Below are 57,671 nucleotides of genomic sequence, written 5' to 3' on the forward strand. Positions count from 1 at the left end.
GGAGAGTAGGACGCCGCCGAACAATCTTTAGTCAGTGAGGGCTCTGGCCCCTGGAGACAGTAATGTCTCGGGGCCAGGGCCCTTTCTGCATTTCCCCGGAGTTTCGCGGAGCCGGAGCCGGGGTGGTTCTCCTCCCGGCCCCCCGGCTGCGGCCCGGAGGTCGGCGTGTGTGTGAGGGGCTGCGGGGTCCGGGGTCGCCGCGACGATCTTCATCCGGCCGGTGGGTCGAACCACCCCCCAACTCGGGGTATGATTTACCTCGTTGCCGCAGGGCAGCAAGGCCCCAATAGCTCAGTCGGTAGAGCGTCTCCATGGTAAGGAGAAGGTCTACGGTTCGATTCCGTATTGGGGCTCGTACAGAAGAAGGCCCCCGCCGAACGGCGGGGGCCTTCTTCGTGTTCGGGGAGTGTTCCCGGGGGAGTTACTTCCGCTCGGGCTCGGGGAGCTGGTCCGGCTCGGGGATACGGAGGGCCAGGATCGCCATGTCGTCGGAGGCGGGCTCGGCGGCGAAGCGCTCGACCGCGCGCATCACCCGGCCGGCCACCGCGCCCGCCGTGAGGCCCGTACACGAGGTGAGGACGTCGGCCAGGCCGTCGTCGCCGAGCATCCGGGTGCCCTCACGGCGTTCGGTGATGCCGTCCGTGACGCAGAGCAGGACGTCGCCGGGGGCGAGGGTCACGGCCTCCTCGTGCAGCTCCAGGTCGTCCATGACGCCCAGCAGCGGCTGAGGCTCCGCGGGGGAGTCGACCGTGCCGTCCGGGCGGAGCCGCAGCGGCAGCGGGTGGCCCGCACAGACGACCTTGAGCTTGGCGCTGCCGTCCTCCTGGAGCTTCAGCTCGCCGTAGAGCAGGGTCAGGAAGCGGCTGCGGGAGCCCTCGTCGAGGATGGCCGCGTTGAGCCGCTCCAGGACCGCGGGGCCGCCGAAGCCCTCACGGGCCAGCAGCCGGAGCGCGTGCCGGGCGAGACCGGTGACCGCGGCGGCCTCCGGGCCCGTACCGCAGACGTCGCCGATGGCGAAGCCGTAGGCGCCGTCCTTGATCGGGAAGACGTCGTAGAAGTCGCCGCCGACCTCGTTGCCCTCGCCCGCCGCGCGGTAGATCACCTCGACGTCGACGCCCGGGATCTGCGGGGACTCCGGTGGCAGCAGACTGCGCTGCAGGGACTGGCTGATGGCGACGCGCTCGGAGTACAGCCGGGCGTTGTCGAGGGCGAGGGCTGCGCGGCGCGACAGGTCCTCGGCGAGTTCGAGGATCTCCTGGCGGAAGTGCTCGTCCGTGGGCTTGCCGAGGGTCAGCATGCCGATCACCCGGTTCCGGGCGACCAGCGGCAGGACCACCGTCTCGCCGCCGACGGCCGCCGCGATCGCCAGCGTAGTGCCGATACCCGAGGAGACGGGTGACGAGGAGCCGAGGCCCAGCTCGCGCTTGGAAGTCTCCAGGGCGGCCTGCTGGGCGGCCCGGGCCGGGGCGGTCCAGACCCGGGCCCCGGGCGTCCGGACCGGTTCCGGCGGCGCCACCCGGGACAGCAGCTCCTTCAGACCGTCGATGCGCTCCTCGTCCTCGTGCAGTACATAGCTGAGGTACGGCTCGGACGCGGGGTCGGCGATCGTGTAGACGGCGCACCAGGTGGCCAGGGTCGGGACCGTCATCTGCGCCATCAGGGCCAGCGTCTGGTCCCGGTCGAGGGTTCCGGCCAGCAGGTCGGACGCCTCGACGAGGAAGGAGAGGGAGCCGCGCCGCAGGCGTTCCAGTTCGCCCAGACGGGCGGACTCGACGGCCAGGGCGATCCGGTCCGCCGCGAACTGGAGCCGTAGGGCCTCCTCGTTCGTATAGCGGCCCGCGGATTCGGCGGCGACACCGAGGGAGCCGGTGAGGCGGCCCTCGACCTTGAGGGGGACGGTGACGACGGAGCGCATGCCGGTGGTGTTGAGCAGGGGGACCGCGCCGGGGACGGAGGTGAGGTCGTCGTGGACCGCGGGCATCCGGGCGGAGCCGTACCGTCCCGTGCCGGCCTCCACCGGGACCCGGGCGAACCGCTGGCGGGCCGACGGCAGACCGGTGGTGGCCCGGACCTCCAGCTCGGTCTCGTCGTCGGTGGCGAGCAGCAGGAACGCGGCGTCGCCGTCGAGCATGTCGCGGGCGCGCTCCACCGTGCGCTGCAGAAGACCGTCGAGGTCGTCGGGCGCGGGGGAGCCGATGAAGACCTCGAAGGGGTCGGCGGCGTGCGGTTCGATACCGCTCTCGGCGGCGGCGGTGACCCGGTGCGGCGTCTGGAGAACGGCGCGCTCGTCGTCGCGTACCAGCAGACAGACCGTGGACGGCTCGCCCTGGGTGTCGCGGACCCGCAGGTGGGAAGCGTAGACCGGGATGACCCGGCCCTCGGCGTCGCGGATGCCGTAGCTGCCCTCCCAGCGGGAGAGCTGGAGGGCCTCGGCGATGCCCGTACTGGTGCCGGGGGTGTGGGGCCAGGCGGCGAGATCCGCGAGGGGTTTGCCGACGACCTGGTCGGCGGGGTAGCCGAAGAGGTGTTCCGCGTCCTCGTTCCAGACGGAGATGGCGCCGACGCGGTCGATCTGGGCGACGGCGACCCGGACGCGTTCGTCGGCGACCGGAAGCATGGGGGTCGGCAGTACGGGCCCCGCCGAGCGGGTGCCGACCGGGCGCTGGGGCAGATCGAGCTGGAACCAGACCTGTTTGAACACGGCCGTGTACTCGACGCCCCAGCGGGAGGCGAGGGCGGAGCAGAGCTGGAGGCCGCGGCCGTTCTCGCTGTCCAGCGGGGCGAGGACATGGCTGCCCTGGAGCGGAATCTCACGTTCGGGGTAGCGGTCGGCGACTTCGATCCGGACACTGTCGTCGGTGCGGAGACAGAGTACGTCGGCGGCGGTTCCGGCGTGGACGATGGCGTTGGTGACGAGTTCGCTGGTCAGAACGACGGCGTCATCGACGATATCGGCATGGCCCCAGCCCTGGAGGGTGTCCCGGACGAAGGCGCGGGCGGTCGCCACGGACCGTCCGACCGGGTCGAAGGAGGCGGCTGCCCGAGCGGTGATCACTGAACTCCTCGTACGCGTCTCGACGCCCGGCTCTGCCATGATCGGCCCGTCCCTCCCGGTGCCCGGTCCCTGTGCCACGCCCCTGTCGCCCCGGCCGGGCGGACCGGGGCGGTTGGACAGCCGGAGGCCAGGTTACTTACCTTCGCAGTCCGAGCGGATGCCGGTCGCCGTTGTTTCCGCCCTCCGTGGGCGGGGACGTGCTGCGAAGCCGCCGAACTGTTATGGCCTGGTTCGGTCCGGGTGAAACACTGGGCACTTACCCGATATGAGCTCGTGAGAACGGTCAACCCCTGCGGGAGGGACACGGTGGAGTCTGGCGTGGCGGCGCGTGGCGGGAACACGCGCGCGAAAGGCGGCCGGTCCCGGGGCGGTGGGACGACTGCGGTCGACACGGTCGCCCTGAACCGACTGCTGGCGGCGTTGACGTCGATGCGGGACGGGAACTTCCGCAAGCGGCTGACCGTGTCCGGCGACGATGTGATGGCCGAGATCGCCGCCGTCTACAACGAGGTCGCGGACCGTAATCTCCATCTCACCGGGGAGCTGGCGCGGGTGCGCCGGGTCGTGGGGCGGGAGGGGAAGCTGACGGAGCGGCTGGACACAGGGGCCTGTGAAGGGTCCTGGGCCGCCGCGATCGACGCGTCGAACGCGCTGGTCGACGAGTTGGCGCGGCCGGTTTCCGAGGTGGGCCGGGTGCTGTCGGCGGTGGCCGACGGCGATCTCCAGCAGCGGATGGATCTGCGGTCGCAGGGCACGGACGGGGTGGTCCGGCCGCTGCGCGGGGAGTTCCTCAAGGTGGCGCGGACCGTCAACGGTCTGGTGGACCAGCTGTCCGCGTTCACGGACGAGGTGACGCGGGTCGCGCTGGAGGTCGGTACCGAGGGCAAGCTGGGCGGCCAGGCGCAGGCCCGGGGGATGTCGGGCTCCTGGAAGGACCTGACGGACTCCGTCAATACGATGGCGCAGCGGCTGACGGCGCAGGTGCGGGACATCGCGCTGGTCACCACGGCGGTCGCCAAGGGCGATCTGTCGCAGAAGGTCACGGTGCACGTCGCCGGGGAGATGCTGGAGCTGAAGAACACCGTCAACACGATGGTGGACCAGCTTCAGTCCCTGGGGTCCGAGGTGACCCGGGTCTCCCGCGAGGTGGGGACCGAGGGCATGCTGGGCGGCCAGGCCGAGGTGCCCGGGGTGGCCGGGGTGTGGAAGGACCTGACCGATTCGGTCAACACCATGGCGGGGAATCTGACCTCGCAGGTCAGGGCGATCGCCGAGGTGACGACGGCGGTCGCGAACGGTGATCTGTCGCAGAAGGTCACCGTCAACGCGCGGGGCGAGGTCGCCCAGCTGGCGGAGACGGTCAACCAGATGACGGAGACGCTGCGGACCTTCGCGGACGAGGTGACGCGGGTCGCGTCCGAGGTCGGCGGGGAGGGGCTGCTCGGCGGGCAGGCCCAGGTGCCGGGCGCCGCAGGGACGTGGAAGGACCTGACGGACTCGGTCAATACGGTCTTCCGTAATCTGACCACCCAGGTGCGGGACATCGCGCAGGTGACGACGGCGGTCGCCAACGGTGATCTGTCGCAGAAGGTCACGGTGGACGTGGCCGGGGAGATGCTGGAGCTGAAGAACACCGTCAACACGATGGTGGATCAGTTGCAGTCGTTCGGTTCCGAGGTGACCCGGGTGGCCCGGGAGGTCGGTATCGAGGGCCGGCTCGGCGGGCAGGCGCGGGTGCCGGGTGCGGCGGGGACGTGGAAGGACCTGACGGACTCGGTCAATACCGCGTTCCACAACCTGACCGGTCAGGTGCGGGACATCGCGCAGGTGACGACGGCGGTGGCGCGCGGTGATCTGTCGCAGAAGGTCACGGTGGACGTGGCCGGGGAGATGCTGGAGCTGAAGAACACCGTCAACACGATGGTGGCGCAGCTGTCGTCCTTCGCGGACCAGGTGACCCGGATGGCGCGGGACGTGGGTACGGAGGGCCGGCTCGGGGGTCAGGCCCGGGTCGACGGCGTCAGCGGTACCTGGAAGGAGCTGACGGACTCGGTCAACTTCATGGCCGGGAACCTGACCTGGCAGGTCCGGCAGATCGCGCAGGTGACGACGGCGGTGGCGCGCGGTGATCTGTCGCAGAAGATCGACGTGGACGCCCGGGGCGAGATTCTGGAGCTGAAGAACACCATCAATACGATGGTCGACCAGCTCTCGGCCTTCGCCGACCAGGTGACCCGGGTGGCCCGCGAGGTGGGTACGGAGGGCCGGCTCGGCGGTCAGGCCCAGGTGCCCGGCGTGGCGGGGGTCTGGCGCGATCTGACGGACTCCGTGAACGGTATGGCGGGCAATCTGACCAACCAGGTCCGCAATATCGCCCAGGTCGCGACGGCGGTGGCGCGCGGTGATCTGTCGCAGAAGATCGAGGTCGACGCCCGGGGCGAGATTCTGGAGCTGAAGAACACCATCAATACGATGGTCGACCAGCTCTCCGACTTCGCCGAGCAGGTCACGATGGTGGCCCGCGAGGTGGGTACCGAGGGCATGCTGGGCGGTCAGGCCGAGGTGCAGGGCGTCTCCGGGACGTGGAAGGACCTCACCCAGTCCGTCAACTCGATGGCCAACAATCTGACGTCCCAGGTGCGGAGCATCGCGGAGGTCACCACGGCGGTCGCCAAGGGCGATCTGTCGAAGAAGATCACCGTCGACGCCAAGGGCGAGATCCTCGAACTGGTGACGACGGTCAACACCATGGTCGACCAGCTGTCCGACTTCGCGGACGAGGTGACCCGGGTGGCCCGTGAGGTGGGTACCGAGGGTGTGCTGGGCGGTCAGGCCCGGGTGCGCGGTGTCACCGGCATCTGGAAGGACCTCAGCGACAACGTCAATCTGATGGCGAACAACCTCACCAATCAGGTGCGGAACATCGCCCGGGTGTCGGCGGCGGTCGCCAACGGCGATCTGACGAAGAAGGTGACCGTCGAGGCGCGCGGTGAGTTCGCGGAGCTGGCGGAGACCGTGAACACGATGGTGACGACGCTGTCGTCGTTCGCGGACGAGGTGACCCGGGTGGCCCGTGAGGTGGGTACCGAGGGCGAGCTGGGCGGTCAGGCGCAGGTTCCGGGGGTCTCCGGGACGTGGAAGGACCTGACCGAGTCGGTGAACTCGATGGCGTCCAATCTGACCTGGCAGGTCCGCCAGATCGCCACGGTGACCACGGCCATCGCCAAGGGCGATCTGACCCGGAAGATCGATATCGACGCCCGGGGCGAGATCCTCGAACTGAAGACGACCATCAACACCATGGTCGACCAGCTTTCGGCGTTCGCGGGTGAGGTGACCCGGGTGGCCCGTGAGGTGGGTACGGACGGTCAGCTCGGCGGTCAGGCCCGGGTCCGGGACGTGGACGGCACCTGGCGGGATCTGACGGAGTCGGTGAACGAGATGGCCGGGAACCTGACCCGGCAGGTGCGGGCGATCGCGGCGGTGGCGACCGCGGTGACCCGGGGCGATCTCAATCTGAAGGTCGACGTGGACGCGGCCGGGGAGATCCAGGTCCTCCAGGACAACATCAATACGATGATCGCCAATCTGCGGGACACCACTCTCGCCAATGAGGAACAGGACTGGCTGAAGGGGAATCTGGCCCGGATCTCGGGGCTGATGCAGGGCCGCCGGGACCTGGACGACGTGGCGTCGCTGATCATGAGCGAGCTGACGCCGGTGGTGTCGGCGCAGCACGGCGCGTTCTTCCTGGCCATGCCGACGGGCGGCAGTTCGGATGTGTCGGGCGAGGAGGAGACCTCGTACGAGCTCCAGATGCGGGCGAGTTACGGCTACTCGGCCGGGCTGATGCCCACCTCGTTCCGGCCGGGGGAGACGCTGATCGGGACGGCCGCCGAGGAGAAGCGGACGATCCAGGTCAATGTGCCGCCGGGGTATCTGAAGATCTCCTCGGGGCTCGGGGAGGCGTCCCCGGCGTATGTGATCGTGCTGCCGGTGCTCTTCGAGGGGAAGGTCCTCGGAGTGATCGAGCTGGCGTCGTTCCAGCCGTTCACCCAGATCCAGCGGGACTTCCTGAACCAGATCGCCGAGATGATCGCGACCAGTGTCAACACGATCAGTGTGAACACCAAGACCGAGGTGTTGCTGAAGCAGTCGCAGGAGCTGACGGAGCAGCTGCGGGAGCGTTCGGCGGAGCTGGAGAACCGGCAGAAGGCGTTGCAGGCGTCCAATGCCGAGCTGGAGGACAAGGCGGAGCTGCTGGCCCAGCAGAACCGGGACATCGAGGTGAAGAACACCGAGATCGAGGAGGCCCGGCAGGTGCTGGAGGAGCGGGCGGAGCAGCTCGCGGTCTCCATGCGCTACAAGTCGGAGTTCCTGGCGAATATGTCGCACGAGCTGCGGACGCCGCTGAACTCGCTGCTGATCCTGGCGAAGCTGCTGGCGGACAACGCGGAGGGCAATCTCTCGCCGAAGCAGGTGGAGTTCGCCGAGACGATCCACGGGGCGGGTTCCGATCTGCTCCAGCTGATCAACGACATTCTCGATCTGTCGAAGGTCGAGGCGGGGAAGATGGACGTCAGTCCGACCCGGATCGCCCTGGTGCAGCTGGTGGACTATGTGGAGGCGACGTTCCGTCCGCTGACGGCGGAGAAGGGGCTGGACTTCTCGGTCAGGGTCTCGCCCGAGCTGCCCGCGACGCTCCACACCGACGAGCAGCGGCTGTTGCAGGTGCTGCGGAATCTGCTGTCGAACGCGGTGAAGTTCACCGATTCGGGGGCGGTGGAGCTGGTGATCCGCCCGGCCGGGGCGGACGTCCCGGCGTCGATCCAGGAGCAGTTGCTGGAGGGCGGCTCGCTGGCCAGCGCCGACTCGGAGCTGATCGCGTTCTCGGTGACCGATACCGGGATCGGGATCGCGGCCGGGAAGATGCGGGTGATCTTCGAGGCGTTCAAGCAGGCGGACGGGACGACGAGCCGGAAGTACGGCGGTACGGGGCTCGGTCTCTCGATCAGCCGGGAGATCGCCCGGCTGCTGGGCGGGGAGATCCACGCGGCGAGCGAGCCGGGTCGCGGTTCGACGTTCACGCTCTATCTGCCGCTGCATCCGGTGGCGCAGCCGTCGGCGGCGGCCGGTGGGGCGGGGGACGGTACGGACGGCGCGGGCGCGCCGCCGGAGCGGCCCGAGCGGCTCCTCCAGGGCGGCGACCCGGGTCCCGCGGCCCTGTTCCGCCGCCGTCGCAAGGCGCTGGGGGGCGCTCCGGAGGCCCCGGCGCTGCCCGCGGCGTCCGGTGCCGGCACGGCGGGGGGTCCGCCGGCGCTGGTCGGGGGGGTGCCGTCGGCCGCGGAGGGCCCGCTGGGCGCGGCCGGTGAGGAGGCGGGCGCGGAGCCGCGCCGTACCTTCGTCTTCGACAACGAGAAGGTACTGATCGTCGACGACGACATCCGCAATGTCTTCGCGCTCACCAGCGTGCTGGAGCAGCACGGCCTTTCGGTGCTGTACGCGGAGAACGGCCGGGAGGGCATCGAGGTGCTGGAGCAGCACGACGATGTGACGGTCGTCCTGATGGACATCATGATGCCGGAGATGGACGGCTACGCCACGACGACGGCGATCCGCCGGATGCCGCAGTTCGCCGGGCTGCCGATCATCGCGCTCACCGCGAAGGCGATGAAGGGCGACCGGGAGAAGGCGATCGAGTCGGGTGCCTCGGACTATGTGACCAAGCCGGTCGACCCGGATCATCTGCTCTCGGTGATGGAGGATTGGATGCGACGCCGCCGCTGATACGAAACGTGACCGGAAGTTGATCGCCGAACTCGGCACCAGTGATCAATTGGTTGTCAGATCTGATGGAAACCCACCTAGTTGGTGACTGAGTTTGCCTGGAGGTGTGTGGGAGAGTGGATTCCGGGGAACCTTCTGGTCTCGCGGCACGTTTCCGCTCTGTGCACAGTGACATCCCGGTGACAGGGTGTGGCGGTGGGCGGGGTGCGGCTACCATGACCGGCACAAGGGCGGGCGGCGCAAAGGAGCCGTCCCCTGGGGCGGCGCCCGGTGTGTTCCCCGCGCTCACGAGGCCGGGGAGACTCCCATCCGGGGCGAGGAGGACGGGGCATGGTGCAGAAGGCCAAGATCCTCCTGGTCGATGACCGGCCGGAGAATCTGCTGGCGCTGGAGGCCATTCTCTCCGCGCTCGATCAGACACTGGTCCGGGCATCGTCCGGGGAGGAAGCGCTCAAAGCGCTGCTGACGGACGATTTCGCGGTCATTCTGCTCGATGTGCAGATGCCCGGCATGGACGGTTTCGAGACCGCCGCGCACATCAAGCGGCGGGAGCGGACCCGGGACATCCCGATCATCTTCCTCACCGCGATCAACCACGGCCCGCACCACACCTTCCGGGGCTACGCGGCGGGCGCGGTCGACTACATCTCCAAGCCGTTCGACCCCTGGGTGCTGCGGGCCAAGGTCTCGGTCTTCGTCGATCTGTATATGAAGAACTGCCAGCTGAGGGAGCAGGCCGCACTGCTCAGGCTCCAGTTGGACGGCGACGGCCGGACGAACTCCGCCGCGAACGGCAAGGAGCCCGCAGGGCTGCTCGCCGAGCTGTCCGCCCGGCTGGCCGCCGTCGAGGAGCAGGCCGAGGCGCTCTCCAAACAGCTCTACGACGAGGCCGCGGACGCCGCCGCCGTGGCGACCGCCGCTCATCTGGAGCGGAAACTCACCGGGCTGCGCCGGGCGCTGGACGCGCTGGAGCCGGGTGCGGGCGGCGCGCCCGCCCTGCCGTCGCAGAGCTGACGGTACGGAGCCCGGGAGCCCGCGCCGTCCGGGGACGCCCCGGGGGCGCGGAGCGCCGTGACATCGGGTGCGGTGTGAGAACCGGCGGAGAGCGCCGCCCGGCGGAGTCCGGGTCCGGGCGGCGGGGCCCGTAGCGCGCCCGTTGGGTGATCACGGGGCGTAGGGCCGGGCCCGTGGCGTGAGGACCCGGACCCGCCCGGCGGCCGGGGCGTGAAGCGGCGCGTACCGCCGTGAAGTCCGGCGCGGAGCCGGTTCGGACCGTAGTGCCGTGGTCCCGGCGAGGCCGGTGAGCGGCCCGGCGCGTAACGCCGCTGAGCAGCCGTCACCTTCGCGCCCCGGAAGGGTGACACGTTGGGGTGAAGCCGTGGGCACACGTGTCCACCGCCGTCGACACCGGTAACCTCACCCCCATGGCCTCACGTACGTCCGGCAACGGTTCCCAGGAGACGGCGGGCGCCGCCAAGCCGCGTTCCGGCCGTACGAGCGGTGCTCCGGCCGCCAAGAAGGCGGCTCCCGCGAAGAAGGCCGGCGCCGGGAAGGCTCCGGCGAGGAAGGCCTCGCCCGCGAAGCAGTCCCCGGCCAAGAAGAAGGCCGCCGCCGCGCCCAAACCCGCGCCCAAGAAGGTCCCGTCGCCGACCGGGGGCGTCTACCGGCTCGCCCGGGCCCTCTGGCTCGGAACCGCCCATGCCGTCGGGGCGATGTTCCGCGGCATAGGGCGCGGCGCCAAGGGCCTCGACCCCGCCCACCGCAAGGACGGGCTGGCCCTGCTGCTGCTCGGGGTCGCCCTGATCGTCGCCGCCGGGACCTGGTCCCACCTCAGCGGCCCCGTCGGCGATCTGGTCGAGATGCTGGTCACCGGCACCTTCGGCCGGCTCGATCTGCTGGTGCCGATACTGCTCGGGGTGATCGCCGTCCGGCTGATCCTCTATCCGCAGAAGCCGGAGGCCAACGGGCGGGTCGTGATCGGGCTCTCCGCCCTCGTCGTCGGTGTGCTCGGCCAGGTCCACATCGCCTGCGGCTCGCCCGGACGCGACGCGGGCACCGGCGCCATGCAGGACGCGGGCGGACTGATCGGCTGGGCCGCCTCCAAACCGCTGATCTTCATGATGGGCGAGGTGCTGGCCGTACCGATGCTGGTCCTGCTGACCGTCTTCGGGCTGCTGGTCGTCACCGCCACCCCCGTCAACGCCATTCCGCAGCGGCTGCGGCTGCTCGGGGTGAAGCTCGGCCTGGTCAGGCCCGCCGAGTCCGACGGCCACCCGGGGTACCCGGAGGGTATGGACGGCGGCCGGACCGAGGACGACCGGCGGTACGAGGACCAGTGGCGGGACGCCGTACCCGGTGCCGCCGGGAAGCCGCGCCGCACCCGGCGGGGCGGAGCGGCGTACGACGCGGACGACGCCGAGTCGGCCGAGCTGTCCCAGCGCCGTGCCCCGCGCCGGGGCTCCGTACAGCCCTCCGCGCACCGGCCGATGGACGCCGTCGACGTGGCGGCCGCCGCGGCCGCCGCGCTGGACGGCGCGGTCTACAACGGGCTGCCGCCCTCCCCGCTGGTCGCCGATCTGACCAAGGACGTCACCGCCGATCTGCGGCGCGCGGGCACCCCGGTGCCGCCCGCGCGCGACCCCGACCTGCCCGAAGAGACCGGTGGGGCCGCAGGGAGGCGGGGCGCCGCCGCGAGGAAGGGCGCCACCGGCTCCGTACCGGATCTGACCAAGCCCGTGCCCGAACGGGCCGAGCCGCTGCCGCCCCGGGCCGAGCAGCTCCAGCTCGCCGGGGACATCACCTACTCCCTGCCCTCCCTCGACCTGCTGGAACGGGGCGGGCCCGGCAAGACGCGCAGCGCCGCCAATGACGCGATCGTGGCGTCCCTGACCAATGTCTTCACGGAGTTCAAGGTCGACGCGGCCGTCACCGGCTTCACCCGCGGCCCGACGGTCACCCGCTACGAGGTCGAACTGGGCCCCGCCGTGAAGGTCGAGCGGATCACGGCCCTCACCAAGAACATCGCCTACGCCGTCGCCAGCCCGGACGTACGGATCATCTCGCCCATCCCCGGCAAGTCCGCGGTCGGTATCGAGATCCCCAACACCGACCGGGAGATGGTCAACCTCGGCGACGTACTGCGGCTCGCCGACGCCGCCGAGGACGACCACCCCATGCTGGTGGCGCTCGGCAAGGACGTCGAGGGCGGCTATGTGATGGCCAACCTCGCCAAAATGCCGCACATCCTGGTGGCGGGCGCGACCGGATCCGGCAAGTCCTCCTGCATCAACTGCCTGATCACCTCGGTGATGATACGGGCGACCCCGGAGGACGTCCGGATGGTGCTGGTCGACCCCAAGCGGGTCGAGCTGACCGCGTACGAGGGCATTCCGCATCTGATCACCCCGATCATCACCAACCCCAAGCGGGCCGCCGAGGCCCTCCAGTGGGTCGTCCGCGAGATGGATCTGCGCTACGACGACCTCGCGGCCTTCGGCTTCCGGCATGTCGACGACTTCAACGCGGCGATCCGGGCCGGGAAGGTCAAACTCCCGGAGGGCAGTGAGCGGGAGCTCCAGCCCTATCCGTATCTGCTGGTCATCGTGGACGAGCTGGCCGATCTGATGATGGTGGCGCCCCGGGACGTCGAGGACGCCATCGTCCGGATCACCCAGCTCGCCCGGGCAGCCGGGATCCACCTGGTGCTCGCCACTCAGCGGCCGTCCGTCGATGTCGTCACCGGGCTGATCAAGGCGAACGTACCGTCGCGGCTGGCCTTCGCCACCTCGTCGCTCGCCGACAGCCGGGTCATCCTCGACCAGCCGGGCGCGGAGAAGCTGATCGGCAAGGGCGACGGACTCTTCCTCCCGATGGGCGCCAACAAGCCCGTCCGGATGCAGGGTGCCTTCGTCACGGAAGACGAGGTCGGCGCGGTGGTCCAGCACTGCAAGGACCAGATGGCGCCGGTCTTCCGGGACGACGTCACCGTCGGCGGCAAGCAGAAGAAGGAGATCGACGAGGACATCGGCGACGATCTCGATCTGCTCTGCCAGGCCGCCGAGCTGGTGGTCTCCACCCAGTTCGGATCGACCTCGATGCTCCAGCGGAAGCTGCGGGTCGGCTTCGCGAAGGCGGGGCGGCTGATGGATCTGATGGAGTCGCGGAACATCGTCGGCCCGAGCGAGGGCTCCAAGGCCCGCGACGTCCTGGTCAAACCCGACGAGCTGGACGAGGTGCTGGCGGTGATCCGGGGGGAGCCGGCGCCGTGACCGCGGACCCGGCGGGGCCCGGGGACCCCGCCGTACGGCGGCGCTCCCGGGACCGCGGCGGGCGCCTGTGCCGACCGGCGGGGGCAGCCGGAGGGGCGGTCGGCCCAAGTGGTCGCGACGGCGACCGGGGCCGTGCCGGGGCGATACCGCTTTCCGGGCCCGGAAGCCCGTCGGCGCGCCGGGCGCGACACGCCGAGCGGTTGCGCGCGCCGGGGCGCGCCGCGCCCCGCGTGCGACGCGGCCGGGGTGTTTCCGCCCCTGCGGGACGGGAGAGCAACCGTTTCCCTTGCCCATACGTCAAGTTGGAGTGAGGGGTAGTGGATAACTCCCCTCCGCGCCGTCGGCGTACCGGCCATTCCGATGGCGTACAAACTCCTTCCGCCCGGTTGCCCCACCCTTTCGTACCACCCGTAGACTGAACCTCCAGCAGGTGGTTACACGCTCGAAAGGCACCCCCGTGTCCATCGGCAACTCCCCCGAAGACGACCGGCCTTCCCCTCCCGAGGAGCGGCCCTCCATCGGGCGCGTCCTCCAGCAGGCGCGGCTCGCGGCCGGACTGACCGTCGACGACATCAGCGCCACCACCCGCGTACGCGTCCCGATCGTGACCGCGATCGAACACGACGACTTCACCCGCAGCGGCGGCGACGTCTACGCCCGCGGCCATATCCGGATGATCGCCGGGGCCGTCGGGCTCGACCCCGAACCGCTGGTCGGACAGTACGACTCCGAGCGCGGCGGACGCCCCGCGCCGACCCCCGCCGCGCCCCTCTTCGAAGCCGAGCGCATCCGGCCCGAGCCGCGCCGCCCCAACTGGACCGCGGCCATGGTCGCGGCGATCGTCGCGGTCGTCGGCTTCGTCGGCTTCACCCTCTTCGACGGCGGGGACGACGGTGCCGGGCAGGGCCAGGTCGCCAAGGGGTCGCAGGCCGAGCGGTCGGCCGGGACCGGCGGCAAGCCGTCCGGCGGGCCCGCCGAGAAGCCCGGACCGGTGCCGTCCGACTCCGCGATCGCCGCCGCCCCGGCCGACAAGGTCACGGTCAAGCTGACCGTGCTCAAGAACAAGAGCTGGATCTCCGCCGAGTCCGCCAACGGCCGGAAGATCTTCGACGGCACGCTCTCGAAGGGCGATACCCGGACTTTCCAGGACGACCGCCGGATCGATCTGATCCTCGGCAACGCCGGGGCGATCGAGCTGTACGTCAACGGGAAGAAGATCGAGGACGAGTTCAAGCAGGGGCAGGTCGAACGGCTCTCGTACACGAAGGGCGACCCCGAGGCGGGCTGACGCCCCCGGGCGCCCGGCGTCCCCGCCGCCGGGCGGCGGGCGCCGGACCGGTCGGGGAACACCTCGGGAGGACCGGCCGACGGCGGGGCAAAAGCGGCGCGGACGGTGGATACGGCCGGGTACCGGGGCGGGTCGGACGGGGCTCGGGCCGCGTACCCCCGTCGGTGAGGCTCGGGGCGAAGGCGCGGGCCCGGACGAAGTAGTCTTGAGCCCATGCCCGAACGCCGTACCGTCGCCCTTGTCACTCTTGGCTGCGCCCGTAACGAGGTGGACTCGGAGGAGCTAGCAGGCCGTCTGGCAGCGGACGGCTGGGACCTGGTCGACGAAGCCTCCGACGCCGATGTCGCCGTGGTCAACACCTGCGGCTTCGTCGAGGCCGCCAAGAAGGACTCCGTCGACGCCCTGCTGGAGGCGAACGATCTCAAGGACCACGGCCGCACCCAGGCCGTCGTCGCCGTCGGCTGCATGGCCGAGCGGTACGGCAAGGAGCTGGCCGACGCGCTCCCCGAGGCCGACGGCGTCCTCGGCTTCGACGACTACGCGAACATCTCCGACCGGCTGCGGACCATCCTCGGCGGCGGGATCCACGCCTCCCACACGCCCCGCGACCGGCGCAAGCTGCTGCCGCTGAGCCCTGCCGAGCGGCAGTCCGCCACCGATGTGGCGCTCCCCGGACACGGCGCGCCCGCCGAGGCGCCCGCCGATCTGCCCGAAGGGCTCGCCGACCTTCCCGAGGGGCTCGCGCCCGAGTCCGGGCCGCGCGCCCCCCTGCGCCGGCGGCTCGGCAGCAGCCCGGTGGCCTCGGTGAAGCTGGCTTCCGGCTGCGACCGGCGCTGCACCTTCTGCGCCATCCCCTCCTTCCGCGGCTCCTTCATCTCGCGCCGCCCCTCCGATGTGCTGGGCGAGACCCGCTGGCTGGCCGAGCAGGGCGTGAAGGAGATCATGCTGGTCTCCGAGAACAACACGTCCTACGGCAAGGACCTCGGCGACATCAGGCTGCTGGAGACCCTGCTGCCGGAGCTGGCGGCGGTCGACGGCATTGAGCGTGTACGAGTCAGCTATCTCCAGCCCGCCGAGATGCGGCCCGGACTGATCGACGTCCTGACCGGTACGCCCAAGGTCGCGCCCTACTTCGACCTCTCCTTCCAGCACTCCGCCCCCGGGGTGCTGCGAGCGATGCGGCGCTTCGGCGACACCGACCGCTTCCTCGAACTGCTGGAGACCATCCGCGCCAGAGCGCCGCGGGCCGGGGTGCGCTCCAACTTCATCGTCGGCTTCCCCGGCGAGACCGAGGCGGACTACGCCGAACTCGAGCGCTTCCTCACCCATGCCCGGCTCGACGCCATCGGTGTGTTCGGCTACTCCGACGAGGACGGTACGGAAGCCGCCACGTACGAGAACAAGCTGGACGAGGACGTCGTCGCCGCCCGGCTCGCCCGGCTCTCCCGGCTCGCCGAGGAGCTGACCGCGCAGCGCGCCGACGAGCGGGTCGGCGAGGAGCTGGAGGTGCTGGTCGAATCGGTCGCCGGGGAAGGCGCGGGCGACCAGGACGAGGCCGCCGTGGGACGGGCCGCGCACCAGGCGCCGGAGACCGACGGCCAGATCGTCTTCACCTCCGCCGAGGGTCTCGAGCCCGGCCGGATGGTGCGGGCGAAGGTCGTGGCCACCGAGGGCGTCGACCTGGTCGCCGAGTTCCTGGGCCTGCCCGGCGAGCAGGTGGTGACCGCGGCCGCGCCGTCGGCCACCGGGTCCGCCGCGCTGGAGGCCCTGGTCGCCGGGGCGGCGCCGCTGGGCGCCCGGCGGCGGACCGGGGACGGTGGTCGGCCCGCGGGCGGCGAGGAGGCGGCCAGATGACCGGAGTGCCGGCATCCGCCGGGGGCGGTCGGCCCGGCCGGCCGGCACCCGGCGGCAAGCTGGGCGCTGCGGCCGTCAACCAGGCCAGCCTGTGGAACATCGCCAACCTCCTGACCATGCTGCGGCTGCTGCTGGTCCCCGCCTTCGTGGTGCTGCTCCTCCAGGACGGCGGCTACGACCCCGCCTGGCGCGCCTGGGCCTGGGCCGCCTTCGCCGTCGCGATGATCACGGATGTCTTTGACGGGCATCTGGCCCGGACGTACAACCTGGTCACCGACTTCGGGAAGATCGCCGACCCGATCGCCGACAAGGCGATCATGGCGGCGGGGCTGATCTGTCTCTCCGCCCTCGGCGATCTCCCCTGGTGGGTGACGGGAGTGATCCTCTTCCGCGAGCTGGGCATCACCCTGATGCGGTTCTGGGTGATCCGGCACGGGGTCATCCCGGCCAGCCGGGGCGGCAAGATGAAGACCCTGGCCCAGGGCACGGCCGTCGGGATGTACGTCCTGGCGCTCACCGGAGGGCTGGCCACCCTCCGCTTCTGGGTGATGGGGCTGGCCGTCGTGCTGACCGTCGTCACCGGTCTGGATTACGTGCGTCAGGCCGTCTCGATGCGCCGCCGGGGGCTCGCCAAGGAGCGCGGCGGCGGACCGGACGCCCGATGACCGCGGTCCCGGTGGCGGAGCGGGTACTGACCCTGCTCGCGGAGCGTGACCAGACACTGGCCGTGGCCGAGTCCCTCACCGGCGGTCTGGTGGCCGCCGAGGTCACCGGCGTACCCGGCTCGTCACGGTCCTTCCTCGGCTCCGTGACGGCGTACGCCACCGGGCTCAAGGAGCGGCTGCTGGGCGTCGACGCGACCCTTCTGGCGGAGCGGGGGCCGGTGGATTCCGAGGTCGCGGCGCAGATGGCGGCGGGTGCGCGCGGGCTGCTGGGCGCCGACTGGGGAATCGCCACCACCGGGGTCGCCGGTCCCGGCCCGCAGGACGGGCACCCGGCCGGAACGGTCTTCGTGGCCGTTTCCGGACCGGACGGAATCGAGAAAGTCGCCGCACTGAGATTGAACGGCACCCGGGCGGAAATCCGTAAAGAGAGTGTACGGAGCGTACTGGAGCTGCTCTCCGGCGAACTGCACGGAAATGCGCGGGCACAGGATACGGAACAGAACGGGGGGAATTGATGTTTACAGCCCTGAGTGAACACGTCATCGCTCCCCGCACGGCCGCAGCGCGAGGCGGTACGGTGGGGCGTGAAGGATGCGGCTACGCGGTCCGAGGAGGGAGCCACCGATGATTCTGCTCCGTCGCCTGCTGGGTGACGTGCTGCGTCGGCAGCGCCAGCGCCAGGGCCGTACTCTGCGCGAAGTCTCCTCGTCCGCCCGAGTCTCGCTCGGCTATCTCTCCGAGGTGGAGCGGGGGCAGAAGGAGGCGTCCTCCGAACTGCTCTCCGCCATTTGCGACGCGCTGGACGTACGGATGTCCGAGCTCATGAGGGAAGTGAGTGACGAGCTGTCGCTGGCCGAACTGGCCGCGTCGGCAGCCGCGAGCGAGCCGGTGCCCGCACCGGTACGCCCGATGCTCAACTCCGTCTCCGTGACGTCGGTGGCGAGTGTGCCGACGGAGCGGGTGACGATCAAGGCGCCGGCGGAGGCCGTCGACGTCGTCGCCGCCTGATCCGTCCGGCGGCGGTATCGGCCGGTCGGGCGGACCGGCCGTCGACCAGCGGGAGAGAACCCCGGTGTCGCCCCTTCCCTTTGTGGGGAAGGCGACACCGGGGTTTTCGTCGTCCCGGCCCGGGCAGGCGCCCTTCATCGAAATGTTCCCTCCTGGGTGCTATGTCATGGTGGGAGGGATCGGTGACCGAGTGGAGGACGCATGTCTGTTGTGAAGAGCCCGCTGTCCGAGGCCGACCTCAAGAGCGTCGGTACGGCGCTCCAGGGCGCGCTCGTCGATCTGGTGGACCTCGGCCTGGTGGCCAAACAGGTGCACTGGAACGTCATGGGGCCGCGGTTCAGGTCGGTCCATCTCCAGCTGGACGAGGTCGTGGACACGGCCCGGCTGCACTCCGACACGGTGGCCGAACGGTGCTCCGCGATCGGCGTGCCGCCGGACGGCCGGGCCGCGACCGTGGCCGCGCAGAGCGCGATCAACGGGGTGCCCGAGGGCTGGATCAAGGACGTCGACGCGGTCCGGATCATGGTGGACGCGCTGGGCGCGGTGATCGGACGGATGCGGGAGCGCATCGGCGTGACCGGTGACCCCGACCCGGTGAGCCAGGACATCATCATCGGACTGACGGCCGATCTCGAAAAGCATGCCTGGATGTTCCAGGCCGAGAGCGTCTGAGGGACCGCGCGGGCCGTCGTGGTACGTCGCCGGTACGCCGCCCGGCCGCTGCTGGTCGCCGGACTCGGGCTGGCCGGGCTGCTGGGCGGCGCCCTGTGGTGGTGGGCCGTCCTCCGGCTGACACTCGTACCGGAACGGACCGGGCTGGTCGAGGGCGCGATCGCGGCGGGCGGCTGGGGCCTGGGGCTGCTGCCGGTCCACGCCACTCCCTTCCGGGGGCGGAAGGCCGCGCCGGGGCCGTCGAACGCCGGAGCGTCGTGATCATCCCGTGGTGATAGCCGGGGCGACGGCCGCCGTCCGCCGGGCGGGGTCGTCATCGAGAAGCGCCGGGTCCGGGGCCCCGCTGGCAGCCGGGACACCAGTAGGTGATCCGCTCGTCGCCGGAGAGCGCCGGACCCGGATCGCGGTACGGCGTGACCCGGACCGGCCCGCCGCAGCGCGGACAGGGCCGTCCGGCACGGCCGTAGACATGGAGCAGCGGACCGCGGCGCCCGGCACCGGCGACCGTACGGCGCTCGAAGGTGGTCCGGTTCGCCATCAGCAGCCGACGGGCCGTGGCGACCAGCCGGGGAAGCGACTCGTCCGGCAGCTCGCCGACCGGCAGCCAGGGGGTCACCCCGGCGAGGAAGACCAGTTCACAGCGGTAGACATTGCCGATCCCGGCGAGATTGCGCTGATCGAGCAGGGCGTCGCCGAGGGAGCGGGCCGGATCGGCGCGCAGCCGGGCGACGGCGGTCGCGGCGTCCCAGTCCGGGCCGAGGAGATCCGGCCCCAGATGGCCCACCACCCGGTCCTCCTCGCCGGTCCGCAGCAGCTCCAGCACCGGCAGGCGGTAGCCCACGGCGGTCGCCGTCTCCGTGCCCAGCACCGCCCGGATCTGATGGGCCGGGCCGCCGCTCCACCGGGAGCCCGCCGGGAAGACCCGCCAGGCGCCGTCCATCCGCAGATGCGAGTGGAGGGTGAGACCGCCCTCGAACCTGGTGAGCAGATGCTTGCCGCGCGGGGTGACGTCCCGTACGGCCCGCCCGGTGAGATCGGCCGTCGCGAAGCGGGGTACGCGCAGATCGAACCGGGTCAGCACACCTCCGGCGAGGGCTTCGTGCAGCCGGTGCGCGGTCAGCCAGACGGTGTCTCCTTCGGGCATGGCTCCATCATGCGGCAGCGGGCGGGGGCGGGCCGTTACGGCGGGCGGGCCCGTCAGGGTCTGAGCCGCAGCCCCCTCGGGGTGGCGTGGAAACCGGCGGTCTCCAGGGCCCGGCCGAAGGGCGAGGTGAGCGCCGGGACTCCATTGGCGCGCTCCACCGTGACCGAGCCCAGAGCGCCCCGCCGGGCCGCGTCGGCCAGCGCGCCGGCCGCCGCCGCGAACCCGGGGGAGTCGGCGTCGGCCCAGGCCAGCAGGGTTTTGCCGCCGCGTTCCAGATAGAGGGTCAGCTCGCCGTCGACCAGCACGACCAGGGAGCCCGCCTTGCGTCCCGGTTTGTGCGCCGCGCCGTCCGGCGGCTCGGGCCAGGGCAGAGCGGCGCCGTAGGCGTTGGCCGGGTCGGCCGCCGCCAGCAGCACCGCCCGGGGCTCCGTACGCCCCTCGGAGCGCTCCCGGGCGCCGGAGGAGGCCCGCAGCCGGTCGACCGCGCCGTCCATCGCGAACTGGGCCGCGCCCAGGCCCTCGACGACATAGCCGCGGCGGGCCTGGCCGCGGTCCTCGAACGCGGACAGCACCCGGTACGCGGCGGAGAAACCGCCCTCGACGCCCTCGGCCGCCACCGCGCCCCGGGTCACCACCCCGTGCCGGTCGAGCAGCGAGCGGGCCAGGGCATGCGCCCGGTGGGTGGGGTCCGGCTCGGCGGGCGGCAGCAGCGACCAGCGCCCGCTCACCGTCGGCGGGCCGCCGCGGGACGCGGGTCTCGCCGCGGTCGTCAGACCGCCGTACCGCCCCCGGGGTACGGTCCGCCGGGCGCGGTGGGCCGTCGAACCGGCGGTACGGCCCGAGCCCAGCAGGGACCGCAGCGGGGCGAGGGTGTCATTGGTCAGCCGCCCCGACCAGGCCAGATCCCAGACGGCGTCGGCGAGCTGGGGATCTGCGACCTCCGGGTGACCGGCCCTGACCCGGTCGGCGATCTGCCGGAAGAACAGGCCGTATCCGGGGGCGAGGGCGGCCAGCACCGCCGTATGCAGCGGTGTCTCCTCCAGCGGGTGGGGTGCCGGGAGCAGCAGGGGGGCCGAGTCCGCCGGATAGAGGGCGATCCAGCCGTCCTTGCCGGGCAGCGCGCCCGCACCCGCCCAGACGATCTCGCCCGTGGTGGTCAGCTCGTCGAGCAGGGCCGGGCTGTAGTCGTGCACCCGGGACGGCAGTACCAGCTTCTCCAGCGCGGAGGCGGGCACCGCCACGCCCTGGAGCTGTTCGACCGCGCGGGCGAGCCCGTCGGTGCCCCGCAGGTCACGGCCGCCGATGTGCTGCCAGCGGGGGAGGAAGTCGCCGAGCGCGGCGGGCGGCACGGGCTCCAGCTCCTGCCGGAGCGCGGCCAGGGACCGGCGCCGCAGCCGGCGCAGCACGGTGGCGTCGCACCATTCCTGTCCTGCGCCGTCCGGGCCGAGGGCCGCCGGGGCGGGGTGGAACTCGCCGACGACGATCCGGCCCGTCGCCGCCAGCCGGTGCAGAGCGCCGTCGGTGACGGCGGGCCCCAGCCCGAAGCGGGCCGCGGCCCGAGCCGTGGTGAACGGGCCGTGGGTGCGGGCGTACCGGGCGAGGAGATCGCCGAGGGGATCCTTGACGGGCTCCGTGAACGCCTCGGGGACTCCGACGGGGAGCGCCGTACCGAGGGCGTCCCGCAGCCGTCCGGCGTCCTCGATCGCCGCCCAGGTCTCCGCACCGGCGATCCGGACCCGGATGGCCCGCCGGGCGGCGGCCAGGCCGCGCACCCAGCCGGGGTCGGCGCCCCGCTCGGCCAGCTCCGGATCGGTCAGCGGGCCCAGGATCCGCAGCAGATCGGCTACGCCTTCCTCGTCCTTCACCCGCCGGTCGTCGGTGAGCCACCGCAGCTCCCGCTCCAGCTCGGCCAGGACCTCCGGGTCCAGCAGCTCCCGCAGCTCGGCCTGTCCCAGCAGCTCGGAGAGGAGCCGGGAGTCGAGGGAGAGGGCGGCCGCCCGCCGTTCGGCGAGCGGCGAGTCCCCCTCGTACAGGAACTGGGCGACATAGCCGAAGAGGAGGGAGCGCGCGAACGGCGACGGCTCGGGCGTGGTGACCTCCACCAGCCGGACCCGCCGGGCCTCGATATCGCCCATCAGCTCGGTCAGACCCGGTACGTCGAAGACGTCCTGGAGGCACTCCCGGACGGCTTCGAGGACGATCGGGAAGGAGCCGAACTCGCTCGCCACCTGCAACAGCTGGGCGGCGCGCTGCCGCTGCTGCCACAGCGGGGTGCGCTTGCCGGGGCTGCGCCGGGGCAGCAGCAGGGCCCGCGCGGCGCATTCGCGGAACCGGGCGGCGAACAGCGCCGAGCCGCCGACCTGGTCGGTGACGATCCCGCCGATCTCGTCCTTGTCGAAGACGGTGTCGGCGGCGCCCACGGGTGCCTGGCCGTCGTCGAAGACGGTGTCCTGCCGGGCGGGGTCCGCGTCGAGCAGGTCGAGACCCAGCAGATCGGCGTCGGGCAGCCGCAGCACGATGCCGTCGTCGGCATGCATGACCTGCGCGTCCATGCCGTACCGCTCGGCGAGCCGGGCGCCGATGGCCAGTGCCCACGGCGCGTGCACCTGGGCGCCGAACGGGGAGTGGATCACCACCCGCCAGTCGCCCAGCTCGTCCCGGAACCGCTCCACCAGGATCGTCCGGTCATCGGGGACATGACCGCAGGCCCGGCGCTGCTCGTCCAGATACGCCAGCACGTTCTCCGCCGCCCAGGCGTCCAGACCGGCGGCGAGCAGCCGCAGCCGGCCGTCCTCTGCGGACATCGCCCCCACCTCGCGCAGGAATCCGCCGACCGCGCGCCCCAGCTCCAGGGGGCGGCCCAGCTGGTCGCCCTTCCAGAACGGCAGCCGCCCCGGCACCCCCGGGGCCGGGGTCACCAGGACCCGGTCGCGGGTGATGTCCTCGATCCGCCAGGAGGTGGTGCCCAGGGTGAAGACATCGCCCACCCGGGACTCGTACACCATCTCCTCGTCCAGCTCGCCGACCCGGCGGCCCCCGCCGCCCTTCTCGGCGGAGCCACCGGCCAGGAAGACCCCGAACAGTCCCCGGTCGGGGATCGTGCCGCCGGAGGTGACCGCGAGGCGCTGGGCGCCGGGCCGTCCGGTGACGGTGCCCGCGACCCGGTCCCACACCACCCGGGGCCGCAGCTCCGCGAAGGCGTCGGACGGATAGCGACCGGCCAGCATGTCCAGCACGGCCTCGAACGCCGACTCCGGCAGGGCCGCGAACGGCGCGGCCCGCCGGACCAGCGCCAGCAGGTCGTCCACCTGCCAGGTGTCGAGGGCGACCGTCGCCACCAGCTGTTGCGCCAGCACGTCCAGCGGATTGGACGGGACCCGCAGCGCCTCGATGGCGCCTTCCCGCATCCGCTCCGTGACCACCGCCGACTGGACCAGGTCCCCCCGGTACTTCGGGAAGACCACGCCCCGGGATACCGCCCCCACCTGGTGTCCGGCCCGGCCCACCCGCTGGAGGCCCGAGGCCACCGACGGCGGGGACTCGACTTGGACGACCAGATCGACCGCGCCCATGTCGATCCCCAGCTCCAGACTGGAGGTGGCCACCACGGCGGGCAGCCGTCCCGCCTTCAGATCCTCCTCGACCAGAGCCCGCTGCTCCTTGGACACCGAGCCGTGGTGCGCCCGAGCGAGCAGCGGGGGCGCGCCACGGGCGGCCCCGGACTGGGCCATGATCTCGGCGGGCGGGGCGCCCTCCGGCAGGGGTTCGCCCGCGGCCCGTTCGTAGGCGATCTCGTTGAGCCGGTTGCAGAGCCGCTCCGCGAGGCGGCGCGAGTTGGCGAAGACGATGGTCGAACGGTGTGCCTGGACGAGATCGGCGATCCGCTCCTCCACATGGGGCCAGATCGACGGCCGGTCGCCGCCGGACGCCGGGGAGCCCGGCGCGTCCGCCGCGGGGGCGGCCAGCTCGCCCAGGTCCTCGACCGGGACCACCACCGACAGATCGAACTCCTTGTCCGACGGCGGCTGGACGATCTCCACCCGGCGGCGCGGCGACAGATAGCGGGCCACCTCGTCGACCGGCCGGACCGTGGCCGACAGACCGATCCGGCGGGCCGGGCGCGGCAGCACCTCGTCCAGCCGCTCCAGCGACAGCGCCAGATGCGCGCCCCGTTTGGTGCCCGCCACGGCGTGCACCTCGTCGAGGATCACGGTCTCCACCCCTGCGAGGGCGTCCCGGGCGGCCGAGGTCAGCATCAGGAACAGGGACTCGGGGGTGGTGATGAGGATGTCCGGCGGCCGGGTAGCCAGGGACCGGCGCTCGGCGGCCGGGGTGTCGCCCGAGCGGATCCCCACCCGGACCTCCGGCTCCGGCAGCCCGAGCCGCACCGCCTCCTGCCGGATCCCGGTCAGTGGGCTGCGCAGATTGCGCTCCACATCGACCGCGAGGGCCTTCAGCGGCGATACGTACAGCACCCGGCAGCGCGCCTTGGGGTCGGCGGGCGGGGGCGTGGACGTCAGGGTGTCGAGGGCGGCGAGGAAGGCGGCGAGTGTCTTGCCCGAGCCCGTCGGGGCGACCACGAGGACGTCCGAACCCTCGCCGATCGCCCGCCAGGCGCCTTCCTGCGCCGCCGTGGGCGCGCTGAAGGCCCCCGCGAACCAGCTCCGGGTCGCGGGGGAGAACGAGTCGAGCACATTCCCGGCCATGTCCCCATCGTGCACCGTGCCACTGACAATCGGCCCGGAACAGCCCTGACCAGCACAGACACCGGCCCGAAGGGTACGGCTAGTGCTGTGACCGGGAAGGTTCACCGGGTCAGTACGCTGAGCGAGGCTGTGTTGGGTGAGGAGGTGGGGCATGACGTGGAGACTGCCGATGGACGAGGCAGTGGGGTTGCTTGAGGGTGAGCTGGGGTCAGGGTCAGAGCAGCGAGCGCTTGACGATCTGGTCACGGAAGACTTCTGGTTTGCCTTCCTCCGGTTTGGCCGACGGCTGTTTAACGTCCCGGACATACCCGACGGTGATGGTCTTCTGTTTCAGTACGGGACCCACGCGTTCGACGGCCCCCGGGCGTTCACGCTGGGCCTCACCCGGCAGTTCGAGATCTCCGACAGTGACGGTGATCACGAACACTACGTGCAGGTTCACTGCGAGCTCAGATACGGCCTCGCGCCCGCGCTGGAGGCCCTCGGAAGCTTCGACTCGTGGTTCTTCCACGACGCCGGAGACGATCTCGAAGAGTGGGCGCAAGGGCTGACCGGGCGAGCGGCCTGGGCAATGATCCGCAGACTCAGGCCGACTGAGGTCAGGGTGTATCAAGAGCAGGTGTAGTAGTTCAGGCCGCCATCGTGGTGCGACGCCCTCCCCAGCGAACACCCTTCTCACTGCGGATGCGGACTCTTTCGCGTCGTTGAGCCGCGAGGACGTCGGGGTGGCGGGCGTTCTGATTGCGCCAGCGCAGGTAGGCGTGCAGGGCCCGGGTCTGGACCGTGTGGTTGGGATGGTGCGAGTTGGCCAGGGTGAACTGCCGCAAGGGTCCGAAGTGGGCTTCGATGGGGTTGGCCCAGGACGCGTAGGTCGGGGTGAAGCACAGCTCGACCTTGTTCCGGGGCGCCCACCTGCGGATTCTCCAGTTCAGGTGGGCGGAGAGGTTGTCGAGAATCACGTAGATGGGGGCGCCGTCCGGGCGGGCGGCCCGAATTGATCTCAGGGCAGCCCAGGTGTGGTTGATGCCCTTGCGGTGCCGGTTGACTCCCCACATCTGGTCGTCGCCGACGGAGTAGCAGCCGTGGAAGTAGGTGATTCCGTGGGTGCGGCGGTAGGTGGCCGGCAGACGGTCCGGCCTGCCTTGTTCTGCCCAGCAGGAGCCGGCGGTGGGGCGGATGCCCAGCGGGCCGAACTCGTCGAAGGCGAACGTGCGGTCCGGGCGCTCGTTGACCGCGTACTCGATCCTCTCCAGCTTGGCGTCGAAGTTCGCATCCGGGGACTCCTTCCAGGTCTTCGTGCGCTGGAAAGAGATCCCGCGGCGGGCCAGTAAGCACCGCAAGGCCTCCCTGCCGATCCGGACGGGCCGGGCGATGTTCCTGCTTAGGTGATCGGCCAGCTTGCGGATGGACCAGCGGGTGAAGGGCTTGCCCAGCACGGTCGGGCGGGTGGTGGCCGTCTGGACGACGAAGTCCTCGTCGTCACGATCGAGAAGGCGGGGACGGCCTCCCGCCCAGCGAGGGTCCAGGCATGCGAGCCCGATCTCGTTGAACTTGTGGATCACATTGCGCACGGTGTCCTCGTCCGCCTGGACCAGCCGGGCTATAACCGGGACCGTGCTGCCGCCGGCCGAGGCCAGCAGCATCATCGCTCGCCGGAACCGCACCGAGCTTGTACTGCCCCGCCGGACGATGTGCTGGAGCTTCTGCCCCTCCTGCTCGGTCAACCCGCGAACCCGGACCGGTTGCGCCATCCCGCCTCCCCACTGCTCCGGGAGAGCATTACCAACCAGCACACAAGCAACCCGGTGAACCTTCCCGGTCACAGCACTAGCGGGGCCGGGACGGAGTGGCGTACCCGGCGCCGCGCGCACAATGGCCCCATGGACAGGGCTACGGCGCCGGAGGGCGCGGCCGGACGGGAATGGGCCCGGCACTGGCGGCACGAGGAGCTGCCCGACCTCGATCTGCTGCGGGCCCGCTACGTCAGCCACACCTTCCCCCGTCACAGCCACGAGGGGTATCTGCTGGCCACCGTCGTGCGCGGGGTCGAGGACATGGGGCTCACCGGCGGCCGGGTCCTCATCCGGCCCGGCGACATCGCCGTCCTCAACCCCGAGGTCCCCCACGAGGCCAGGACCGGTGACCCCGACGGCTGGGCCTATATCGCCCTCTACCCGTCGCTCGACCTGATCTCCGGCGTCGCCGGCGAACTCCGCGCCCCGCGCGGCACCCCGTCCTTCCGGGACCCCGTCACGGCCGACCCGGCCGCGTCCGCCCAGCTCCGCCGGGTCTACGAGACGGCGGACGCGGGCGACGCGCTGGCCGCCGACACCCTGCTGCGGACCGTGATCGGGCGGCTGCTCCGGACCAACGGGGGCGCGCCGCCCGGCCGGGCCCCGCTCGGGGCGGGTCCGTCGGCCGCGGCCCGGGCCCGGGAGCTGCTGGTGGAGCGGATGGCCGAGCCGCCGTCGCTGGAGCGGCTGGCGCGGGAGGTGGGGGCGGCCCCGTTCGCGCTGCTGCGGGCGTTCAAGGCGGCGTACGGGATGCCGCCGCACACCTGGCTCACCGACGCCCGGGTGCGGCGGGCGCAGCGGCTGCTGGCCCTGGGGGAGCGCCCGGCGGACGTGGCGGTCGCGGTCGGCTTCACCGACCAGCCCCATCTGAACCGTCACTTCACCCGGATCGTGGGCGTACCGCCGGGGGCGTACCGCAAGGAACGCGCCGGGCGGTGAACCGACGCGCCCGGTGGCGGCCGGGCGCGTCGGCGGGGCTCGCGGGGCGGCGGTGCTCGTGCCCCGGCGGGGCTCGCGCGGTGCCGGGGGAGTGGCCGCCGTGTCCCGTACCGGGGCGCGAGGGCGCAAGAACGTACAAGACCGGCGCGGGCGAGGCCGCGTACCGTCCCCCACATGGCAGAACAGACCGTCCCCGCGAATCCGCCCGGGAGCCCTCCGTCACCATCCGTCCCCGTCCCCGGCTCCCCGGCCGCCGACTCCCCTCCGGCGAAGCCGGACGCGGCCGTCGTCCGCGACGCCCTCGGAGTGGGTGTCGCCGTGGGGCTCTCCGGCTTCGCCTTCGGAGTCACCGCGGCCGGTTCCGGTCTTACCCTGCTCCAGACCTGTGCCCTGAGCCTGCTGGTCTTCACCGGGGCGTCGCAGTTCGCCCTGGTCGGGGCGCTGGCGGCGGGCGGCAATCCGTTCACGGCGGCGGCCGGGGCCTTCTTCCTCGGCATCCGGAACGCCTTCTACGGCCTGCGGCTCTCCCAGCTGCTCGCCCTGCCCCGCGCGGTACGGCCGTTCGCCGCGCACTGGGTGATCGACGAGACCACCGCCGTCGCGCTGGCCCAGCCGGGACGGCGGGCCGCGCGCCTCGGCTTCACCGTGACCGGACTGACGCTCTACGTCCTCTGGAACGCGACCACCCTGCTCGGGGCGCTCGGCGCCGAGGCCATCGGGGACACCGACGCCTGGGGGCTGGACGCGGCGGGGCCCGCCGTCTTCCTGGCGCTGCTCGCGCCCATGCTCCGCACCACCACCGAACGCGCCGTCGCCGGACTCGCGGTCCTTCTCGTGGTCATGGCTCTGCCGGTGCTGCCCGCCGGGGTGCCGGTCCTGGTCGCGGCCTTCGCGGCACCTGTTGTGCTGTGGTTCACGGGCCGGACGGCCGGAGACCGGCATGACGCGCCCCGCCGGGACCGGGACACCGAGGACGGGCCGAAGCCCGGGAACGGGAACGGGCATGTGAACGGGAACGAGGCACGATGAGCGTCTGGATCGCGATAGCCGCGACCGCGGTCGGCTGCTATCTGGTGAAGCTGGCCGGTCTGCTGGTCCCCGGTGACGTCCTGGAACGTCCGCTGGTACGGCGGCTCGCCGCCCTGGTCCCCGTCGCCCTGCTGGCCGCCCTCACGGCCGAGCAGACCTTCAGTACGGAGGGTGCCCTCGCCGTCGATGCCAGGGCCGCCGGGCTGGCCGCGGCGGCCCTGGCCCTGGTGCTCAGGGCCCCCTTCCTGATCGTGGTCGCGGCGGCCGTCCTGGTCACGGCGGGTGTGCGGGCGCTGGGCGGCTGACCTGCGGTTCCCGGGCCCGCCGGGCGTACGGGCCCCCGGGCGGCCGCGGGGCCGGAGGGCACGGCTCCGCGACACCGCCCGGCCGGCACGGGTCAGCCGATGGCCCGGCCGTACGCCCGCAGCGTCAGCAGCGCCTCGACGGTCACCATCGGCCGGGCCTCCAGCGCCGTCCCCGGGGCCCACTGCCGCCAGGTCAGCGGCCAGCCCCCGTCGTCCCGCTGCTCGCCGGCGAGCCGGTCGAGCGCCCGGTCCATCTCGCCGTCCGTGAACCAGCGCCGGGCCACCGACCCGGGTGTACGGGCGTAGTCGTACGGGTAATGGTGCTCGCCCGGCGCGTAGCCGGGGGAGACGGGCTGTTCGTCCGCCCGCTCCGGATCCAGCACCACCAGCCGTCGCTCCCGTACCAGCCGCCCCAGCCGGTCGGCGGCCGTACGGGCCCGCGCCCGGTCCGGGACGCCGTCGAGGAAGGCGATCGCCGCCTCGACCTCGTACGGATGGGAGTCCTCCAGCGACTCCACCGCCGCCCAGCAGAAGTCTGTGGCCCGGAAGAGCCAGGCGTGCCAGACCTCGTTGCGGTGGAGCAGGCCCACGACCGGTCCCGTGGTCAGCAGTGAGCCGGGCGGGTCGGCGACGATCGGGACGAAGGGCGCCGCCGGATAGCCCCGCTGCGACGGATGAACGGCGGGCAGCGCGCCCTCGGGGGTCGACACCCCGGTCAGATAGCGGCACAGCCGTTCCGCGCGGGGACCGCCGCAACGGCCGATCGCGTCGAGGACCCGCAGCGCGTGCGCGGTGTGCAGCGGCTGGCTCACCGGACCGCGCAGATCCGGTTCCAGCGCGTGGCCGTAGCCGCCGTCCTCGTTGAGATAAGGGGCCAGGGCCGCGTCCACGGCCTCGGCGCTCCCGCCCAGGAAGTGATGGGCGAAGCGCCGCTGCTCCAGAACGCGGGCGGTGAGCCAGACGAAGTACTCGGCGCGGGCGAGCGGTGACGCGGAGGACGGGGGCACGGCCGTACCGGATCCGGCGATTTCATCGGGTTCATCCAGGTCCATGTACCCGACCGTAAGGTGCCGCGGGCGCCGGGGCGGCTAGAGGGCCGGGGCGCACTCCCTGCGCGGGATACTGGCGTCATGCGGTTGACGATTTTCTGGGAGCGGATGGCGGACCACTTCGGATCCGGCTACGCCGACTCCTTCGCCCGGGACCATGTGATGACCGAACTGGGCGGCCGGACCGTCCACCAGGCGCTGGACGAGGGCTGGGAGGCCAAGGACGTCTGGCGTGCGGTCTGCGCGGCCGTCGACGTACCCGCCGACAAGCGCTGACCCGGACCGTTCTCCGTTCCCCCGCTCTCCGCCGCCCGCTTCCGGGGCCGGTCCGGCACCGCGAGGTACCGGCCGCGCCGGACACGGACCCGGGCCGCTGCCGCCTTCCGCGTACGGCCCGGCCGCGTCCGACCGGCCCGGCGGTACGGGCCGGAGGCCACCGGGACGGGCGCCCGGACCGGATCGACACCCGTCCTTCGTCCACAGGACATCGGGGCGGGTCCCCGAACACGGCCTCGGTAGGCGACACTGGGCCGGTGGCCCCGACGAGCGACCAGTACGACGACAACGAACACGACGGATCCGCCGACCGTGCCGGTGAGCACCGGCGCGGTCGCGGCGGCCCCGGCTCCCGTTCCCGCGACGGCGACGAGCCGGGCGACGGGAGCGGCCGGGCGGCCGAAGGACCCGACCGGAGAACCGTGCCCGCGCAGGGCACGGCCCCCGGCCCGCCCGCGCAGAGCGCGGGTGTCGCGACCGCCGCACCCTCGCCCGGGAAGGGCCCGGACGGCACCGCCGAGGACGTGACGCCGCCCGCGGGCCCGCCGCCCCGGGCGACGGGCGGCGCGCTCGGCCCGGCCCGGATGCCGCGCTGGCTGCCGCGCGCGATCGTCCTCGCGCTCGCCCTGTACGCCTGTTTCCAGCTCGGGGCCTGGGCCTTCCATCAGCTGATCGGGCTCCTGCTGAACGTCCTGATCGCGTTCTTCCTCGCCCTCGCCATAGAGCCCGCGGTGGGCCGGATGGCGGCCCGGGGGGTACGGCGAGGACTCGCCACGTTCCTGGTGTTCTTCGGGATCCTCGTCTTCTCCGTCGGCTTCGTGGTGCTGCTGGGATCGATGCTGGCCGACCAGATCGTCACCATGGTCGAGGAGTTCCCCAAATACCTCGACTCGGTGATCAACTGGATCAACGCCACCTTCAAGACGGAACTGTCCCGGGTCGAGGTCCAGGACAGCGTGCTGAAGTCGGACTGGCTGCAGCAGTACGTCCAGAACAGCGCGAGCGGTGTGCTGGACGTCTCCGCCACCGTCCTCAGCGGGCTCTTCCGGCTGCTGACGATCTCCCTCTTCGCGTTCTACTTCGCCGCCGACGGGCCACGGCTGCGCCGGGCGCTCTGCTCCGTACTGCCCCCGGCCAAGCAGACCGAGGTCCTGCGCGCCTGGGAGATCGCCGTCGCCAAGACCGGCGGCTATCTCTACTCGCGCGGACTGATGGCGCTGATCTCGGGTGCCGCTCACTTCGTGCTGCTGGAGATCCTCGGGGTGCCGTACGCCCCGGCGCTGGCCGTCTGGGTCGGTCTGGTGTCCCAGTTCATCCCGACGATCGGCACCTATCTGGCCGGGGCCCTGCCGATGCTGATCGCCTTCACCGTCGACCCCTGGTACGCGGTCTGGGTGCTCGGGTTCGTCGTGGTCTACCAGCAGTTCGAGAACTATGTCCTGCAGCCCAAGCTGACCTCCAAGACCGTCGACATCCACCCCGCCGTGGCCTTCGGCTCCGTGATCGCGGGTACGGCCCTGATGGGTGCCGTGGGCGCGCTGATCGCGATCCCGGCGGTCGCCACCCTCCAGGCGTTCCTCGGCGCCTATGTGAAGCGGTACGCCGTGACGGACGACCCCCGGGTCCAGGGACATCGCGACCGGCGGCCCGGACAGCTGCTGCGGATCTTCCGCCCGTCCGGGGCCGGGCGGACGACCGTCCCCGACCCGGCCGGACCGACCACCGGCGACTGAACCGCCCGGAGCGGGAACCCGGCCCGCGCGAGGCCCGGCGGCATGCCCGTACGGGTACGGCGCCCCGGGGCGGGGCCGCCGTACGACACCCGTGCCGGGTCGGCCGACCGGCCGGGGTGTCTTACGGCGCCCCCGGCCGGGCTCTCCGGGTCACATCTGGGCGAGCATCTCCCGGGCGTCTTCCAGCAGCTCGGCCGACTCCTCGCCGTCCCCCTGCTCCAGCTCCGCGACGAGCGCCTTCATCCGGTCCTTCGCGGCGTCCCCGTCCCGCTGGTGCTCCGTCCAGGCCGCGCGCGCCAGCGCGTCGAACCGGTCGTAGACCGCGGCGAGGCCGAACTCGGCGAAGAGTTCGGCCGCCCGGTCCAGCAGCCCTATCGCCCGGCCCAGGACCTCCGCGCGGCCTTGCCCGTCGCCGCCGGAGCCGTCCCCGGAACCGCTCCCGGCCGAAGCTCCGGCCCCGATGGTCTCCCCGGCGCCCTCCTCGTCCCCGGCGGCTGTTCCGGCCGCCTCCTCGGCTGCCGTTTCGGGGGTCTGGGCGGTGAGCAGCCGGGCGAGCTGGAAGCAGGTCTGCGCCCACTCGTACCGCAGCTCGGGCGATTCGGCCTCCTGGACCAGGGTGAGCGCCTCCGCCATGAAGGCGTGGGCCTTCCCGTACTCCGCCAGGGACGTATCGGCCCGCAGCCGCAGCCACGCCAGCGACCGGAGCACCCGCACCTCGGCGACCACGGAATCCCCGACCCGCCGCCACAGCTCCAGCGCCCGCAGATAGGCCGCCTCCGCACCGTCGACCACTCCGGCCTCGGCGAGCGCCTCCGCCGCCGTGTTCGCCAGACTCGCCTGCGGCGCCGGATCCTCCCAGCCGGTGACGGCGTCGGCGGCGAGCAGATACTGCTCCGCCGCCCCGCGCGGGTCGCCCACGCGCTGGAGCAGCCGTCCCAGCATCCGCCGGGCCCCAACGATCTCCTCGTCATCGCCCTCGGCCACCAGATCGGGGAGGATCGAATGCAGTACCTCGACCGCCTCGGCGGCCCGGTCCGTACGGGCGTACGCCTCCGCGAGCAGCAGCCGGGCCCGGCTGCCGGGCCCCTCCGTCCGCCCCGCCTGGTCGAACCAGTGCGCCGCGTCCAGGGCGAGGTCCGCGGCCTCCGCCGCGCCGTCCTCGGACCTGATCAGGACGCTCGCCAGGGTCAGCCGTACGGAGCCCTGCGCATGCGGTTCGGTCAGCTCGGCCGCGTGGCCGAGCGCCGCCCGGGCGGCGGCCTCCGCGGCCTCGGCGTCACCGAGCGCCGCCACGACACCCGCCCGGACCGACAGCGGCTCGCACGCCTCCCAGGGCCGTCCGGCGGCGATGAACCGCTCCGCCGCCGACGTCAGCAGCGCCGCGGCGCGCTCCGGCTCACCGGCGGGCAGCAGCAGATGCGCGAGGGTCAGCTCCGCCTGGGCGAGGACGTCCACCGTGCCGTAAGGATCGGCCCCGGCACCGGCCGGGCTCACGGCGGCGGACCTGGCCGCGACAAAGGCGTCGAGCCCGGCGAGCAGCACCGGGTCGACCTCCTCCGGGCCGTGCTCGTGCCCCACCTCCGCCGGGTCCTCCGGGTCCGTCGTCGTCTCCGCGGCCCGGTGGCGCAGCACCGGGCCCAGCCGCAGCTCCGCCAGCTCGGCCAGGGCGACCCGCCGCTCCCGCGTGGGGTCCGACACGTCCAGCTCCCCGGCCGACCGCACGGCCGCCGCCAGCAGTTCGGCGATCTCCTGGCCCGGGGCGCCGGAGCGCGCCGCGGCCCCGGCCGCCGCCAGCTCCGTATACGCGGCCCGGCTCGGCCGCCCCGCCGCCCGGTGGGCCCGGGCTGCTTCGAGGAACCGCCCGGTCGCTTCCGGGGCGCCGTCCTCGGCCGCGTCCCCGGCCCCGGCCTCCAGCAGATCGGCGGCGAGCGCCGGGTCGTCGGCGGCACCCGGCTCCGAACCGGCCCGGCGCGCGACCTCGGCCCACCGGGCGCGGGCCGTCGGATGCCCCTGGCGGCGGGCCGCCCTGGCCCGTTCGACCAGCTCCGCGAAGGACGGCGGCGCCGATGACGCAGCCACCGCAGCCACCCCGGACACCGCCGATACCGCCGCCGACGCCCCCGACGGTTCGCCGCCGTCGGCCGCCGCGTCCCCGGCGGGCCGGGGGGACGGCACCGCCGCCGGGGAGAGCCGGGGGCTGCGGACCCCGAGCGGCAGCGCGTCGACCAGGGGCCGCCGGGCGATCCGCTCGGCCAGCAGCTCCGACACATGTGTGGTGCCGTTGCGCAGATCGAAACGGGCGGCGATACCGGTGGCGTCCGCGTACATCAGGTCGTACAGCTCCGTGACCGTACGCACCGCCCCCTGGTGGGAGACGGTGGGCCGGTCGCCGTGTCCGGTCTCCCGCAGTCGGCGCAGCAGGACCAGCACCCCGCCATTGAGGTCCATCTGGGCCTCGACGTCGGTCAGGGAACCGAGATGCCCGGCGTGCTCCGAGAGGATTTCGAGCCCCCGGGCCTCATTGCCGGTCAGGGCGCAGAACTCGATATGCGCGCCGATCGAGCGGAGCAGGCTCTCATTGCCCCGGGCCAGGCGGTAGCCGCGGAGATGGTGTGAGCGGGCCTCGTCGGCCCGGCCCAGCCGCAGCAGCGGAAGCAGGGAGAGGGCGAGCACCCGGTGCGGTTCCTCCATGCACGTCAGGGTGTTGTCGAGGACCGGGGTCCAGATCCGTACGGCCTCGGCGTCCTCGCCCCGGCGGGCCCGGTAACGCCCCTGGTCGTTCAGCTCGCAGGCATGGCAGTCGCTCATCGAGTCCCGGTCGGCGGCCAGCCAGGCGGCGAAGGCCCGCTCGGTCCGCTCCTCGTCGCCGGTCGCCTCGGCGAGGACGTGCTCGGCCTGGCGGACGGCCCGCGCGCTGTGGCCCGCGAGCCGGTACCGCCGCTCCATGTCGACGAGCCAGCGCTCCACCGCGTCCAGCGGGACGTCCGGCGAGTCGACGATGCCGCCGGTGACCCACTTGAAGCGCCAGAACAGGCTGTGGACCTCGTACGAGCCGAAGGCCGCCGGGTCGCGGTCGTACTCCTGGAGGAGCCGGGCGAACGGCACCACCATCTTGGTGCGCTCGGCGCTGTACTCGTAGGCGTCGATCAAACCCATCAGGGACTGCCGGAACAGTCCGGGGTCACCGGCCGACTCGGCCGCGGCGCCCAGGGACTCCGCGCGGGCCGTCCGGGCGGGGCCGTGGGAATCCCGGGCGTTCTCCAGCAGGCCCCGGCGGATTTCCTCGACGGTCATCGTGGTCACTTCTGGTCCTCCTGCGACGCGGCGCTCGGGGCGGGGTGGGTCGCCCATTCCAGAAGCCCGAGGAAGGCCCGGTTGAGCAGGGTCGTGTCGGCGGGCCGCAGCGGCCGCTGGGCCATCAGCAGGGCCTGCCCGTACAGCGATTCGACCGCGGTACCGGTCAGCTCGGGGTCGGGGAGCGCGGCGATCCGGCGGATCAGCGGATTGTTGTGGTTCAGCACCAGCCGGGCGCGGGGCGCCGAGCCGCGCAGGGACCCGAGGATGTCGCTCCACAGCGAGTCCGCGTTCTCCCGGGCGGTCGACCGGTCGCGCTCGTGGCGGGCCTGCCGGTCGTCGAGGTAGAGCGCCGGGACCGTCACGGGCTGGAAGGCCCGCAGCGCCACGTCGCAGCCGTACGGATCGAGCCGGGTACGGGCGGCGGCCAGGAAGGGGGTCAGCGCCAGCTCGGTTTCGGTGGGAACCGGGTCGAGCCGCTCGGTGACGGCGCCCGCGTCCAGCTCGGTCACCGTCACCCCGGGGCGGACCGAGGGCAGCAGAGCGAGCAGATCCGCGTCATAGGTGTAACCGGCGTTGACCACACCGAGGCCGTGGGCGGCGGCGATCGGGGCGATCTGGCGGAACTCCTCGACGGTCCGGGTGAAGTGGATCCGCCCGTGCGCCGCGGCGAATTCCTCCAGGGCGACCTGGCCGTCGCTGGTCTCGAAGGGCAGCCACGGCAGCATCAGCCCGAACAGCTCCGGGTCGTGCCGGGCCAGCGACTTCACCCCCAGATGGTGGACGTCGAGGAAGGCCGCGAGCCGCCCGGGGTCACCGGCGGCCAGCTCCGTCAGCCAGCCGCGGACCGCGTTCCCCAGCGCGTCCCGGACGGCGGCCAGGGTCTCGTCGTCGTAGAGGTTCTCCCGGGACGCCGTCGGGCGCAGGGAGTCCGTGTCCACCACGGCCCGTACGAAGAACGCCCACTCCGGCAGCAGATTGTCCGCGCGGTCGGTGAGCAGCATGCCCTTGAGATAGGCGCGGTGTCCCGCCCGGTGGGCCGGGCTGGTGGGCTCGGGGAGCACATAGGCGACCCCGCGCACCCCGGCGACCGGCAGATCCAGGTCGATCGTGTCGAGCGGGGTGAAGCCGAACAGCCGGGAGCAGTGCCCGGCGAGCGCCACCCGGCGGGCCGCGGGGGTGGGGTACTCGCGGTCCCACAAGGCGGGCCGGTCGGTGACCGGGCGCTCGGCCCCGGAGCCGTCGGCGAAGACGATGTCGTACGGCAGCAGGGAGCCGAAGTCGCGGGCCAGCTCCTCCACCCGGCCCGGCTCCAGCCACTCCGCGGCGCCGGGGCGGGGCTCCAGCCGGACGGTCGTCCCCGGTTCGGGCCTGGCCTCGTCGGGCAGGACGCGTACCGTGTACGAACCGTCGTCGCGGGCCAGCCACTCCACCGGGGGCGCCTCGGGCGTCCGCGCCGAGCGGGTGACCACCCGGATCTCGCGGGCCACGACGAAGCAGGCCAGCAGCCCGATGCCGAACTGGCCGAGGAACTCCCGGCGGGCCGACTCCAGGCCGTGCTCGCCGCCGCGCTTGGAGCTGCGGCCGATGGTGGCGAGCAGGGTGTGGACCTCGTCGGCGGTCAGGCCGATACCGCTGTCCTCGATCGAGACCGCGCCCGCCGCGGCGGAGAGCCGGATCCTGATCCGGGCGTCGGGGTGGACGGCCCGGCGGGCGGTGACCGCGTCCACCGCGTTCTGGAGCAGCTCCCGGACGTAGACCCGGGGGCTGGAGTAGAGATGGTGGGAGAGCAGATCCACCAGGCCGCGCAGATCGACCTGGAAGCTGTTGCTCTCGGGAGGGGTCTCCTCCGCCTCGACGGTGGACGTCATACCGCATCACCTCGCGCTGCGCACTGGACCGGCCGGGGAGGGCCGGAGAGAAGTAGGGAACGGGCGATCGCGAGGTTCCCCCCCTCACGGATCACGCACGGGAATCAGAGTAGAGGCGGCCACTGACAATCCTCTCGGCTATTTGTCGCCGGGAGGCGGCCGCCGCGACCGGTCGAACGGCTGTGGGGGAGGAGACGGCGGCGGTGCGTGAGGCGGGGGTGGCGTCTCGTACCGGCGGCGGGGCCGGAGCCGTACGGCCTCACCGGTTCGGCGGCGCGCCGGGCGATGCGCTTGACACCAAAATCGAACATCCATTCTTATGGAGGCTCCGGCGCCGGGCTTCACCGGGGCGTCGTCCACAGGCGGGACGGGTGCCGGGGCCCATTGTCAGTGGCAGGGGTTAGCGTCTTTGACGTGAAGCGATCGACACAAGCAAACCGGGTGGAACCCATGGCAGGAACCGACCGCGAGAAGGCGCTCGACGCCGCGCTCGCACAGATTGAACGCCAATTCGGCAAGGGCGCGGTGATGCGCCTCGGCGAGCGGCCGAACGAGCCCATCGAGGTCATCCCGACCGGGTCGACCGCGCTCGACGTCGCGCTCGGCGTCGGCGGGCTGCCCCGCGGCCGGGTGGTGGAGGTGTACGGACCGGAGTCCTCCGGTAAGACGACCCTCACGCTGCACGCCGTGGCCAACGCGCAGAAGGCCGGCGGCGCCGTCGCCTTCGTGGACGCCGAGCACGCCCTCGACCCGGAGTACGCGAAGAAGCTGGGCGTCGACATCGACTCCCTCATCCTCTCCCAGCCGGACAACGGCGAGCAGGCGCTCGAAATCGTCGACATGCTGGTCCGCTCCGGCGCGCTCGACCTGATCGTCATCGACTCGGTGGCCGCCCTCGTGCCGAAGGCGGAGATCGAGGGCGAGATGGGCGACTCGCACGTGGGCCTCCAGGCCCGGCTGATGAGCCAGGCCCTGCGGAAGATCACCAGCGCGCTCAACCAGTCGAAGACCACCGCGATCTTCATCAACCAGCTCCGCGAGAAGATCGGCGTCATGTTCGGCTCGCCCGAGACCACGACCGGTGGCCGCGCGCTGAAGTTCTACGCCTCGGTGCGCCTCGACATCCGCCGGATCGAGACGCTGAAGGACGGTACGGACGCGGTCGGCAACCGCACCCGCGTCAAGGTCGTGAAGAACAAGGTCGCCCCGCCCTTCAAGCAGGCCGAGTTCGACATCCTCTACGGCCAGGGCATCAGCCGTGAGGGCGGACTGATCGACATGGGCGTGGAGCACGGCTTCGTCCGCAAGGCCGGTGCCTGGTACACGTACGAGGGCGACCAGCTCGGCCAGGGCAAGGAGAACGCCCGTAACTTCCTGAAGGACAACCCCGATCTCGCCAATGAGATCGAGAAGAAGATCAAGGAGAAGCTGGGCGTGGGCGTCCGGCCGGAGGCTCAGGCCGCCGAGCCGTCGGCGGACGCGGCGAGCGGGCCGGCGACCCCTCCCGGAGACACGGCGAAGTCGGTGCCCGCCCCCGCCGGCAAGGCCAAGCCGGCCAAGGCCGCGGCGGCCAAGAGCTAGCCCATGGCCCGGCGCACCGAATGGCCGGGCGGCAGCGCCGACTCGTCGAGGGCCGAGAAGACGCTGCCGCCCCAGGATCCGGCCGAGCGGGCGCGGGCGATCTGCCTGCGTCTGCTCACCGGCACCCCACGGACCCGGAAACAGCTCGCGGACGCGCTCCACAAACGGGAGATCCCGCCGGAGGTGGCCGACGAGGTGCTCTCCCGGTTCGAGGACGTGGGGCTGATCAACGACGCCGCCTTCGCGGACGCCTGGGTCGACTCCCGGCATCACGGCCGGGGGCTGGCCCGCCGCGCCCTCGCCCGTGAACTGCGGACGAAAGGCGTGGACCCGGCCCTGATCGACGAGGCGGTCGGGCGGCTGGACTCCGAGAGCGAGGAGGAGACCGCCCGCGCCCTGGTCGAACGGAAGCTGCGCGCCACCCGGGGCCTCGACCGGGACCGGCGGATCCGGCGGCTCGCCGGGATGCTGGCCCGTAAGGGCTATGGCGAGGGCATGGCCCTGCGGGTGGTCCGCCGAGCCCTCGAAGAAGAGGGCGAACCGCTGCCGGACGGGACGGTGGATGCCTTCGACAGCTCTGATCCCATGGAATCCGCGGATTCCTACGATCCGCCGTAACACGCACGGCACGGGGCGTCAGGACGGCGCGGATATCCGACAGCGACGGTCCGGATCCTCCGGTGGGCGCCGCCGTCGGCCCGGCCGTCGCCGATGGGCCCGGCGAACTCCGCCGGGCATACGGCCTACGGTTCACGGGACCGGCGCCGCGCTCCGCGGGGGAGACTGCGGCGTCCCGGACCCGTCGACGGCCCCGGATCCGACGCCGAGGTGGCGCCTCCCGGCGCCCGGAGCACGGCGGTCATGGGCCGCACGGAGCCTTGGGACGACCAGTCCTCCCCTTCCGCGCAACCGGGACGGGCGGGCGAGGAGGACCGTACGGACCTTACGCCGGGAGCAGTCATCGCTCGGCGGGCTCGCCGACGGAACGCCCCCGGCACGGTCCCGGCCGCTCGCGGCCGTCAGACGACGGGCAGCCCCGCCGCCTTCCACGCCTGGAAGCCGTCGATCAGATCCGTCGCACGGTGCAGGCCGAGCTGACGGAGGGAGGCCGCGGCGAGGGACGAGGCGTACCCCTCGTTGCAGACGACCACGATCCGCAGATCGTGGCCGACCGCCTCGGGCAGCCGATGACTGCCCCGGGGGTCGAGCCGCCACTCCAGCTCATTGCGCTCCACGACGACCGCCCCCGGGATGAGCCCGTCCCGGTCGCGCAGCGCCGCGTAGCGGATGTCCACCAGCAGGGCGCCCGCCGCCGCCTCTTCGGCCGCCTCCCCGGCCGACACCCGGTCGAGCCCCGCCCGGACCCGCTCCAGCAGGACATCGATGCCGACGGGTGCGGCGGGGCTGTCGGCGGTTGACGCTTCGGTTGAGATGTTGTCGCTGCTCACTGCCAGTCCTCCGGACGCTCGACCTGTTCCAGGCGGAGTACCGCGCCGGTACGGCTGAACCGGCGGATCAGCGGCAACGGCGGATAGTACGCGTGTACGGAGACGGCGTGCGCGGCCGACGCGTTCAGTACCTCGTGCACATGATGGCGGCCGAACGCCCGGCCCTGCCCCGCTGCCAGCCGGCGCTCCCGGTCGAAGTCCTCCGCCAGTTCCAGGGTCTTCCAGCCACCGGCCGGAAGCCGGACCGCCAGGGAGTGCTCCACCAGTTCGCCCGTCGCGGTGGCGAAGGCGCCGAGCGATTCGGCGTGGTCGTGCCAGCCGGTACCCGAACCCGGCGGCCAGCCGATCAGCCATGCCTCGCTCGCCCCCGGCCCGGCCAGCCGTACCCAGGTACGGCCGTCGGGATCGAGCGGAAGGGACGCGATCAGCTCGGGGTCGGCCGCGGCCCGGCGGACGAAGTCGAGGAGTTCGGCGGAGGTGGGGCCGGAGCCCCGGGCGGCCGGACCGGCCGGAACGGGCGAGGGGCCGGTGGGACCGGCGGAGTCGGAGAAGACCGACGGCGGAGCGGGGGATGACGAGGGGGGCGCGGACGACGGGAACGACGGGGACGACGAGGTCGAGGTGTTCGGTGGGGTCGGCGGGCGGGAGGGAAACGCGGACACGGGCTGGGACATGGTTGAACCGTCCTGAGGAGTTCGCGGAGGCGCGCGGGAACGCGAAGCGGCCCGTACGGTGCGCGCGGAAACAGCGACACCGGAGCGCCGGGAGAAGGAGGGAGAACGTCGCGAAGTCAGACGGACGGTCGACACACGCAGCCCGCGTAGCGGAGCAGGTCCATATGGACCCTCCGCCACAGGCGTACATCGGTGTCGGTCACGGATCGGAGTACACCATCGGTGCCCTCCCTCGGTCAATTGACGTCCGCGGTGCTGTCGCTGGGCGCCGCCGAGGCGTCGCCGCCGCCGCGGACCGCGTCGGCCGCCGCGTACAGCTCGTCCGGACGCACCCCCGGGAAAGCGGCGACGAGATGCCCGTCCGGCCGTACCAGCAGCACGGTATGGGCGGACGCCCCCGGATATGCCTCGGCCACCAGCAGTTCGGCGGGTACGGGCAGGGCGGAGACCGCGGCGTCCAGCCGGGGCATCACCCCGGCGCCCTGCCAGTGCCTGCGGTCCCACACCCCGGTGCCGGGCGCGATCAGCAGGACCAGCAGCCGCCCCTGCCCCAGCCGGTCCCGGAGCCGCGCCCCGGTACCGTCCGGGGCGGTCACCGGTACGTCCTCGACCGGCCCCCCCGGTTCCGTGGCGACGGCGACCTGGGCCGCGGTGCGTTCGGGCGCGAGCGGCGAATGAGTGTGCGCGGGCGGGGCGCCGAGCGGCCCCCGGCCGAGATGGGCGTCCGTGAGCAGGGCGTCGTGGCCGCGCGCCGTCCCGGGCAACCGGACCCGCAGACCCCCGCCCCCGCGAACCGACGACAGGACGTGGTCGGCGGCGCGCAGCCGGGCCGCGACCGCGGTCCGCCGCTCCGCCTGGTAGCTGTCGAGCAGTGTCTCCGAGCCGTCGTGCCGACGGGCGTACGCCAGCTTCCAGGCCAGGTTGTCGACGTCCCGCAGCCCCTCGTCCAGGCCCTGGGTCCCGAGCGCCCCGAGCAGATGCGCCGCGTCGCCCGCCAGGAAGGCCCGGTCCACCCGCCAGCGCATGGCCAGCCGGTGGTGCGCCGTGTACACGCCGGTGTCGAGGAGGTCGTACGGCGGAGTCGTTCCGCACCAGCCCGCGAGGGTGTCACGGACCCGGGCCACCAGAGTGTCGGGGGTGACCAGATCGGTGCCGGGCGGCAGCAGCCAGTCCAGCCGCCAGACGTCGTCGGGCAGGGGGCGGGCGGTGATCTCGGCGGCCGCGCCGCGCCACGGTGGCTGACGGTGCAGCAGGGCCTCGTCGGGCCGGGGGAGTTCGACGCGCAGGGTGGCCACGGCATGGCGTTCCACCGCCGTACGCCCGGGGAAGCGGATGCCCAGGAGTTTGCGTACGGTCGACCGGGCGCCGTCGCAGCCCACGACATGGCTGCCCCGCCACCAGGTCGCCTCCGGGGCACGGGTGTGGACGGTGACCGCGCCGGGCTCCTGCTCCAGCGCGTCGATCCGGCCCCCGGGGACCAGGGTGACCAGCGGCTGGGCGGCGACCGCGGCCCGCAGTCCGCGAGTAAGGGCGTGCTGGGGGATGTGCAAAGGCGAAGGAGGGGCGTCGCCGCCCAGCGGCAGCCGTCGCACCTCCTGCTTACGGCGTATCGAGCGCCAGCCGGTCCAGTGGGCGCCTTCGTCGCCGAGGGTGGTGCAGCCGAGGCGGTCGAGGGCCGCCGCCGTGTCGGGGCGCAGGACGACGGTCCTGGCGGGACGGGGTTCCTCGGTCTCGCTGCTCTCGTCGAGCAGCACCGACGGTACGCCCTGGCGGCCGAGCGCGAGGGCGAGGGCCAAGCCGACCGGCCCGGCGCCGACGACGATCACCGGGTCCACGGAGCGGCTCCTCGGCCTCGCGGGGACGTCAGGGCGGTCGTTGGCGTTCGGGAAGGTTCGGTGGAGCCCCGGTGCGCGATCACAGAACGTATGCAACCCACTGGGGGTGTCTGCGTCAAGTGACGGGGGAGCGGCACGGCGGGCGCTGATCCATCGGGGGTGCGCGGGGTGGCGACGGCGGAGGCGGTAGCGCCGTGTTCGGCACTACCGCCTCCGCTGTTCCCACCCTGGTCGTCGCCCGTTCGTGCTTACGCTGCAGTCCCGGTGTCCCCGGCCGCGGCTTCGACGGACTCGCCGCTGAGGACCGCCCCGGTGCTCTTCTTCCCCCGCCGGATCCGCTTCTCCAGCCAGCTCGCGAAGCTGGTGAGCACGAAGTTCAGCAGAATGAAGATGATCGCGATGACAGTGAGGGTGGCTATGGTGTTCGCGCCGTAGTTCGCCGTGATCGCCCGGTTCTGGGAGAGCAACTCCGCAAAGCCGAGGATGGCGCCGCCGAGTGCCGTGTCCTTGACGATGACGACGAGCTGGCTGACGAGCGCCGGCAGCATCGCGGTGACCGCCTGCGGCAGCAGAACGAACGTCATCATCTGGCCCTTGCGCATCCCGATCGCCTGGGCGGCGTCGGTCTGTCCTCGGGGCAGCGACAGAATTCCGGCCCGGACGATCTCCGCGATGACCGAGGCGTTGTAGAGCACCAAGCCGATGACGACGGCGTACAGCGGCCGGAAGTCCGACTCGATGTCGGTGAATTCCACCAGGAACTGGAAGGCGAAGACCATCAGCAACAGTACCGGGATGGCGCGGAAGAACTCGACCACGGCACCGACCGGCACCCGGACCCAGGCATGGTCGGACAACCGCCCGATACCGAGCGCCGCGCCCAGCGGCAGGGCGATGGCCAGCGCGATCGAGGCCGCCTTGACCGTCTCCCAGAGACCCGGAAGCAGGAAGGTGGTCCAGACCTTGGAGTCGTTGACGAAGGGGCTCCACTTCGCCGATTCGAGCTGCTCCTTGTCCGCCATGGTGGCGAGAATCCACCAGAGGGCGAGCCCCAGCACCACTACGAAGCCGATGGTGTAGGCGATGTTGCGGGCCTTCGCCTTGGGGCCCGGCTCGTCGTACAGAACGGAACTCATCGCTTCACCGCCACTCGCTTGGCCACCCAGCCCAGAAGCAGACCGGTCGGCAGGGTCAGAACGATGAAGCCGAAGGCGAAGACGCCGAAGACGGCGAAGAGCGCGTCGGCCTCGTTCTCGACCATCGTCTTCATCAGGGCCGAGGCTTCCGCCACACCGATCGCCGAGGCCACCGTGGTGTTCTTGGTGAGGGCGATCAGCACATTGGTGAGCGGGGTGACGGCCGAGCGGAACGCCTGGGGGAGTACGACCAGGGTCAGTACCTGGAAGAAGCTGAAGCCCATGGCCCGGGCGGCCTCAGCCTGTCCGATGGGGACCGTGTTGATCCCGGAGCGCAGCGCCTCGCAGACGAAGGTGCCGGTATAGGCGACCAGTCCGAGGACGGCCATCCGGAAGCCGATGTCGTCGAAGTCTTCGGCGCCGAAGGTGACGCCCAAAGTCGAGGCGAGGCCCAGGGAACAGGCGACGAGGACCACCGTCAGCGGAATGTTACGGACGACGTTGACATAGCCGGTACCGAAGGCCCGCATCACCGGGACGGGGCCGACACGCATGCCAGCCAGCAGTGTTCCCCAGATCAGGGAACCGACGGCCGAGTAGACGGTGAGTTCGACCGTCAACCAGAACGCGTCGAACAGGTCGTACTGCGGGGAATCGAGGAAATCGAACACGTTGACCCGCGATCTCTCCTGGTGAGTAGATGGCGCGTGCCATCGGCCGCCGGGGCCGATGGCACGTCACCGCTGGCCTCAGCTCGCGTCGATCGCCGGCGCGGGCTCGTACTTGTAACCGGACTTGCCGAAGTTGGCCTCGACGAACTTGTCCCAGGAGCCGTCCGACTTCATCTTCTCGAGGGCCTTGTTGATCTTGCCCTTGAGTTCGGTGTCGCCCTTCTTGATACCGATGCCGTACTTCTCCTCGCTCAGCTTGAGCCCGGCGAGCTTGAACTTGCCCTGGTGCTCGGCCTGGGAGGCGTACCCGGCCAGGATCGAGTCGTCCGTGGTCAGTGCGTCCACGGACTTGTTCTCCAGGCCGGTCAGGCACTCGGAGTAGCCTCCGAGCGGCTGGAGGTTGGCCTTGGGGGCCAGCTTCTCCTTGATGTTCTGGGCGGAGGTGGAGCCGGTGACCGAGCAGAGCTTCGCGTTGTTGAGGTCCTCGGCCTTGGTGATGCCCGTCTCGTCCTTGCGGACCAGCAGATCCTGGCGGGCGATGAAGTACGGACCCGCGAAGTCGACCTTGGCCTTGCGCTTGTCGGTGATCGAGTAGGTGGCGACGATGAGCTTGACGTCACCGTTGGCCAGCATCGTCTCCCGCTGGGCGCTGATGCTCTGCTTCCACTCGATGTCCTTGGCCTCGTAGCCCAGTTCCTTGGCCACATAGGTCGCGACATCGACATCGAAGCCGGTGTACTTGCCGTCCTGGGTCTTCAGGCCGAGCCCGGGCTGGTCGAACTTGATCCCGATGGTGATCTTGCCGCCGCCGTCGCCGGAGTCGCTGCCGCCGCAGGCGGTCGCGGCCAGGGAGAGGGTGAGAACGGTGGCGATGGCCGCGGATACCTTGCGGGCGCGGAGCTTCATGTGAACATCCCTTACGTCGTGGTTCGCCGTTGCTGAGCCGTCCGTCGGCCGACGCGACCCGGGACCGTGACCCGGCCCGGAACCAGCCCGGGTTCGGTCCGGATCTGGTCCGGGCCGCCGGTCCGATACGGATACGGATGCGCGGCGGTCCCGGCGGGTCGGTCGGTCCCGGCCGGAGCGTGTGGCCCGGGCGGCAGCCGAAGTACTGGTGGGTGACGTGACCGCTGGGGTCAGTGGTGCAGGATCTTCGACAGGAAGTCCTTGGCGCGGTCGCTGCGCGGGTTGCTGAAGAACTCGTCGGGCGTGGCCTCTTCGACGATCTTGCCGTCGGCCATGAAGACGACCCGGTTGGCGGCGGAGCGGGCGAAGCCCATCTCGTGGGTGACCACGACCATGGTCATGCCGTCCCGGGCGAGCTGCTGCATGACCTCCAGCACCTCGTTGATCATCTCGGGGTCGAGGGCCGACGTCGGCTCGTCGAACAGGATGACCTTGGGGTCCATCGCCAGCGCCCGGGCGATCGCCACCCGCTGCTGCTGGCCGCCGGAGAGCTGCGCCGGATACTTGTCGGCCTGGGTTCCCACGCCGACCCGGTCGAGCAGCTCGCGCGCCCGCCGCTCCGCCTCGCCCTTGTCCTTCTTGCGGACCTTGATCTGGCCCAGCATGACGTTCTCCAGGACCGTCTTGTGGGCGAAGAGGTTGAACGACTGGAACACCATGCCGACATCGGCGCGCAGCCGGGCCAGCTCACGGCCCTCCGAGGGCAGCGGCTTGCCGTCGATGGAGATCGACCCGTTGTCGATGGTCTCCAGCCGGTTGATGGTGCGGCAGAGGGTGGACTTGCCGGACCCGGAGGGTCCGATGACGACCACGACCTCACCCCTGGCGATGGTCAGGTCGATGTCCTGGAGGACATGCAGTGCACCGAAGTGCTTGTTGACATCGCTCAGTACGACCAGGTCCTCGGCCGCAGGAGCGGCACTTCCGTCGTCCTTGGACACAGACACTCCGCTCATCGGCCCACAGCTCCCGTCCTCCTTGGTGGGGAGGACAGTAGTGACCCGGTGCGACCAGCGTCATTACATCTGAGCGGAAATTGAGCATAACGATCCGGCCTCGTCCGGATACGATGAGTGAACGAGATGACCATCGGCGTACCGGCTGGATAACGGATGCGGGCGGGCGGGGGGAATGTCCTTGACTGTCCGGCGCGGAATCGGCCTTCATGCGGTGGTACGTCATCGCGTGCGCCGGGAAGTGACGCCATCGGGCACGGCCGGTTACACAGCAAGCACGCATCGAGCATCGACGGCTGCGGGGAATCCGCGGTGTGATGCCACGACCGAAGGGGGGACATGAGACTGCTGCTCGTCGAGGACGACGATCATGTCGCCGCTGCCCTGTCGGCCGTCCTCGCCCGGCACGGCTTCGATGTGGTGCACGCCCGCAACGGCGAGGAGGCACTGCGGGCCGTTCTGCCCGCGACCCATCCCGGCAAGCCGCCCTTCGGGGTGGTGCTGCTCGATCTCGGCCTGCCCGACCAGGACGGCTACCAGGTCTGCGGAAAGCTGCGGAAGATCACCGCCACTCCGGTCATCATGGTGACCGCGCGGGCCGATGTCCGCTCCCGGATCCACGGACTCAATCTGGGCGCCGACGACTATGTCGTCAAGCCGTACGACACCGGTGAACTGCTCGCCCGGATCCATGCCGTGGCGCGGCGTACGACCGTCGTCGAGGAGTCGCCCGCCGCCGGTGCCGCGGACGACGCGCTGCGGCTGGGCGCCGTAACCGTCGAACTGCCCACCCGCCGGGTCAGTGTGGACGGTACGGCCGTCCAGCTCACCCGGAAGGAGTTCGATCTGCTGGCGCTGCTCGCCCAGCGCCCGGGGGTGGTGTTCCGTCGGGAACAGATCATCAGCGAGGTCTGGCGGACCAACTGGGAGGGGACCGGGCGGACCCTGGAGGTCCATGTGGCGTCGCTCCGCGCCAAGCTCGGTATGCCCGCCCTGATCGAGACCGTCCGCGGCGTGGGCTACCGCCTTGTGACACCGGGCGACTGAGGGGACCGTGCGTACCCGCCTTCTTCCCCTGCTGATCGTGCTGATGGCGGGAGTCCTGCTGGCGCTCGGCTTCCCGCTCGCCGTCAGTTTCGCCGCCGGCCAGCAGCAGCGGGTGGTGGTCGACCGGATCGACGACACCGTACGGTTCGCGGCGCTGGCGCAGTTCGTCACGGCGAGCGAAGGCGCCGAGCCGGAGCGCAGATCGATGCTCCAGGACCAGCTCAACCGGTACTACTCGACCTACGGCATCCATGTGGGGGTCTTCCTCCGGGACGGGAAGTCCCTGATGGCCCGGGCCCCCGGCAACTGGGTCGTCCCCGCCGAGGGACAGGGCCGGGAGGCGTTCCGCGAGGCCCTGACCGGCCGCCGCTCCCAGGACCCTCCGCAGGTATGGCCCTGGGACCGGGACGGACGGCTGGTCGTCGCCTCGCCCGTGGTCCGCGACGGGGACGTCGTCGCCGTCGTCCTCACCGACTCGCCCACCGACCAGCTCCGGGAGCGGGTACTCCGCGGCTGGCTGCTGATCGCCGCGGGGGAGAGCGCCGCGATGCTGCTCGCCGTCGCCGCCGCGTTCCGGCTCACGGGCTGGGTGCTGCGGCCCGTACGGGTACTCGACGCGGCCACCCACGACATCGCCACGGGACGGCTCAACTCCCGGGTGGCCGCCGCCGGGGGGCCACCCGAACTGCGCCGGCTGGCCCGCTCGTTCAACGAGATGGCCGACAATGTCGAAGGCGTACTCGAACAACAGCGGGCCTTTGTCGCCGACGCCTCCCACCAGTTGCGCAACCCTCTGGCGGCCCTGCTGCTCCGGATCGAGCTGCTGGCGCTGGAGCTGCCGGAGGGCAACGAGGAGATCGCCTCCGTCCGTACCGAGGGCAGACGTCTCGCGCAGGTACTCGACGACCTGCTCGATCTCGCACTCGCCGAACATGCCTCGGCTCCTCTCGAACTCACCGATATCGGCGCCCTGGCGGCCGAACGCATCGCCTCCTGGCGGCCCGTGGCCGAGGACAAGGGTGTCCGGCTGACCGGGACCGGGGGCGCGGTCACGGCCTGGGCGGACCCCATAGCGCTCTCCAGCGCCCTGGACGCGGTGATCGACAACGCGGTCAAGTTCACCCCCGGCGGGGCGGAGGTCACCGTGGCCGTCGCCTCCCGGGGCGAGAGCTCCACCGTGGTCGTCACCGATGAGGGCCCCGGACTGACCGAGGACGAACTGGCCCGGGTCGGCGACCGCTTCTGGCGCAGCAACCGGCATCAGAACGTCAAGGGCTCCGGACTGGGGCTCTCCATCTCCCGGGCGCTCCTCTCGGCGGGCGGCGGCACCATCGGCTACGCCCATCACGAGCCCCAGGGGCTGGAGGTCACCCTCACCGTCCCCCGTACCCCACCGGCCCCTACGGCTTGACCGAGCGGTAGTAGCGCCCGGCCCCCTCGTGCAGCGGCAGCGGTTCGGTGTAGATGGCGGTCCGCAGATCCACCAGCTGGGCCGGATGAACCGTACGGCCGATGCCGTCACGGCTGCGGATCACCGTTCTGGTGAAGCCCTCCACCAGGGCGGAGTCCGTGCGGTCGGTGGTGACCAGCAGATTCGCCACCGCCATCGAATTCACCGGGACGCTGCTCTGGGCGCGGGGATAGAGATCCGGGGGCATCACCGCGAACCGGTAGGAGCCCGTCGGGTCGCCCGCCCGGTGCACCTTCTCGATCAGGCCCCGCTCCAGCGGGACCAGACGTATCCGAAAGCGCTCCGAGAGCGACTGCACCGACTTCGTCGGCAGCCCCCCGGACCAGAAGAACGCCTGAATCGTTCCGTTCTCCAGCAGCTCGGGAACGGTGTCTATACCGTTCGGCACGCCCGTGACGTCCTTCACCGGATCGAGGCCCGAGGCGGCCAGCAGCCGGTCCGCTATCAGCCGGACCCCCGACCCCGGCTGGCCGACCCCCACCTTCAGCCCCCGCAGATCCGCGACCTCGCGGACCCGCGAGTCCGCGGGCACGACCAGCTGGACGTAGTCGTCGTACAGCCGGGCACAGCCCCGCAGCCGGTCCGCGCCCGGCCTGCCCTCCCGCTGGTACTGCGCGACGGCGTCGGCGGTGGCGATCGTGAAGTCCGCCTCCCCCGAGGCCACCCGGGCGAGATTCTGCCGCGACCCCTCACTCGTCAGCAGGGTGATGTCCACCTCCGGCAGATCCTCGGCGAGGGCGTCCTTCAACAGCGCGCCGTACCGCTGGTACACCCCGTTGTGCACACCGGTGCTGAAGGTGACGGAGTCCCGCGGCTCCGGCTCTCCCAGCGGCAGCAGCCACCACGAGAGCAGCCCGAGCGCCGCGAGGACGGCGGCGGCCCCGGCGAAGAGCCTCGCGCGGCGGGTGCGGAGCGGATTCGTGAACATGCTTGCGATCCTGACAGGTCACTCACCGTGATGACCAGAGCCCTGGCGAGGACTCGCCAGAGGCGGAATACCGGCCTCCGTCGGTATCCGGGCGGGGGCGTGCCGGACACCGCCTACTCTTGTTGCATGAGCAGCACGGACCGGAGCGGCGCAGTGGACGCCACACGTACATATGAGGTTCGCACCTACGGGTGCCAGATGAACGTCCACGACTCCGAGCGGCCTCAACCCTACGGGTGCATCCTACTTGGTTCGTAACGGGCGGTCAGCTACTCAGCAGAATCCTCACTGTGAGTAGTTTTCCCTGGTCCGGTGGCGGAGTACGGACAGATGAGTCTCATGACGAGAATCCACGCTCCCTCTAGAAGCCTCTGAGAGCCGTTCTAAGAGCCTTGCAGCCTTCCTAGGTCCCTCAGGACCCCTACTTTCTTACAAAGCCCTACAGGGCCTTCTGAACCCCTAGCAATTGCTAGGGGCTTTTTGCTGTCTAGGAGACTGTTCGGTCAAGGAGTCTTGGCCATGGTCGATAGTCAGTGTCTCCCTTTGCCTTAGAGCAGTTACATGAACGGCAGAGAACTTGCATGTTGAAAAGTGCGTGCTCTCCTTCACCTACCGGCCGGATATGGTCAACAGTCAAGTCATCAGTAGAACCACACTTCATGCACTTCTCTCCGTAGAAGCCTAGGACTACTTCCTTCCAGTCAGTGACAAGGGAGTAGGGCTTAGCGTTCTTCAGAGCGACATTCCTTGCTCTCTGATAGTCGGCTCTCTTTCCAGGGTTGTCTATTCTCCATTGCTTTGTTGCCTCTAGTCTCTTGTCGCGGTTCTTCTCATAGAAACCCGCCCAAGTTTCCTTGTGGGCACCCTTCTGACAGTCACGACAGTAGGACTGCAAGCCATCCTTGGCCTTCTTGCTCTTATTGAACTCTTCTAGGGGAACCTCATGGTCACCCTTCTTGCAATACTTCATTTCTCCTCCTACGAGAAAACCCCGGGATTACCGGGGCTCTAGTCTCAGTAGCCAAGCTCTCTGCTTAGCCGTCTTCCTGCTTCTCTTGCTGCTTGATTCGCTCTCCTAAGGTCTGTATCCCATCCAAAGTCAAAGAGGGTGCCGTTAGACCTTCTACACTCCCACCAAAATTCATCAAAGAGGGGGACCAGGAGCACTCTGCCTAGTGGCTCTTCATTCCTCACGAGTAGCCGCCACTGCTTCGGCTAGGTTCGTTAGCACGTTCTCTAGTCCAACAATGACTAGGTCTGCATCCATCATTCGATTGATGAGCAAGTACCCAATGGTTACGTCAAGCTCTCCCTCAATCACCTCTAGTTGTTCTCTGCTCATCATGCGAAATCCTTCTCTCTCGTGTTGTAAGTCTCCTTGGTTGCTCCCAAAGCCTTCCTGTTGGTCAGTACCTTCCTAGTACCGGTTCCATCGTATTCATATGAAGCCTTGCGCTTGTCACGGTTCAAAGTGTCCGTGACCTTACGAACCACTCGGCTGTAAGCCTTCCTTGTCGCTTCATCCTTTGAGTCTGAATTCATGAGGTAGTTCTCTAGTCGGTTCTGGTCTGCCTCTGAGAGTCCATCAACAACCCGCGCGATATCTGCAAAGACTGCTAGGTCATCGTCTCCATGAACGCTCTTGGCATCCTCAGGGACCATCATTCCTTCTCTGGTTCCTCCTAGGTACTGCTCAATCATGATTCTGACGTCTTCAGTCTGGTAATCATAGATGTCCGTCTGGACAAAGAATGCATTCTTCTCCTTCATGCAGTAGCCCCATGCTCGGTTCCTCAGTAGAACCCTGGTGTAGCTCTCTGGACGCTCCAGAGATTCAAAGGCGGCTACTAGCTGCTTCTCCTTGAGGACTAGTTCAATGGCTAGCTCCTGGTAAATGTCTTCTGTCTCAACCCGCTCAAAGGTTCTGTGGAATGACTCAGCAACTCTCTTTGCGTAGTCAAGCCACTCGTTCAATACAAATTCCATCGTTCAATTCTCCTGTGTGTTTTATTTCAAGGGCGTCGTCTCCTCCGCGCGTTCTGCCCTTACATGTTTATTGTCTCACGGTTTGCATTATGAGGCGAAACCGTAAAGGAAAACCCCGCCGTTTTGGCGGGGTTCTCAGTCTTACTTGGCGTAAGCCTTGATGAAAAGCTCAGCTACTCGATACCCAAAGGCTCCTAGAAGCCCAAAGATGAAGAAGAAGGTTAGTGCCTCAATCACGCTGCTACCTCCTTGCTCTTCTGGTAGGCACGTGAGTAGTGAGTGGAGCAAAGCCCCTTAGTCAGTGCTGGCTTCTTGCAGTCATCCTCAGAACAAGGAGTGTTCTTGGCGATTCTCTCGGCTGTGTTCTTTGCGCTGATAAGGCTCAAGCACTTGCGGCACTTAGAGCGGTAACGGCCACTGCTGTTGAGTGAGAAGTCTTCTAGAGGCTTGTGCTCATCGCACTCAGTGCATGTACGGCCGTTCTCATCTACCTGAGCAATGACTCTCTTGCGTAGGGGAGTCAGTTCCTTACCGCTGTACTTCTGCATCAGGTGACCCCTGCAAAGACCATGTGCAGCAGACTGCTTGTCGCAACCTTCAAAGAAGCACCCAACGAAAACCTTGCGGCTGAGTCGTGAAACTCCTGAATTACATGGCTGGCAGGATGGGGCTAGGTTCTCCGGGCGGTTGTCGTTCTTGATGCCGTTCAAGTGGTCTACAACTAGACCTTCTTCAGTGTTCTCAATGTGGTTGATTCCCCAGGAGAGGACTCTTCCACATCCCCAGTAGCACTCATGCTGACCAGGGCCAATCTCGTTCCAAAGAACGATGCGGTGGTAAGGCGTAACACCTGATGGGTTAGCAATCGGGTGGTTGTAGCCAATGTAAGTCACATAGCCAGACTGCTTGTCTGTGTAGGTGTGACCCTCGTTCTCAACTCTCCAAGCCTTCTGAGCGGCAATGACCTTCTCAGGGTTGGCTTCTCTCCATTCCTTGTTTGTTGCGTCTACGCAAGTCTTGCAACGGCTTAGCTTGCCGTTCACCGTTGACTTGCTGTTGTAAAACTCCTCCTGGTGCTTCTCTTCACCGCATCCAGGGCACTTCTTAAAGCCTTCCTCGTTGAAAGGGTTCTTGTTCATGTTGTTTTCTCCATTATTAGTTAGTCCAAGGGTTTCCTTTCAGTCGGTTTTCCCTTGTCTTAGTCCATCTTACGACGGATTGAATTATAAAGCCAAATCCAATCCGTCACTCACCCTTCTTCTTTACTTCAATGACGTACTGCTGAACTTCCTGGCTTCCTGCCTGGTATCCAACGCGCTTACCGTAGTAGTAAGCCACAATGACGATGATGGCAATGATGAGCAGGTTCATTCTTTCTCCTTAGAGTTAGGCGGTGTTCTTGTCGTCTTGAAGGATTGCGTCCCAGTCAATGTCTAGCTCAACAAACGTCTTAAAGAATCTGACTTGGATGCAAGGAGAGCAGACCTTAGGCTTCTTGGAACCCCAAGGAAAGTTACGCCTGTCTTTTGGTCGCTCTGTACCGCAGTCAATGCATGGAATCTTGTCACTCATGTTCCTCAACCTTTCTAGGCTCACGCCTTAGACATAGAGCCTTCTACTTCAAATGCAGCCTGAGCCGCACGCTGAATCTTGTTCGGGTACTTTGAGATGAAGTCCTCATCATTAAAGAGACGCTTTGCCTCTTCAGGGTTGTCACATCCACCGATGCGAGTCTCTACAAAAGAGTCTTCAAAGGACTGCTTAGACTTACGTGCCTCTAGCATCTCCTTCATAGGGTCCTTCCTCTCAGTCTTCTTTGCTGGCTTCTCGGCTACCGGCGCGATTTCCTCAAAGGGGTCAAGGTCTAGAGCCTCATGCATCTCCTCATCGGTCATCTCAGACCACGTAGCAGGCTCAGGGTCGCTCTGTACCGTCTGAGTCTCCTCAGGGGCTACAGGAGCCTGTAGAGCGGCTAGCTGAGCCTTGAGAGCTGCAATCTCCTCATCCTTCTTTGAAGGCTTGTTGCGACGTGCCTTCTCAGCATCGTTCTGAGACTGGACTAGCTCATCCTGCTTGGCCTTTGAGTCCTCATACGAGAATCCGGCCGGAACCGTTGGCTTGGTAAGGCTGCTAGTACCAAAACGGCGGGTTGTCTCAAGCCATCCCTTCTCAGTCAAAGAAGAGCGGTACTTAGAAACCTGACTCTTACCAATGCCTGTCATAGCTGCAATGCGGTAGATACCACACCTTGAGTCATCCTGGTTCTTCCAGTTGTAAGAAGAACCGTAGGCAAGAGCTACTACTCTTTCCTGTGGTGTTAGGTCAGAGACCCAAACTGCTGCCTGGAACTCAAATGGTCCCTCTGGTGTTGTGTTTTCCATATCCTTGTTAAAACTCCATTCGTTGATTGTGTTCTTTTCTCGGTAAACGAGAAGTACCCCTGAAGATGGAGTCAGCATCTTCAGGGGTACTAGAACACACAACGATTTAGAGTTGTGAAGCTTCTTGGTTTACCTCCGAGTTTTAGTGTCTGACTCACACTAACTTCTTGGTGTTTCTTGCTTACGTCTTTATGGTATCACGGGAGGCTTCTTAATGTCAAATTGGAGAACGCCACTCACTCCCACTGACCCTTATTAGGGTAAGGCACGGTCTCTTCTAATGCAAGAAAGCCGTAGACGCTTATCTACGGCTTTCAAGAATTCATCCCGGACACAGAGGCCCGGAACAATTACGGGAGGCTCAGGAATTTATCTACGGCCCTTCTCAAGCCTCTCAGCACACTTGTAGTGATAGGCCGCTTCATCGATGACTACTAGCTTGTCTCGCTGGTTGATGCCCTTGAGGCACCGCTCGCAACGAATCTCTGAGCCCATGCCTACTTCTTCTTCTCCTTGATGCTCACCTCAAGGGTGTAGTCCTTAGCCTTCTTGACTCCATCGTTGAAGCCCTTCTTGTAAGCATCCTTGTGCCCCATCTTGTAGGCACAGAAGACGATGAAGGCTATGACTGCAAGTTCCATGGTGTTCACTCTCTGCTGTTTGGTTTCAGACAGGCGGAAACCCCAGAGTCGGGGGATACTCCGGGGCTTCCTGTCCTTGAGTGGTTCTACTTGTGAAGCTCGAACCAGACCCACTTGCCGGGGGTTACTCCTCGCTCATCCATGAAGGCACAGTGGTCATAACCCCACTTGTCGGCAAGGAGATGAACGAGGATGAGTCCTCTTCCGCTTTCGGACTCAGAGTCAGGGTTCTGCCTCCAAGGAGCGTTCTCGGAGAAGTCCTTAACCTCAACCCTCAGCTTGTTGTCGGTGAGAATCCACTTGGTCTCAGTCATGCCGTCCGGAGAGTCAATCCGGATAGCGTTAGTGAGAAGCTCCATGAAGCAGAGAGTTGCGTCTTCTTCATAGTGGGAGGCTTCAAGCTTAGCCAGCCACTTACGGAAGACCTTTCGGGAGAGAGGGACTACCGCAGCAGTCTGAACCCAACTCCACTCTTTGGTGACTACGGGCCCATCACTCGCAGAGGCCGCATTGTTCCCAGTCGGCACCATGGTCACAGGCACCGCCGGACACTCGTCGTATGCTGCACGTGTTGACGCTCCTATCAGCGTTGACCAGGACCGGGGCCGTTCGCGCGGCGCCCGGTCCGCCTACCTACACCATCCAACCCCCGGAACGCGCATGGGTGGTGTTGACCTGCGTTGATAGGGTGTTGACTGTTCTGGTCAACACGTGGGGGCCTCAGTGAGCGACTTCTCAAGAGCCGTTAAGGCAGAGCTTGAATCCAGAGGACTAAGCCTTAGGGGCTTAGCCAGGGAAGCTCATTACAACGTCGCCTTCCTCTCTCGCGTGCTCAATGACAAACAGAAGCCTTCTCGTGAACTTGCTCAAACCCTGGATAGCCTCTGGGGAACAGACCTGTCTTCTAAGTTGCAGCCGGTGAGGGAAGAAGAACCGCCGGAAAGCGACTATGTACGTAATGCCGTTGGCTTTCTTCTTGAGCACGATAACCGTCATGGTGGGGATAACGTCGCCTCTGCTGCTAAGCAGGTTTGGAAAGGCGAGCATTCCAAGCTCAAGAGCTATGAAGACAAGGGAAAGCTGTCCGGCCTAGCTGAGATTGCAGAAGTAGCAGGCTGGCTCCTCTTTGATGCCAACAGGCAGCAGGAGGCTAGAGAAGCCTTTATGGAGTCCCACCTTCTTGCCAAGCTTGCTGGCGACAATCCCATGCAGTGGTTTGCTTTGGACATGCTTGCCATGCAAGACGTGCAGGACAACAAGGCTGGTGAAGCGCTCCGCATCTCTGAGAGCTTGATAACTCTTCCTAAGGTACCGGCGCGAGTAGCCCTCCTAGGCCGCGTAAGGCACGCTAGGGCTCTTGCTATCGCTGGAGACAAGGGAAGGGCTCTAGACACCATGAGAAGGGCTGAGGGAGCCCTTCAGGACTCCATTGGACCCAGAGACCCTAAGTGGGCTTGGTGGGTTGATGAGATGGAGGTCATTGGGCACTGGGGAGAGGTCTACCTTTCCCTTGGAGAGCCCAGAGAAGCCATCCCTCATCTTCAAAGAGCCAATGAGTTGGTTAAGCCTCTGAGTCGTGGCTCTCTCTACTACTCGGTTGCTGAGCTGTCTGCCCTTACTCAGGCTGAGGCTTGGAGAGACGCTGAGGCCACGCTAGAGCGCATCACAGCCATTCTTGAGGTCGTCACTTCTTCCCGTTCAAGAGCAAGGCTGAGGCAAGCTCTCAGAGTCATTGAGAGGGATGCTCCTTCTTGGCTGTCTGACTATGCCAAGGAAGCAGTCATTCTCTAACCCGCCCATTTACGTTCCTCCGGCCTATCGGAGGACTGTTCTCCGGTACATCGGAGGACTATCCTCCGGCCAGTCGGCGGACGTTCCTCCGGTCAGCCGGGGCCTAATAGTGAAGAGTAATAGAGAAGAAGAAACAGAGAAGTAGTAATAGAGAAGAGAAGCGCACCGCCTACGGCGGCACGCAAGAAAACAAAGAGATGTCTCTAGCAAGAGAAGGCTAGGGATGTCTCTTCTTTGTTTCTAAGTAGTTAGACCTCTTCTCCTTTGCTTCTTGTTAGATAGACCCTGCTTCCCTTTGCCTTCAGTTTCATAGAGACCCCGCCTTTGAGTGTCTTTAAGGAGACGCGCCGGAACGGGGGGGGTTAGGCATGTCCAGTTTGCTTCATAATGAAAGTCAAGAGATAATGGACTAGTCAACAGGAGAAGTTGACAGTCCACCTAGAGAATGGAGGACAACTAAAACTTAGGAGAATTGAAATGAACAAGAGCAAGATTGCACAGTGGACAGGCTTTGGGCTTGTCCTCATTGTGGCTTTGGCAGTCAGTTGGTACTCAATGGCTACCATGGCAATGGACTTCTTTGAACTACCAAAGTGGTTGGCTTACGCGGTTAGCGTCGCCTTTGATGGAGCCGCAATCTACGTTGCGGTATTGAGTAGTGAGTACAGCAAGACAGAAGACAGTGGACTTACGGCACGTCTAGCCACCCTTGGCTTTGTAGCCGTATCCGCTTGGTTGAACTATCAGCACGCAGTTCTTATGGGTCTAGGACTGGCCGGACAGGTCTTCTTCCTTGCACCACCTGTAGTGGCTGGCATCCTCTTTGAACTGATGCTTCGCTTTGAGAACCGTAAGGAATTGCGCAAGCGAGGAAGAGTGGCTAAGTCAATGCCTGTCTATGGAAAAGCTGCTTGGCTGAGATACCCAATGGACACTTTCAAGGGAATGTCCTCAGTCATCAAGCATCGTCTTGAGGACGTCACCAAGACAGAAACGGCCGGTGGACAGAAGACAGAGACACAGCCTGTCCAGCTAGTCAACAAGAAGGACAGTGTCCCCAAGAAGAAGACAGTGGACGTTAAGAAGACACCAAGCGCTAAGGACATTGAAGACAGGTTCCCCGAGCTGTCCTCTGACCTGTCCATTGCTCGACTTGTCCAGGAGCTATATCGAAACGGTCTTGAGGACAGAGCGAAGATTCAGGAGAAGGTGTCTTCAGTGAAGGGTGTGGATGTCCCTATGAACACTGTCCATCGAGCAATCAACCGCATGAAGGACTGAAAACCTTCTGAAAAGTTCATCAGGCTAGAGAGCCGTTAGAGAAAATTGAAGAGCTTTTCAAACCCCTTAGAGTGCCCTGACCAGCAACAACGAAAAGTCAGGGCACTTTTTCATACCCCTTCCAGAACGGCCAAAGTCTTCA

General features: G+C 69.0%; 45 protein-coding genes, 1 tRNA gene and 1 pseudogene. 23 read left to right on the plus strand and 24 right to left on the minus strand.

The annotated features are described in order from the left end of the window. Positions 1 to 280: 280 nt before the first annotated feature. A tRNA-Thr gene (locus ABZ714_RS14045) sits at positions 281 to 353 on the plus strand. A 68-nt stretch (positions 354 to 421) separates the two neighbouring features. On the opposite strand, the gene ABZ714_RS14050 is transcribed toward ABZ714_RS14045, so the two are convergent. Continuing rightward, positions 422 to 3,094, minus strand: a complete 2,673-nt coding sequence (locus tag ABZ714_RS14050) for a SpoIIE family protein phosphatase (RefSeq protein WP_358825454.1) — start codon at positions 3,092 to 3,094, stop codon at positions 422 to 424. A gap of 267 nt (positions 3,095 to 3,361) precedes the next feature. Between ABZ714_RS14050 and ABZ714_RS14055 the strand changes: the two genes are divergently transcribed. The 10 genes and pseudogenes from ABZ714_RS14055 (at position 3,362) to ABZ714_RS14100 (ending at position 18,858) form a co-directional block, all read left to right on the plus strand. Next, positions 3,362 to 8,842, plus strand: a complete 5,481-nt coding sequence (locus ABZ714_RS14055; protein WP_358825455.1) for a HAMP domain-containing protein — start codon at positions 3,362 to 3,364, stop codon at positions 8,840 to 8,842. Between the two features lie 330 nt (positions 8,843 to 9,172). After that, a complete protein-coding gene (locus ABZ714_RS14060) occupies positions 9,173 to 9,856 on the plus strand; it encodes a response regulator (protein ID WP_358825456.1) in 684 nt (227 codons plus the stop codon). Positions 9,857 to 10,266: 410 nt separating this feature from the next. Further along, on the plus strand, positions 10,267 to 13,110 hold the full coding sequence (locus tag ABZ714_RS14065) for a DNA translocase FtsK (protein WP_358825457.1): 2,844 nt from the start codon (positions 10,267 to 10,269) through the stop codon (positions 13,108 to 13,110). 457 nt (positions 13,111 to 13,567) lie between these two features. After that, positions 13,568 to 14,398 (plus strand): helix-turn-helix domain-containing protein, encoded by an 831-nt coding sequence (locus ABZ714_RS14070; RefSeq protein WP_358825458.1) that lies wholly within the window; start codon positions 13,568 to 13,570, stop codon positions 14,396 to 14,398. A 213-nt stretch (positions 14,399 to 14,611) separates the two neighbouring features. Continuing rightward, positions 14,612 to 16,090 (plus strand): annotated as a pseudogene (gene rimO / locus ABZ714_RS14075) (30S ribosomal protein S12 methylthiotransferase RimO); the annotation flags it as partial. A gap of 158 nt (positions 16,091 to 16,248) precedes the next feature. Continuing rightward, positions 16,249 to 16,917: a CDP-diacylglycerol--glycerol-3-phosphate 3-phosphatidyltransferase gene (gene pgsA / locus ABZ714_RS14080; protein ID WP_358825459.1), complete on the plus strand. Its 669-nt coding sequence runs from the start codon at positions 16,249 to 16,251 to the stop codon at positions 16,915 to 16,917. Next, positions 16,914 to 17,432 (plus strand): nicotinamide-nucleotide amidohydrolase family protein, encoded by a 519-nt coding sequence (locus ABZ714_RS14085; RefSeq protein WP_358825460.1) that lies wholly within the window; start codon positions 16,914 to 16,916, stop codon positions 17,430 to 17,432. The genes pgsA and ABZ714_RS14085 overlap by 4 nt, the downstream gene beginning before the upstream one ends. A gap of 109 nt (positions 17,433 to 17,541) precedes the next feature. After that, positions 17,542 to 17,925, plus strand: a complete 384-nt coding sequence (locus tag ABZ714_RS14090; protein WP_358825461.1) for a helix-turn-helix transcriptional regulator — start codon at positions 17,542 to 17,544, stop codon at positions 17,923 to 17,925. A gap of 201 nt (positions 17,926 to 18,126) precedes the next feature. Next, the gene (locus tag ABZ714_RS14095; RefSeq protein WP_358825462.1) at positions 18,127 to 18,597 is read left to right on the plus strand and encodes a DNA starvation/stationary phase protection protein; all 471 of its coding nucleotides are present in this window, start codon (positions 18,127 to 18,129) and stop codon (positions 18,595 to 18,597) included. Between the two features lie 51 nt (positions 18,598 to 18,648). Beyond that, positions 18,649 to 18,858: a hypothetical protein gene (locus ABZ714_RS14100; protein ID WP_358825557.1), complete on the plus strand. Its 210-nt coding sequence runs from the start codon at positions 18,649 to 18,651 to the stop codon at positions 18,856 to 18,858. A gap of 52 nt (positions 18,859 to 18,910) precedes the next feature. Here ABZ714_RS14100 and ABZ714_RS14105 read toward each other — a convergent pair whose 3' ends face one another. Then, positions 18,911 to 19,741, minus strand: coding sequence for a DNA-formamidopyrimidine glycosylase family protein (locus ABZ714_RS14105; protein ID WP_358825463.1), 831 nt, complete (start codon positions 19,739 to 19,741; stop codon positions 18,911 to 18,913). Positions 19,742 to 19,794: 53 nt separating this feature from the next. Further along, a complete protein-coding gene (locus tag ABZ714_RS14110) occupies positions 19,795 to 24,447 on the minus strand; it encodes an ATP-dependent helicase (protein ID WP_358825464.1) in 4,653 nt (1,550 codons plus the stop codon). A gap of 151 nt (positions 24,448 to 24,598) precedes the next feature. Here ABZ714_RS14110 and ABZ714_RS14115 point away from each other — a divergent pair, with 151 nt between their 5' ends. After that, positions 24,599 to 25,072, plus strand: coding sequence for a hypothetical protein (locus ABZ714_RS14115; protein ID WP_358825465.1), 474 nt, complete (start codon positions 24,599 to 24,601; stop codon positions 25,070 to 25,072). A 4-nt stretch (positions 25,073 to 25,076) separates the two neighbouring features. On the opposite strand, the gene ABZ714_RS14120 is transcribed toward ABZ714_RS14115, so the two are convergent. Next, on the minus strand, positions 25,077 to 26,198 hold the full coding sequence (locus ABZ714_RS14120) for an IS630 family transposase (protein ID WP_358825466.1): 1,122 nt from the start codon (positions 26,196 to 26,198) through the stop codon (positions 25,077 to 25,079). A gap of 129 nt (positions 26,199 to 26,327) precedes the next feature. Here ABZ714_RS14120 and ABZ714_RS14125 point away from each other — a divergent pair, with 129 nt between their 5' ends. The 3 genes from ABZ714_RS14125 to ABZ714_RS14135 all read left to right on the plus strand — a co-directional run bounded on the left by ABZ714_RS14125 (position 26,328) and on the right by ABZ714_RS14135 (position 28,513). Continuing rightward, positions 26,328 to 27,179, plus strand: coding sequence for an AraC family transcriptional regulator (locus ABZ714_RS14125; RefSeq protein WP_358825467.1), 852 nt, complete (start codon positions 26,328 to 26,330; stop codon positions 27,177 to 27,179). Between the two features lie 174 nt (positions 27,180 to 27,353). Next, positions 27,354 to 28,208 (plus strand): AzlC family ABC transporter permease, encoded by an 855-nt coding sequence (locus ABZ714_RS14130; RefSeq protein ID WP_358825468.1) that lies wholly within the window; start codon positions 27,354 to 27,356, stop codon positions 28,206 to 28,208. After that, complete coding sequence (locus ABZ714_RS14135; RefSeq protein WP_358825469.1) at positions 28,205 to 28,513, plus strand: AzlD domain-containing protein; 309 nt, start codon at positions 28,205 to 28,207, stop codon at positions 28,511 to 28,513. The genes ABZ714_RS14130 and ABZ714_RS14135 overlap by 4 nt, the downstream gene beginning before the upstream one ends. A 92-nt stretch (positions 28,514 to 28,605) precedes the next feature. Here ABZ714_RS14135 and ABZ714_RS14140 read toward each other — a convergent pair whose 3' ends face one another. Continuing rightward, positions 28,606 to 29,565: a hypothetical protein gene (locus ABZ714_RS14140; RefSeq protein ID WP_358825470.1), complete on the minus strand. Its 960-nt coding sequence runs from the start codon at positions 29,563 to 29,565 to the stop codon at positions 28,606 to 28,608. 78 nt (positions 29,566 to 29,643) lie between these two features. On the opposite strand from ABZ714_RS14140, the gene ABZ714_RS14145 reads away from it, so the two are divergent. Both ABZ714_RS14145 and ABZ714_RS14150 read left to right on the plus strand, forming a co-directional pair. Then, positions 29,644 to 29,838, plus strand: a complete 195-nt coding sequence (locus tag ABZ714_RS14145) for a DUF3046 domain-containing protein (RefSeq protein WP_358825471.1) — start codon at positions 29,644 to 29,646, stop codon at positions 29,836 to 29,838. Positions 29,839 to 30,422: 584 nt separating this feature from the next. Further along, positions 30,423 to 31,571: an AI-2E family transporter gene (locus tag ABZ714_RS14150; RefSeq protein WP_358825558.1), complete on the plus strand. Its 1,149-nt coding sequence runs from the start codon at positions 30,423 to 30,425 to the stop codon at positions 31,569 to 31,571. A gap of 150 nt (positions 31,572 to 31,721) precedes the next feature. On the opposite strand, the gene ABZ714_RS14155 is transcribed toward ABZ714_RS14150, so the two are convergent. Together ABZ714_RS14155 and ABZ714_RS14160 are read right to left on the minus strand one after the other, a co-directional pair. Next, positions 31,722 to 34,874 carry a tetratricopeptide repeat protein gene (locus tag ABZ714_RS14155; protein ID WP_358825472.1) on the minus strand — a complete coding sequence of 1,051 codons (3,153 nt, stop codon included), beginning with the start codon at positions 34,872 to 34,874 and terminating at the stop codon, positions 31,722 to 31,724. Beyond that, positions 34,871 to 36,736: an HSP90 family protein gene (locus ABZ714_RS14160; RefSeq protein ID WP_358825473.1), complete on the minus strand. Its 1,866-nt coding sequence runs from the start codon at positions 36,734 to 36,736 to the stop codon at positions 34,871 to 34,873. The genes ABZ714_RS14155 and ABZ714_RS14160 overlap by 4 nt, the downstream gene beginning before the upstream one ends. 450 nt (positions 36,737 to 37,186) lie before the next feature. Between ABZ714_RS14160 and recA the strand changes: the two genes are divergently transcribed. Both recA and recX read left to right on the plus strand, forming a co-directional pair. Continuing rightward, positions 37,187 to 38,317 carry a recombinase RecA gene (gene recA, locus ABZ714_RS14165; RefSeq protein WP_358825474.1) on the plus strand — a complete coding sequence of 377 codons (1,131 nt, stop codon included), beginning with the start codon at positions 37,187 to 37,189 and terminating at the stop codon, positions 38,315 to 38,317. A gap of 3 nt (positions 38,318 to 38,320) precedes the next feature. Continuing rightward, complete coding sequence (recX, locus tag ABZ714_RS14170; protein WP_358825475.1) at positions 38,321 to 38,935, plus strand: recombination regulator RecX; 615 nt, start codon at positions 38,321 to 38,323, stop codon at positions 38,933 to 38,935. A gap of 401 nt (positions 38,936 to 39,336) precedes the next feature. On the opposite strand, the gene ABZ714_RS14175 is transcribed toward recX, so the two are convergent. The 8 genes from ABZ714_RS14175 to ABZ714_RS14210 form a co-directional block, all read right to left on the minus strand. Next, entirely contained in the window at positions 39,337 to 39,765 is a 429-nt protein-coding gene (locus ABZ714_RS14175) for a rhodanese-like domain-containing protein (protein WP_358825476.1), read from the minus strand. Then, entirely contained in the window at positions 39,762 to 40,439 is a 678-nt protein-coding gene (locus ABZ714_RS14180) for a cysteine dioxygenase (protein WP_358825477.1), read from the minus strand. The genes ABZ714_RS14175 and ABZ714_RS14180 overlap by 4 nt, the downstream gene beginning before the upstream one ends. A 116-nt stretch (positions 40,440 to 40,555) precedes the next feature. Then, entirely contained in the window at positions 40,556 to 40,642 is an 87-nt protein-coding gene (locus ABZ714_RS14185; RefSeq protein WP_358825559.1) for a putative leader peptide, read from the minus strand. A 33-nt stretch (positions 40,643 to 40,675) separates the two neighbouring features. Beyond that, positions 40,676 to 42,274: an FAD-dependent monooxygenase gene (locus tag ABZ714_RS14190; protein WP_358825478.1), complete on the minus strand. Its 1,599-nt coding sequence runs from the start codon at positions 42,272 to 42,274 to the stop codon at positions 40,676 to 40,678. A 248-nt stretch (positions 42,275 to 42,522) separates the two neighbouring features. Continuing rightward, positions 42,523 to 43,410 (minus strand): amino acid ABC transporter permease, encoded by an 888-nt coding sequence (locus tag ABZ714_RS14195; RefSeq protein ID WP_358825479.1) that lies wholly within the window; start codon positions 43,408 to 43,410, stop codon positions 42,523 to 42,525. Continuing rightward, the gene (locus tag ABZ714_RS14200; protein WP_358825480.1) at positions 43,407 to 44,081 is read right to left on the minus strand and encodes an amino acid ABC transporter permease; all 675 of its coding nucleotides are present in this window, start codon (positions 44,079 to 44,081) and stop codon (positions 43,407 to 43,409) included. The genes ABZ714_RS14195 and ABZ714_RS14200 overlap by 4 nt, the downstream gene beginning before the upstream one ends. 78 nt (positions 44,082 to 44,159) lie before the next feature. Beyond that, on the minus strand, positions 44,160 to 44,987 hold the full coding sequence (locus ABZ714_RS14205) for a glutamate ABC transporter substrate-binding protein (protein WP_358825481.1): 828 nt from the start codon (positions 44,985 to 44,987) through the stop codon (positions 44,160 to 44,162). Positions 44,988 to 45,217: 230 nt separating this feature from the next. Next, positions 45,218 to 46,003, minus strand: coding sequence for an amino acid ABC transporter ATP-binding protein (locus tag ABZ714_RS14210; protein ID WP_358825482.1), 786 nt, complete (start codon positions 46,001 to 46,003; stop codon positions 45,218 to 45,220). Positions 46,004 to 46,342: 339 nt separating this feature from the next. On the opposite strand from ABZ714_RS14210, the gene ABZ714_RS14215 reads away from it, so the two are divergent. Together ABZ714_RS14215 and ABZ714_RS14220 are read left to right on the plus strand one after the other, a co-directional pair. Next, positions 46,343 to 47,050: a response regulator transcription factor gene (locus tag ABZ714_RS14215; RefSeq protein ID WP_358825483.1), complete on the plus strand. Its 708-nt coding sequence runs from the start codon at positions 46,343 to 46,345 to the stop codon at positions 47,048 to 47,050. A gap of 7 nt (positions 47,051 to 47,057) precedes the next feature. Next, positions 47,058 to 48,461: a HAMP domain-containing sensor histidine kinase gene (locus ABZ714_RS14220; RefSeq protein ID WP_358825484.1), complete on the plus strand. Its 1,404-nt coding sequence runs from the start codon at positions 47,058 to 47,060 to the stop codon at positions 48,459 to 48,461. Here ABZ714_RS14220 and ABZ714_RS14225 read toward each other — a convergent pair. From ABZ714_RS14225 to ABZ714_RS14265, 9 genes are all read right to left on the minus strand, one after another. Further along, positions 48,451 to 49,449 carry a TAXI family TRAP transporter solute-binding subunit gene (locus tag ABZ714_RS14225; protein ID WP_358825485.1) on the minus strand — a complete coding sequence of 333 codons (999 nt, stop codon included), beginning with the start codon at positions 49,447 to 49,449 and terminating at the stop codon, positions 48,451 to 48,453. The genes ABZ714_RS14220 and ABZ714_RS14225 overlap by 11 nt on opposite strands. A 487-nt stretch (positions 49,450 to 49,936) precedes the next feature. After that, entirely contained in the window at positions 49,937 to 50,419 is a 483-nt protein-coding gene (locus ABZ714_RS14230; RefSeq protein WP_358825486.1) for an HNH endonuclease signature motif containing protein, read from the minus strand. Between the two features lie 213 nt (positions 50,420 to 50,632). Next, positions 50,633 to 50,794 (minus strand): hypothetical protein, encoded by a 162-nt coding sequence (locus ABZ714_RS14235; protein WP_358825487.1) that lies wholly within the window; start codon positions 50,792 to 50,794, stop codon positions 50,633 to 50,635. Then, positions 50,791 to 51,435, minus strand: a complete 645-nt coding sequence (locus ABZ714_RS14240) for a hypothetical protein (RefSeq protein WP_358825488.1) — start codon at positions 51,433 to 51,435, stop codon at positions 50,791 to 50,793. Before ABZ714_RS14240 ends, ABZ714_RS14235 begins: the two co-directional genes overlap by 4 nt. Before the next feature lie 233 nt (positions 51,436 to 51,668). Further along, on the minus strand, positions 51,669 to 52,574 hold the full coding sequence (locus ABZ714_RS14245) for an HNH endonuclease (protein WP_358825489.1): 906 nt from the start codon (positions 52,572 to 52,574) through the stop codon (positions 51,669 to 51,671). A 106-nt stretch (positions 52,575 to 52,680) separates the two neighbouring features. Then, positions 52,681 to 52,806: a hypothetical protein gene (locus tag ABZ714_RS14250; protein ID WP_358825490.1), complete on the minus strand. Its 126-nt coding sequence runs from the start codon at positions 52,804 to 52,806 to the stop codon at positions 52,681 to 52,683. A gap of 221 nt (positions 52,807 to 53,027) precedes the next feature. Further along, entirely contained in the window at positions 53,028 to 53,894 is an 867-nt protein-coding gene (locus tag ABZ714_RS14255) for a hypothetical protein (RefSeq protein ID WP_358825491.1), read from the minus strand. Between the two features lie 419 nt (positions 53,895 to 54,313). After that, entirely contained in the window at positions 54,314 to 54,457 is a 144-nt protein-coding gene (locus ABZ714_RS14260) for a hypothetical protein (RefSeq protein WP_358825492.1), read from the minus strand. Positions 54,458 to 54,543: 86 nt separating this feature from the next. Continuing rightward, complete coding sequence (locus tag ABZ714_RS14265; protein ID WP_358825493.1) at positions 54,544 to 54,999, minus strand: ATP-binding protein; 456 nt, start codon at positions 54,997 to 54,999, stop codon at positions 54,544 to 54,546. A gap of 181 nt (positions 55,000 to 55,180) precedes the next feature. On the opposite strand from ABZ714_RS14265, the gene ABZ714_RS14270 reads away from it, so the two are divergent. Continuing rightward, positions 55,181 to 56,248, plus strand: coding sequence for an XRE family transcriptional regulator (locus tag ABZ714_RS14270; RefSeq protein ID WP_358825494.1), 1,068 nt, complete (start codon positions 55,181 to 55,183; stop codon positions 56,246 to 56,248). 477 nt (positions 56,249 to 56,725) lie between these two features. Continuing rightward, positions 56,726 to 57,529 (plus strand): DUF2637 domain-containing protein, encoded by an 804-nt coding sequence (locus tag ABZ714_RS14275; protein WP_358825495.1) that lies wholly within the window; start codon positions 56,726 to 56,728, stop codon positions 57,527 to 57,529. Positions 57,530 to 57,671: the final 142 nt, after the last annotated feature.

Origin of the sequence: Streptomyces sp. NPDC006798 (assembly GCF_040635975.1) — a bacterium.
Taxonomy (GTDB): Bacteria; Actinomycetota; Actinomycetes; order Streptomycetales; family Streptomycetaceae; genus Streptomyces.

What these genes read in the sequence shown, in the direction of transcription:
- recA (WP_358825474.1), top strand. Translation starts at nt 37,187, where the DNA reads ATGGCAGGAACCGACCGCGAGAAGGCGCTCGACGCCGCGCTCGCACAG.
- ABZ714_RS14250 (WP_358825490.1), bottom strand. Translation starts at nt 52,806, where the DNA reads ATGAACCTGCTCATCATTGCCATCATCGTCATTGTGGCTTACTACTAC.
- pgsA (WP_358825459.1), top strand. Translation starts at nt 16,249, where the DNA reads ATGACCGGAGTGCCGGCATCCGCCGGGGGCGGTCGGCCCGGCCGGCCG.
- ABZ714_RS14105 (WP_358825463.1), bottom strand. Translation starts at nt 19,741, where the DNA reads ATGCCCGAAGGAGACACCGTCTGGCTGACCGCGCACCGGCTGCACGAA.
- ABZ714_RS14245 (WP_358825489.1), bottom strand. Translation starts at nt 52,574, where the DNA reads ATGAACAAGAACCCTTTCAACGAGGAAGGCTTTAAGAAGTGCCCTGGA.
- recX (WP_358825475.1), top strand. Translation starts at nt 38,321, where the DNA reads ATGGCCCGGCGCACCGAATGGCCGGGCGGCAGCGCCGACTCGTCGAGG.
- ABZ714_RS14150 (WP_358825558.1), top strand. Translation starts at nt 30,423, where the DNA reads ATGCCGCGCTGGCTGCCGCGCGCGATCGTCCTCGCGCTCGCCCTGTAC.
- ABZ714_RS14085 (WP_358825460.1), top strand. Translation starts at nt 16,914, where the DNA reads ATGACCGCGGTCCCGGTGGCGGAGCGGGTACTGACCCTGCTCGCGGAG.
- ABZ714_RS14065 (WP_358825457.1), top strand. Translation starts at nt 10,267, where the DNA reads ATGGCCTCACGTACGTCCGGCAACGGTTCCCAGGAGACGGCGGGCGCC.
- ABZ714_RS14160 (WP_358825473.1), bottom strand. Translation starts at nt 36,736, where the DNA reads ATGACGTCCACCGTCGAGGCGGAGGAGACCCCTCCCGAGAGCAACAGC.
- ABZ714_RS14235 (WP_358825487.1), bottom strand. Translation starts at nt 50,794, where the DNA reads ATGATGAGCAGAGAACAACTAGAGGTGATTGAGGGAGAGCTTGACGTA.
- ABZ714_RS14090 (WP_358825461.1), top strand. Translation starts at nt 17,542, where the DNA reads ATGATTCTGCTCCGTCGCCTGCTGGGTGACGTGCTGCGTCGGCAGCGC.
- ABZ714_RS14230 (WP_358825486.1), bottom strand. Translation starts at nt 50,419, where the DNA reads ATGAAGTATTGCAAGAAGGGTGACCATGAGGTTCCCCTAGAAGAGTTC.
- ABZ714_RS14205 (WP_358825481.1), bottom strand. Translation starts at nt 44,987, where the DNA reads ATGAAGCTCCGCGCCCGCAAGGTATCCGCGGCCATCGCCACCGTTCTC.
- ABZ714_RS14135 (WP_358825469.1), top strand. Translation starts at nt 28,205, where the DNA reads ATGAGCGTCTGGATCGCGATAGCCGCGACCGCGGTCGGCTGCTATCTG.
- ABZ714_RS14140 (WP_358825470.1), bottom strand. Translation starts at nt 29,565, where the DNA reads ATGGACCTGGATGAACCCGATGAAATCGCCGGATCCGGTACGGCCGTG.
- ABZ714_RS14110 (WP_358825464.1), bottom strand. Translation starts at nt 24,447, where the DNA reads ATGGCCGGGAATGTGCTCGACTCGTTCTCCCCCGCGACCCGGAGCTGG.
- ABZ714_RS14255 (WP_358825491.1), bottom strand. Translation starts at nt 53,894, where the DNA reads ATGCTGACTCCATCTTCAGGGGTACTTCTCGTTTACCGAGAAAAGAAC.
- ABZ714_RS14215 (WP_358825483.1), top strand. Translation starts at nt 46,343, where the DNA reads ATGAGACTGCTGCTCGTCGAGGACGACGATCATGTCGCCGCTGCCCTG.
- ABZ714_RS14060 (WP_358825456.1), top strand. Translation starts at nt 9,173, where the DNA reads ATGGTGCAGAAGGCCAAGATCCTCCTGGTCGATGACCGGCCGGAGAAT.
- ABZ714_RS14240 (WP_358825488.1), bottom strand. Translation starts at nt 51,435, where the DNA reads ATGGAATTTGTATTGAACGAGTGGCTTGACTACGCAAAGAGAGTTGCT.
- ABZ714_RS14130 (WP_358825468.1), top strand. Translation starts at nt 27,354, where the DNA reads ATGGCAGAACAGACCGTCCCCGCGAATCCGCCCGGGAGCCCTCCGTCA.
- ABZ714_RS14145 (WP_358825471.1), top strand. Translation starts at nt 29,644, where the DNA reads ATGCGGTTGACGATTTTCTGGGAGCGGATGGCGGACCACTTCGGATCC.
- ABZ714_RS14180 (WP_358825477.1), bottom strand. Translation starts at nt 40,439, where the DNA reads ATGTCCCAGCCCGTGTCCGCGTTTCCCTCCCGCCCGCCGACCCCACCG.
- ABZ714_RS14260 (WP_358825492.1), bottom strand. Translation starts at nt 54,457, where the DNA reads ATGGAACTTGCAGTCATAGCCTTCATCGTCTTCTGTGCCTACAAGATG.
- ABZ714_RS14225 (WP_358825485.1), bottom strand. Translation starts at nt 49,449, where the DNA reads ATGTTCACGAATCCGCTCCGCACCCGCCGCGCGAGGCTCTTCGCCGGG.
- ABZ714_RS14120 (WP_358825466.1), bottom strand. Translation starts at nt 26,198, where the DNA reads ATGGCGCAACCGGTCCGGGTTCGCGGGTTGACCGAGCAGGAGGGGCAG.
- ABZ714_RS14050 (WP_358825454.1), bottom strand. Translation starts at nt 3,094, where the DNA reads ATGGCAGAGCCGGGCGTCGAGACGCGTACGAGGAGTTCAGTGATCACC.
- ABZ714_RS14095 (WP_358825462.1), top strand. Translation starts at nt 18,127, where the DNA reads ATGTCTGTTGTGAAGAGCCCGCTGTCCGAGGCCGACCTCAAGAGCGTC.
- ABZ714_RS14125 (WP_358825467.1), top strand. Translation starts at nt 26,328, where the DNA reads ATGGACAGGGCTACGGCGCCGGAGGGCGCGGCCGGACGGGAATGGGCC.
- ABZ714_RS14275 (WP_358825495.1), top strand. Translation starts at nt 56,726, where the DNA reads ATGAACAAGAGCAAGATTGCACAGTGGACAGGCTTTGGGCTTGTCCTC.
- ABZ714_RS14115 (WP_358825465.1), top strand. Translation starts at nt 24,599, where the DNA reads ATGACGTGGAGACTGCCGATGGACGAGGCAGTGGGGTTGCTTGAGGGT.
- ABZ714_RS14195 (WP_358825479.1), bottom strand. Translation starts at nt 43,410, where the DNA reads ATGAGTTCCGTTCTGTACGACGAGCCGGGCCCCAAGGCGAAGGCCCGC.
- ABZ714_RS14210 (WP_358825482.1), bottom strand. Translation starts at nt 46,003, where the DNA reads ATGAGCGGAGTGTCTGTGTCCAAGGACGACGGAAGTGCCGCTCCTGCG.